This is a genomic window from Brevundimonas sp., assembly GCF_041911375.1.
In the GTDB taxonomy this organism is placed as follows: Bacteria; Pseudomonadota; Alphaproteobacteria; order Caulobacterales; family Caulobacteraceae; genus Brevundimonas.
In genome coordinates this window covers 53252-107625 of sequence record NZ_JAYRPA010000025.1, presented here as the reverse complement: position 1 = coordinate 107625, position 54374 = coordinate 53252, and the positions used below count along the sequence as shown (strand labels likewise).

The window sequence follows — 54374 nt, the reverse complement described above, 5'->3', positions numbered from 1 at the left end:
GCTCCAGCTGGTCGAACAGGTCTTCCGGCGCCCACAGGTCGACGACGGCGTGCTTGGCGATGTTCTTCCACTTGGCCAGGTCGGCGGTCTCCAGCCGATCGCAGACCACCACGTCGTAGGCGGTTTCCGCCGTCAGCCTCGCCACGATGTTGGAGCCGATGAAGCCGGCTCCGCCGGTCACTACGATCATCCTCGGCGTCACTGGGCGCTCCCCGTCATCTTCTCGATCGTGCGGGTGGTGGAGAACCCGTCCTTGAAGTCGGCCAGGCGGACCACGCCGCCCCAGCTTTCGACCAGATCGCCGCCGACCACGCCTTCGCGCGTGTAATCCGAGCCCTTGATGAGGACGTCGGGCCGCAATCGCTCGATCAGGGCGATGGGGGTCGGATCGTCGAAACTGGTCACGCGATCGACGCTGGCCAGGCCGCCGATGACGACGGCGCGGCTGTCTAGGTCGTTGACGGGCCGGCCCTCGCCTTTGAGACGCCGAACGGAAGCGTCGGTGTTTAGCGCCACCACCAGCCGGTCGCACCAGCTGCGGGCCTGGGCCAGATAGGCGACATGACCGCGGTGCAGGATGTCGAAACAGCCGTTGGTGAAGCCGACCTTCAGCCCCTGCCGGCGCCAGGCCTCGACCTCGGCGGCCAGTTCGTCCAGCGGCGTCACCTTGGCCTGGGCGGCGACGGCGTGCTGGCTCAGTTCCGCCTCGATCAGTTCGGCGGGCGTGACCACGGCGGTGCCGGCCTTGCCCACCACCACGCCCGAGGCCAGGATGGCGAACTGCACCGCCGTTTCTAGCGACGCTCCCGCGCCCAGCGCCAGGCCCAGCGAGGCCAGGACGGTGTCGCCGGCGCCCGAAACGTCGAACACTTCCCGCGCCCGGCCGGGAAAATGCCGCACGGGCCCGCCCCGCCGCATCAGGCTCATGCCCTTGCCCGCACGCGTCACGACGATCGCCTTGGCCGTCGTGGCGGCCAGAAGCGCGGCCAGCGCCGTCTCGACCTCGGCGTTGGTTTCGACCGGGAGGCCCGTGGCCCCCGCCAGCTCAGAGGCGTTGGGCTTTATGACGTCCACCGCGCCATAACGGGCGAAGTCGCGCCCCTTGGGATCGACGATCACCGCCACGCCCGTCTCGTGCGCGGTTTTCAAAGCGGCGGCGATCAGGCCGTCGCTGACCACGCCCTTGGCGTAATCGGACAGAAGAATGACCGAAGCCTCTGCAAAGGCGTCGGAATCCCGAATCTCGACCCCCGCCTCTTCTTCGTCCAGCCTCAGCAGCTGTTGGCCGGCGGCGACGAAGCGGGTCTTGACGATCGTGGTCGCGCCGGCCAGCCGCGACACGAAGTCGGCCACGCGATCCTCGGCTGCGATCAGTTCGCGCAACTCCTGCCCGGCGGCGTCGTCGCCGGCGACAGCGCCCAGGCGCGCCAGGCCGCCCAGCGCCGCGACGTTGCGCGCCACATTGCCGACTCCGCCCGGCATGGCGGTGGTGCGGCGGGTCCTGAGAACCGGAATCGGCGCCTCGGGCGAGATGCGGCTGACCTCGCCATAGACGTAGCGATCCAGCATCAGATCGCCGACGCAGGCCGCCTTCAGGTCACGCACGCGCTCCAGCAGCTTCTGCAGGGCGCCGAGATCAAGCGTATCGGACATGCAGCCCGGCCTAGAGGATTCAGGCCGCCAGCGCCACCGGCCCCTTGGCGCCGGTCTTGATGGCCAGATCATCGAAGGCGATCAGCTGCGCCGCCAGCGCCTCGAACTGGTCCAGCGGCACCATGTTGGGGCCGTCCGACGGGGCGTTGTCGGGGTCGGGGTGAGTCTCCATGAAGACCGCGTCCACGCCGACCGAGACGGCGGCGCGGGCCAGCACCGGCACGAACTCGCGCTGGCCGCCCGAGGACGTGCCCTGCCCGCCCGGCTGCTGCACGCTGTGGGTCGCGTCGAACACGACCGGGCAGCCGATGTCGCGCAGCACCGGCAGGGCGCGCATGTCGCTGACCAGGGTGTTGTAGCCGAAGCTGGCGCCCCGCTCGCACGCCATGACGTTGGGATTACCCGCGCCGACCACCTTGGCGATCACGTTCTTCATGTCCCAAGGGGCGAGGAACTGACCCTTCTTGATGTTGATCGCCTTGCCGGTCGCGGCGGCGGCCAAAAGCAGGTCGGTCTGGCGGCTGAGGAAGGCGGGAATCTGCAACACGTCGACGACCTCGCCCACCGGAGCGCACTGCGCTTCGGAGTGGACGTCGGTCAGGGTCGGCAGGCCGACGGTCTCCCGGATCTCGGCGAAGATCGGCATGGCGTCCTTCAGGCCGATGCCGCGCGCGGCGCTGGCCGAGGTGCGGTTCGCCTTGTCGAAGCTGGTCTTGTAGATGATGCCGACGTTCAGCCGCGCGCCGATCTCCTTCAGCGCATGGGCCGTCTCCAGCGCATGCTGGCGGCTTTCCATCTGGCAGGGACCGGCGATGAAGGCGATCCGGGCGCCGCCGCCGATGACGACAGGCGTCCGAAGACCTTCGGACAACGTAATGACGGCGTTGGGTCGGCTCACGGCGGCTCTCTTGCAATCTGGTTTCGCGGGCGCGGTCCATGCCGCATCCATGAGGCCAACAGGTGGCGCTCATTCAGGTTGAGCGCAAGTTATCACGGAGTTCGCCCGCGTGGCCACCAAGCCCGTCATCCTCTGGTTCCGTCGCGACCTTCGGCTGCATGACAATCCCGCCCTGAACCACGCGGCCGAGACCGGGCGGCCCATCGTGCCGGTATTCATCCTGGACGACGGCCACGGTCGTCCGATCGGCGCCGCCTCGCGCTGGTGGTTGGACAAGTCGCTGCGGGCGCTGGACGGCGCCTTGCGCGACCGCGGCGGCCGGCTGGTGCTCCGGCGCGGCGATTCGCTGGGCGAGTTGCAGCGGCTGATCCGCGAAACCGGCGCCGACGCCGTCTTCATGAACCGGCTCTTCGAGCCCGTCGCCTTCGAGAAAGACGCAGACGTCGCCCACGCGCTGAAGGCGGACGGCGTGGATTGCCGCGGCTTCAACGGCGCCCTGCTGTGCCGTCCTGGCGGGGTGCTGAACGGCTCGGGGCAGCCGTACAAGGTCTTCACGCCGTTTCTGAAGGCGCTGCTGGCTCAGGCCGAGCCGCCGGAACACACCCTGGGGCCGCGCCGCATCGACACGCCGCAGGTGGGCAGCGACCCCCTGGAAGATTGGAAGCTGCATCCGTCGAATCCGGACTGGTCGGCGCGCTTCGACTGGACGCCCGGCGAGGCCAGCGCTTCGGACGCCTTGTCCGATTTCCTGTCTAAGGGGCTGAAATCCTACGCCGAAGGCCGCGACTATCCTGACCGACCGGCGACCAGCCGCCTGTCTCCCCATCTGCACTTTGGCGAGATCAGCCCCTGGCGCGCCGTCATCCAGGCCCGGGCGGCCGCGCAGGCGGGCCGCGTTCCCGCCGCCGAGGCCGAGAAGTTCATCGCCGAGCTAGGCTGGCGCGAATTCTCCGCCCATCTGCTGCACCACTTCCCCTACATGACCGAACGGGCCTTCCGGCCAGAGTACGACGCCATGCCCTGGAGCCATGCGCCGGCTGCTCTTGAGGCCTGGAAACGCGGCCGGACCGGCTATCCGCTGGTCGACGCCGGCATGCGCCAGCTCTGGGCGACCGGCTGGATGCACAATCGGGTGCGGATGGTGGTCGCCTCATTCCTGGTCAAACACCTGATGATCGACTGGCGCGAGGGCGAGGCGTGGTTCTGGGACACTCTGGTCGACGCCGACCTGGGAAACAATGTGCAGAACTGGCAGTGGATCGCGGGATCGGGCGCCGACGCCTCGCCCTGGTTCCGCATCTTCAATCCGGTCGCTCAGAGCCAGAAGTTCGACGCCCGCGGCGGCTATGTCCGCCGCTGGGTCCCGGAGCTGGCGCGCCTGCCCGACAAGTGGCTGCACGCGCCCTGGACCGCGCCCGAAGACGTCCTGCGCCGCGCCGGCGTTCGCCTGGGCCACGACTACCCCAAGCCTATCGTCGATCACGACGCGGCGCGCGCCCGGGCGCTGGATGCGCTCAAGGCCGTGAGCGGCCGGGGCGACGACGCCAGCGACCGCGATTGACCCTGTCCCTGCCGAGTGAAAGATATCCAACGATGAGCGTCGCCACCGCAGAGATCGAAGCCGTCGCCCGCCGCACGCCGCGCGTGTTCGCGATGCTGCTTCGCCTGCTTGCCGCCAACTGGACCGTCGGTCGCCTGACTGTGCGGCTGCCCAACGGCGAGACCCACGTCTTGCAGGGCGACAAGCTCGGGCCCCAGGGCGTCCTGGACGTGAAGGACTACGCCTTCGCGCGCCGCGTCCTGGCCGCCGGCGACATCGGCTTTGCGGAAGGCTACATGGCCGGCGAGTGGGACACGCCGCATCTGGCGGCCCTGCTGGAAACCCTGGTCGACAATTACGACCATATCCGCCGCCTGTTCGACGGCCACTGGCTGATGAAAGCGGTGAACTGGCTGGCGCATCGCCGCAACCGCAACAGCCGGGCGGGCTCGAGGAAGAACATCCACGCCCATTACGACCTGGGCAACGCCTTCTACGCGGCCTGGCTGGACGGATCGATGACCTATTCCTCGGCCCGGTTCTCGCGCGAAGGCGAGACGCTGGAGGCGGCCCAGCGCGAGAAATACGCCTCTCTGGCCCGGCTGATGGATTTGAGGCCGGGGATGTCGGTGCTGGAGATCGGCTGCGGCTGGGGCGGCTTCGCCGAGTTCGCCGCCCGCGAGGTCGGGGTCAGGGTCACCGGGGTGACCATATCGCGTGAACAGCACGACTTCGCCCGCCAGCGCCTGTTCAACGCCGGCCTGTCGGACAAGGCGTCGATCGAACTGATCGACTATCGCGACGTTCAGGGCCGCTTCGACCGCGTCGCCTCCATCGAGATGTTCGAGGCGGTGGGCAAGGAGTACTGGCCCGCCTACTTCGGAAAGATCCATCAGGTGCTGGGCCCGGGCGGTCGCGCCGGCCTGCAGATCATCACCATCCAGGACGCCCTGTTCGACGAGTACAACGCGCGCACCGACTTCATCCAGAAGTACGTCTTTCCGGGCGGCATGCTGCCGTCCGAGGCGAAGTTGAAGCCCGTGATCGCCGAAGCGGGTCTGGTCTGGGACGTGGTCGAGCGGTTCGGCCAGGACTACGCCGAAACCCTGAAACGGTGGGACGAGCGGTTCCAGGCGGCCTGGAGCGACATCCGTCGGATCGCCGGCTTCGACGAGCGTTTCCGCCGCCTGTGGCGCTTCTACCTGGCGTATTGCGAGGCCGGCTTCCGGTCGGAGCGCACCGATGTCGTGCAACTGGCCCTGAGTCGCGCATGAGCCCCCTGATCTCGCCCGCCGAACTGGCGGCACGCCTGGAACGACCCGATCTGCGGATCATCGACGCCAGCTGGCATCTGGATGGCCGGGACGCCAAGAGCGATTTTGAGCGCGCCCATATTCCGGGTGCGGTCTTCCTCGACCTGGAGACCATTTCCGATCAGGACAGCGCCCTGCCCCATATGCTGCCGGCCCCGCCCGAGTTCGCCCGGACGGCCGGCGCCGCGGGCGTCGCTCTCGACGATCATGTCGTCGTCTATGATACGGCCGGGCTGTTCTCGGCCGCGCGTGTCTGGTGGATGTTCACCGTCATGGGCGCTGGGCGGGTCCAGGTGCTGGACGGCGGCCTGCCCGCATGGCGGGCCAGCGGCGGTCCCGTAGTGGCGGGGGCCTCGGCATCGACGCCCGCGACGTTCACGCCCCAATTCGACCCGACGGCCGTCGCCGACATCGACGCTGTTCGCGCGGCCCTGGGCGGGGACGCACAGGTGGTCGACGCCCGCGGCGCGCCCCGGTTCCGCGGTAAGGCCGCCGAACCCCGCGCCGGCGTCCGGTCGGGCCACATGCCGGGCGCGATTAACCTGCCTTACAATCGGCTGCTGAACGACGACGGCACCATGAAGCGCGGACCGGCCCTGGCCCAGGCCTTCGCCGACGCCGGAGTGGACGTCGACCGGCCGGTCACGACCACCTGCGGATCGGGCGTCACCGCGGCCATCCTCAGCCTGGGACTGGCCGAACTGGGGAGGCCGTCGCGGCTCTACGACGGCTCCTGGTCCGAATGGGGCGCCCGCGCCGACACCGAGGTCGAGACGGGCTGACCGTTCAGGCGGCGGGAGCGGCGGGAACGTCCGCGTCCGGCGCGATCGAATCGTCCGTCTCGCCGCGCGACACGATCGTGGCCAGGGCCAGGTCGCCCGTAACGTTCAGCGTCGTGCGACACATGTCCAGGAAACGATCGACGCCAAGAATCAGTCCGATGCCTTCGGCCGGCACGCCGACCATCACCAAGATCATGGCCACCACCGGCAGCGATCCGGCGGGCACGCCTGCGGTGCCGACGCCGCCCAGGATGCACACCAGCATCACCACGACTTGCTGGGTGATGGTCAGGTCGATGCCGAAAAATTGGGCCAGGAACAGAACCGTCACCCCCTCGAACAGGGCCGTGCCGTTCTGGTTGGCCGTGGCGCCCACCGTCAGGACGAAGCGGGCGATCTTGCGCGGCAGATGCAGCTGCTCCTCGGCCGCCCTAAGCGAGAAGGTCAGTGAGGCGTTGGACGATGCGGTGGAGAAGGCCACGATCATCGGCTCGCGCACGCCGCGGAAGAAGGCGACCGGCGACATCCCGCCCAGCAGCCACACCACCAGCGGATAGACGACGAACATGTGGATCGCCATCGCGCCGACGGCGACGCCGACATAGGCCGCCAGCCGCAGCAGCAGCTCCACCCCGAACAGGGCCGCCAGGTTGAACATCAGGCAGGCGATGGCCAACGGCGCCAGCTTGATGAACAGGTTGATCAGCTTCATCGTCACTTCGAACAGGCCCTGGATCACCTCCTGCAGGCGGTCCGTCGCCGGGCTCTTGGCCATGACCAGGCCGATGCCGAAGAACAGGGCGAACACCATCACCGGCAGGATCGCGTTCTCGGCGGCCGCGGTGAAGACGTTGGACGGCACCAGGTCCAGGAAGAAGTCGCCCAGCGATATGCTGGTCGGGGCGTTTTCCACGATGTTGGCGGCGCCGTCTCGCCCCTGCTCCAGCAGCGATTGCGCCAGGGCCGGATCGACCCCGCGGCCGGGCTGCAGCGCATTGACCATCACCAGACCGATCACCACGGCGATGCCCGAGATCAGGATCGTCAGCAGCAGGGTCTTCAATCCCGCTCGCCCCAGCGACGCCAAGTCGCCCATTTCGGCCACCCCAATCACCAGCGCCGAGAACAGCAGCGGGATCACCATCATGAACAGCAGACGCAGGAAGATCTGGCCGATCGGGCCGGTCACGTTCGCGGTCAGCCACTGCACCCAGGCTGCATCGGCGCCCAGCGTCAGGTTGACGAGCAGCCCTCCGCCCAAACCGACGACGAAGCCGATCAGCATCAGCCAGTGAAGCGGAAGCCCGCGTTTCGTCTGCGTCATCTGTCCCCCAGGACCATAGCGAAGAGGCGGCGCTTATCGGATTGGCAGGCCGTAGATCAAGCCGCCGGGCCGCGCGTTCCATTGTGCGTTCAATCCGCGCGCCAGGTCGAGAGGTGATTGCGACCCCAGATTCCGGTCGAAGATCTGGCCATAGTTGCCGGTGGCGCGAATGGCGTCGAACGCCCAGGTCTTCGACAAGCCCGCCATGGCGCCATAGTCGCCTTCCACGCCCAGCAGACGGCGCACGCGCGGATCACGGCTCTCCTTGGCCAGAGCTTCGGCGTTCTCGCGCGTAACCCCCAGCTCCTCAGCCAGAATCACAGCGTTCAGAGTCCAGCGCACCACGGCGGCCCAGCGGTCGTCGCCGGGTTTGACCGCCGGGCCCAGCGGCTCCTTTGAAACCACGTCCGACAGGATCACGTGCTCTTGCGGATTGGACAGCACGGTCCGGGCGGCCGCCAGGGCGGAGATGTCGGCGCTGAAGGCGTCGCAGTCCTCGCGGCCATAGGCGTCGCGCGCCGCTTCCTCGGTCGCCAAGACAACGGGGCGATACGCGACGCCGCGCGAGCGGAAGAAGTCGTCCGCGTTGGCCTGGGCGTTCGACCCGGCCTGGACGCACACCCGCGCCCCGTTCAGCTCGGCGGCGCTGGCCAGGTTCAGCGATCGACGAACCAGGAAGCCTTGGCCGTCGTAGTAGTTGACGCCCGCAAAGACGAAGCCCTCTCCGGCGTCGCGGCTCATCGTCCAGGACGAGTTGCGCCACAGCACGTCGATCCGGCCGTCGTTCAGGGCGGCGAATCGATCCGCCGCCGTCAGGGGCACGAATCGCACGGCTTCGGCGTCACCGAAGATCGCCGCCGCCATGGCCCTGCAGAAGTCCGCATCGAAGCCCCGCCATTGACCGCGATTGTCCGTATAGGCGAAGCCCACAAGGCCCTGGTGCACGCCGCAGTTCAGCCGTCCCCGCCGCTTTATCGCCGCCAGGGTCGGGCTCTCGGGCAGTTCGGACGCCTCGACCGTTTCGGACGGCGCGATCTTCGGCGCCGGCGTCGTCTCAGGCGCGTTCTGGCCGCAGGCCGCCAGGCCCGTCAGCAACGCCGCCATCGCTCCGATCATGCTGAACCGCATCGCGTCCAATCCTCCGCGGCTTGCGCCCCGCGGACTTTAGAGGCCTTTAGGCCCCGATCCGCAACCCGCCGGAGGAACCATGTCGCCGCAATCGGACCGCACCCGCCTCATCGCCTCCGCCACGCGACGGGGTCTGGGACGCCGACCCGTCAGCCCGCCGGTGGAACGCGCCTCGACCATGCTCAGCGACCGCGCCGACGCGATGCGCGACGACTCCGAGGGTCCGGTCTATGGGCTGGACGGCGGATCAGCTGCGCGCGAGCTGTGCGCCGCCCTGGCTGGTCTCGAGGGAGCGGAGCGCGCCTTCATCGTGCCCTCCGGCCTCGCCGCCGTCACCGTGCCGTTGCTGGCCCTCACACGCCCGGGCGACGAGGTGCTGACGACCGACGCCGTCTATGGCCCCAGTCGACGTTTCCTCAGCCGTTATCAGGCCGCGCGGGGCGTCACCGCACGCTTCCTCCCCGCCGGGTCGGACGCCCAGGCCGTGCTCGATGCGGTGAGCGAGCGCACGCGGGTGGTTCTGCTGGAATCGCCCGCCTCCCTTACGTTCGAGATGATCGACGTCGCGGCCGTCGCCGCTGGCTGCCGCGCGCGCGGCGTCGTGACCGTGCTGGACAACACCTGGGGCGCCGGTCTGGCGTTCAAGCCCCTGGCGCACGGCGTCGATGTCAGCGTTCAGGCCCTGACCAAATACGCCTCCGGCCATTCCGACCTGCTGATGGGCGGCGTCGCGGTGGCCGACGCCCGACACGCCCGCGCCGTCGGCGACACGATCGAGGATCTGGGGTGGCACGTCTCGCCCGACGACGCCTGGCTGGCGCTGCGCGGCCTGCGCACCTTGCCGCTGCGCTATGGCGAACAGGCGCGCTCGGCCCTGCGCGTCGCCGAATGGCTGCAATCACGACCGGAGGTGTCGCGCGTTCTCTACCCGCCCCTGCCTGGCTCGGTCGCCCACGATCTGTGGCGGCGCGACTTCACCGGGGCGGCGTCCCTGATGGGCGTCGTCATGAGGGGCGGAGACGCCGCCGCGGGCCGTCGCCTGCTGGACGCCCTGACCCTGTTCGGCCTCGGCTACTCATGGGGCGGGTTCGAAAGTCTGGTCACCCACGAAACCCACCAGATGAGCTATCGCGACCATCCGCCGGCGCTGGAGGGCGAGCTGATCCGCCTGCATGTCGGACTGGAGCATCCCGACGACCTCATCGCCGACCTCCACGCGGGCCTGGCCGCCTTCACCGGCTGATCAGGCCGGCGTCGCCCGGCGCAGTATGGCGTCCGTATCGATCCTGGCGTCGTAGGCGCCGTAGGCCGCGCCCCGCGCCCTCAACCTCAATCGGCAGAAAGCCTCCGCGACAGGACTGTCCCACGCCAGCAGGACCGCGGCCTGACTGGCCAGCGCCAGCCGCTCGACCACCAGCCGCGCTTCCGCCTCATGCGCCGCTTCGAACGCCAGGTCGTCCAGCCAAGCGTCATAGTCGGCGTCACGCCCACGCCGGTCCTCCAGAAAACCGCGCAGCGCCTCGACGGCCTCGGGCTCGCGTCCCATGGCCCGCAGCACGTCCAGCGCGATCACATTGCCCGAACCTTCCCAGATGGCGTTCAGCGGCGACTGCCGGAACAGGCGCGGCATCGGCCCCGTCTCGACATAGCCGGCCCCGCCCAGGCTCTCCATCGCCTCGTAGACGAAGCCCGGCGCCCGCTTGCACACCTGGTACTTGGCGATCGGGGTCAGCAGGCGCGCCAGCGGGTCATCCTGGTCGAACGCCTGCGCCAGCCGAAGACCCAGCGCCGTCGACGCCTCGCTCTCGACCGCCAGGTCGGCCAGCACGGCCGCCATCATCGGCTGGTCGATCAGCCGCTTCTGGAAGGCGGAACGGTGCGACGCGTGCCACACCGCCTGCGCCAGGGCGCCGCGCATCTGCTGAGCCGAGCCCAGCACGCAGTCCAGCCGCGTGTGCTGGACCATGCGTATGATGGTGGCGACGCCCCGCCCCTCCGGCCCGATCCGTTGCGCCAGGGCGCCATGGTACTCGATCTCCGACGAGGCGTTGGAGCGGTCGCCCAGCTTGTCCTTCAGCCGCATCACCCTGAAGCCGGCGTTGCGCGCGCCGTCGGGCGTCCAGCGGGGCGCCAGGAAACAGGTCAGCCCGCCCTCCGCATAGGCCAGGGTCATGAAGGCGTCCGACATCGGCGCGGAGCAGAACCACTTGTGGCCCGTCAGCGCATACCAGCCGTCCTCGCCCGTCGGCGCGGCGCGGGTCGTGTTGGCCCGGACATCCGAGCCGCCCTGTTTTTCGGTCATCGCCATGCCGAGCGTGACGCCGGCCTTGTCCGCCGCCGGTCGCACCGCCGGATCGTAGCGGCCCGTCAGGATGCGCGGCGTCCACTCGGCGGCGACGGCAGGCTCGGCCGCCAGCGCCGGGACCGACGCATAGGTCATGGTCATCGGGCAGGTCGTGCCCGAATCGGCCTGGGCCGTCAGGAACAGGACGGCGGCGTGCGCCACATGGCCCGCTGGCGTCCCGTCCCACGCGACCGAGGCGAAGCCGCTCTCCAGCCCCAGCGCCATCAGCTGATGGTAGGCCGGGTGAAACCGCACCTCGTCGATCCGGCGCCCATAGTGGTCGAAGCTGTCCAGCACCGGCGGCTGCCGATTGGCCTCAATGCCCCAGCCGATCACCTGCGCCGACCCGCACCGTGCGCCCAAGGCCGCCAGCCGCGCGCTGTGGGCGCCGCCGCCGGCCCTGTTCACGGCGTCGCTCAGCGCCCGGTCGCCCGTGAACAGGTTCACGTTCTCCAGCGGCGGCGGCTGGTTCAGGACTTCGTGCGTGTCCAGGTGATCGACGGGACGAAGGGCGGACATGGCGGCTCCACGCGGATACCCAAGCGTAGGCCCTAAACCCCTCCGTCCGAAACCCGGCATGGCGCGCCCTGCAGGACTCGAACCTGCAACCGTCCGCTTAGAAGGCGGGTGCTCTATCCGGTTGAGCTAAGGGCGCCCGTCGCTGTGCCGGCCGTCAGTGCGTCCAGGGCTGCTTGCGGCCCGGAGCGAAGTTGTCGGCGTAGGCCTTGATGATGACCGGGGGGTCCTGCGGCTCATGCAGGCGGAACGGGATGCCGTGCCGCTCGGCGTAGGCGATCGCCTCGTCCTTGCTCTCGAAGGACAGCCGCACCTGACCGTTCATGTCGCTGGAGCTGGTCCAGCCCATCAGCGGATCGATGGTCCGCGCCGAAGCCGGCTCGAACTCCAGGCGCCAGTCGCGGCTCTTGGCCTTGCCCGACTGCATGGCGGTCTTGGCGGGGCGATAGATGCGGGCGAGCATGGCGGTGTCCTCATGGTCGTGACGGCGGCGCGTCTTTCGCCGCCATACCGCGCGCCGGATCGTTAATCCAGCGGCGTCCATTTGGTCGGGGCGAGAGGATTCGAACCTCCGACCCTCTGGTCCCAAACCAGATGCGCTACCAGGCTGCGCTACACCCCGGACCGAACGGAGCGCCCTCTTGCCACTTCGGACGAAGGTTCGCAATCAAGGTTTGAAATAGGGGTGGCGAACGAAATCGCCCGGTTTGGCGCCGATCTCCTCGGCGCGGCCCGCGCGCAGCTCCAGGACGCCGTTCGACGGGCCGTTCGACGGGATCGGCGCTTCGGACTGGGGCGTGGTGTGCGAGGCGATCGAGACGATCCGGCCGGTCGGGTCGATGTAGACGATGTCCAGCGAACTGGGCGTGTTGCGCATCCAGAAGCTTTGCTCGCGCGCGGGCTCGCCCGGCCATGTGAACAGCATGCCGCGGTCCGCTTCCAGCGGCGGACGGAACATCAGGCCGCGCTGGCGCTCGGGCTCCTCGTCGGCGATCTCGACCCAGAAATCGTGCGCTCCGGTCGCGGTGACCAGCGTCAGCCGCTCCATCGGCTCGCCGGTCGCGCCCGTCGGCGCCGCCTGCTGCGCGCACGCGGCGACACCCAGCGACAAGACCAGGCCCAGCCCCAGGGCCAGCACAGCCGCCCTCGCGGCGCGTTTCATCAAGGCCGACATTCGCCCTCCTTGGGCGAATCGTTCACTCGCCCGGTCTGATTTCCGCCACGACCAGTCCCTTGGGGCCGCTGGCGAACCGGACATGGACCGCCGACCCGGGGACCAGGTCATCGAAGCCGCAACGTCGCAGCGTCTCGATATGGACGAAGATATCCGCCGTGTCGCCCTCGCGCACCACGAATCCGTAGCCCTTGGTCCGGTTGAACCATTTGACCACCGCGGGTTCCAACCCCTCGCTGCTCTCGAACGGCGCGGGCCGCGGCGCGGGGGTTGGTTTGCGGGGCGAGGCGGCCGCGACGCCCCGGCCCAGATCGTGGATCTCGATCGCCTGCCACCCCTTGGACCGCTTGACGCAGTCACAGGTGATCGGCGCCCCTTCCTCGGCCATGTCGCGCCCGCTGTCGCGCAGGCTGCTTATATGCAGGAGAACGTCGCGCAACTCCGTCAGCGCCGGATCGTCCGGGACGATGAAGCCATAGCCCTTCGCCGGATCGAACCATTTCACGCGCCCGACGACTCGAACGGTCTCCGCCGTTTCCATCCCATCGTATTCAGACAACTTCAAACCCCCGTCCGCGTTTCCCTCATGGCGAACGAACAAGCTTAACACCGTTCTGCGAATATCAGGGAGGAGAATTGCAGGCGGACGAGGCCAGGGGCGCAATCTTCGGGCGAAATACTTGCGCGCTGTCGCCTGCAAGCAACCATTGACTGCCCTGTCGAGGGCCGCCGCGTCTGATATCGGGGTGTGCGGACAATCTGTGCAGCCGGTCGTCCGGGCCGCAAATCCGCCGCGCGTGGCAGTCCCTAGGGGAATCGAACCCCTCTTTTCAGGTTGAAAACCTGACGTCCTAACCGATAGACGAAGGGACCGCTGCGCGGGAGAGCCGGCGATATAGCCGCGCCCTCCCGAGGGTGCAAGACTCGATTTCCGGATTTTTCGGTCGTCCGCCTTATCAAGGCTTTAGGCCTGAACCATCCGGGGATCGGCCACGTCCTCGATCTCCAGCTGGACACCGCGACGGCCGTTCCAGTCGTCCGCCTTCAGGCGTCCGACGACGTGCAATCCCCCCTGCCCCGACAGCAGCGCCTGTCCGCCGGGCAGGTCCGCGCAGCGCCAAGCGACGGCCCGGATGGAGCCGCCGTCGGCGCCGACCAGGCGACAGCGCACATGCCCGCCGTTCATCTGCACCGGCTCGCGCGACTGCACCCCGGTCAGGGCGAAGACCGGTTCCGGATTGGCGGGGCCGAAAGGCGACAGGCGCTCGAAGCTGTCGAACAGCGCCCGCGTCGCGCCCGCCGGATCGACCAGGGCGTCGATCTCGAGCCAGTCCTCCGCGATCGCGACCAGCCGCTCCTGCGCAAGGCGGTCGTTCAGGAAGGCCGTGAGTTCGTCGATCCGTCCGCCCTCGACGGTCAGGCCCGCGGCCATGGCGTGCCCGCCCCCGGCCAGCAGGACCCCGGCCTCCCAGGCGGCCTGCACTGCCCGGCCCAGGTTCATGCCCGGCTGCGAACGGCCCGAACCCTTGCCGACCCCGCTGATCGGATCGACGCCGACGACGACAACCGGCTTGCGCCAGCGTTCACGCAGTCGTCCCGCCACGATGCCGACGACGCCCGGATGCCAGTCCTCGCCGGATACGACCACGACGGCCGAATCATCCGCATGGGCGCCGGTCGCTTCCACCCGGCGCACCGCCGCCTCGATCACGGCGCGCTCGACTTCGCGGCGCGAGACGTTCAGGGCGTCCAGCTCGGCCGCCAGCGCCGCCGCCTCGGCCGGGTCGCCGGTCGACAGCAGCCGCGCGCCCAGGTCGGCGCGGCCGATCCGCCCGCCGGCGTTGATCCGCGGGCCCAGGATGAAACCGCAATGATTGGTCTTGGCCGGCCCCGGTTCTGCCCCCGCCGCCGCGAGCAGCGCCTTCAGCCCCGGGTTTCGCCAGTCGCTCATGACCTTGAGGCCCAGACCCGTGAGCGCCCGATTGAACCCGGTCAGGCCCGTGACGTCGCAGATGGCGCCCAGGGCGGCCAGGTCCAGCCACTGGCGGATGTCGGGCTCGGCGCGATCCTTGAACAGTCCTCGTCCCCGCGCCTCGCGGTTCAACGCGGCCAGCAGCACCAGGACCACGCCCGCCGCCGCCAGGTTGCCCTGGCCGGAGTTGCAGCCTGGCCGGTTCGGATTGACGACCGCCAGCGCCCGGGGCGGTTCACCTCGCATCAGGTGGTGGTCGATCACCACGACCTTCAGGTCGATCGCCGCTGCATGGGCCAGCGCCTCGTTCGCCGCCGCGCCGCAGTCGACCGTCACCACCAGATCCGCCCCGGCCGCCTTCAGGCTGTCGAACGCTCGCGCGCTGGGGCCGTACCCTTCGGTCAGCCGATCGGGCACATAGATCGGCAGGTCGGCGCCCATGGCCCGGAACCAGCGCACCAGCAGCGCCGCGCTGGAGGCGCCGTCCACATCGTAATCGGCGAATACATGGACGCGAGCCCCGGCCTGCAGGGCGTCGACGATCGCCCGGGCGGCGGCGTCCATGTCCATGAAGCTGGAGGGATCGGGAAACAGGGCCCGCAAGGTCGGCTGCAGGAAGTCGGCGCCCTGATCCGGCCCGACCCCGCGCGAGGCCAGCGCCCGCGCCAGCGGCTCGTCCAGCCCATGCGCCTGCATGTGGGCGCGTGTCGTCGCCGCCTCCGCCGGGCGCAGCCGCCAGGCCCGTCCCGACAGGGAGCGCGATACGCCCAGGAAGGTGTTCAGACCCTTGATGCCGCCATCGTCCGCCATCAGCACATCATCCCGGGATTCTCCGGTCCCGGCGACCGCTCATCGCGGCGGGCGGCGATCGATCGGCGGCGGGGCCTTGGCGCGCTCCCGCAGGTCGCGGGCCAGGGCTTCGATCTCGGCGGCGGTGCGCGCCGAATCCGGCGAGACCGGCACGGCTCCGACCCGGGCCCGCGTCTCGGCGGCCAGCGCCTCGGCGTCGCCCAGCGTCCAGTCGATCCGCGCCACCTCGCCGCCCAGCGCCCCGCCCTGGGCTTCAAGGCCTTGCACATTGGCGGCGATCTGCGCGGGATCCGGCAGGCCCGTCGGCGCGGCGGGAAAGTCCTCCCAGCGCGGATAGCGACGATTGGCGTCCACCAGCGCCTGGACGCGCGGCGCCAACGGCGATGCGGCGTCGCTCTCCGGCGCGAACCGCCCGGCGCACGCTCCCAGGCACGCCGGGACCGTCGCCAGCAGGGCGGCGGCGAAAAGTCTCGTCTTTTTGGCGGATGGCGCGTTCATGTCTGGCCCGGTCTTATGCCATCATCGCCGTGTGCGGAAGGGCGGGAAACCGTCTGACGTCCGTCCGTCGTCGCCAAGGACACTCATGGCCAAGTCGCCCAAGCCGCCCGTCGACCCCGCCAGGGTTTCGCCCCGCAAGCCCGGCCGCCCCACCTCGCCCAAGCCGCCGCGCCCCGTCCGCGCGCGAAAGACGCCGCCCGCCGAGACGCCGGCCCAGGCCCAGGTCGAAGCGCGAGTTCCGGAAGCCGAGGCGGGCCCCTCGCCCGCGGCTGGCTCGGACCAGGCGCAACTGTTGGAAACCCTGTCGATGAACCTGGCCCGGGCGGCGATGACGGCCCATGGCGCGCTGGCGGAGGCCGCTCTGTCCCAGGCCGCCAGAAACCAGGAGACCGGGGCCAGCGCCTTGTCGCCCGATCCCTTCAACGTCGGCCCGGCCATGACGTCGATCATGACAAGTCTGGCGAGCCGTCCGGAAAAGCTGTTCCAGGCCCAGGCCGACCTGTTCGGCCGGTACATGGACCTGTGGGCCTCCAGCGCGCGCCAGGCGGCCGGCGAACCGCCCGCCCCCGCCCCGGCCGACAAGCGGTTCAAGGATCCGGCTTGGGCCGAAAACCCGATGTTCGACATGATGCGGCGCTCTTATCTGGCGACGTCGGACTGGATGAACGGCCTGATCGCAGGGGTCGAAGACGTCGATCCCGCCGTCAAGCGCCGCGCCCAGTTCTTCACGCGCCTTCTGACCGACGCCTTCTCGCCCGCCAACTTTCTGGCCTCCAACCCCGTCGCCCTCAAGGCGCTGGCCGAGACCAGCGGCGAATCCCTGGTCAAGGGGATGCAGAACTTCGCCGCCGACCTGGAGCGGGGCGGCGGCGCGCTGCGCATCAGCCAGGCCGACTACGGCAAGTTCGTCGTCGGCGAGAACGTGGCCACGGCGCCGGGCCAGGTCGTGTGGCGCGACGAGCTGTTTGAACTGCTCCAATACGCGCCGGACAGCGAGACTCAGCATGAGATCCCGCTGCTGATCTTCCCGCCCTGGATCAACAAGTTCTACATCATGGACCTTCAACCGGCGAACTCGCTCATCCGGTGGCTGTCCAGCCAGGGCTTCACCGTCTTCGTCTGCTCGTGGGTCAATCCGGATCTCGACAAGGCCGGCTACGGCTTCGACGAATATCTGGAGAAGGGCATCTACCGCGCCGTCGAAAAGACGCTGGAGCAGTCCGGGACCGACCGCCTGAACGCCGTCGGCTACTGCATCGGCGGCACCCTCCTCGGCGCCGCACTGGCGCACATGGCGGCGCGAGGCGACACCCGCGTCGCGGCGGCCACCTTCTTCGCCGCCCAGCACGACTTCGCCGAGGCCGGCGACCTGCTGCTGTTCACCGACGAGCATTGGCTGGGCGAGGTCGAGCGCCAGATGGACGCCGCCGGCGGCGTCCTGCCGGGCGCGGCCATGGCGGACACCTTCAACGCCCTGCGCGCCAACGATCTGATCTGGTCCTTCTTCGTCAGCAACTATCTGATGGGCAAGGATCCGCCCGCCTTCGACCTGCTGTTCTGGAACGCCGACCAGACGCGGATGCCCAAGGCCCTGCACCTGGCCTATCTGCGCCAGATGTACGGCGCCAACGCCCTGGCCCAAGGCGCCTTCGAGATCGGCGGCGAACGGGTCGACCTGTCTCGGGTCGAGATCCCGCTCTATTTCCAGGCCAGCCGCGAAGATCACATTGCGCCGATGAACTCGGTCTATCGCTCAGCCCGGCTGTTCGGCGGCGACGACGTCACCTTCACCCTGGCGGGCTCGGGCCACATCGCGGGGGTGATCAACGCGCCGGCCGCGCGCAAATATCAGCACTGGACCAACGACGCGCTGCCGCCCACCCTGTCCGAATGGCAGGCCGGCGCCATAGAGCATCCGGGCAGCTGGTGGGAGCACTGGGCGGCCTGGCTGCATCAGCGATCCGGTCCCCAGATCCCTTCGCGGGATCCCCTCAAGGGGCGCCTCAAGCCGATAGAACCTGCGCCCGGCGCCTATGTGAAAGTGAAGTCTTGAACCGCCTCGAACCCAACATCCTGCTGGCCGTCTCCACCGGCGTGGCGCTGATCCTTCTGGTCCTGACCGCCAGCGCCTTCGGCGAGCCGGGCAACGCCGTGAAATACATCGTCTCGGCCATCGTGTGCTCGGCCATCGTGGCGGTGCTGAACTCGTGGATGGCGCGGCGCATGGGCCAGACCGATCTGCAGCCGTTGATCCGGACCGAAGCGCCGACCAGCACCGTGCTGGCGGGCCTGTTTCCGCTGGCCGTCATTTTCGCCGCCGCCGCGCCCGTCTTCTTCCCCGGCCGTGACTACGGGCTGATGGTCATCATCGCCGCGGTCTGGTTCGGCGTCTCGGTCGATTCCGCCCTGCGCGCCCGCCGCGCGCGCTGAAAGCGAACGCTTCCTTAAGCCGACGGTGGAACCTTCCGGCCGTGGCCGCTGATCGTTTCCAGCCCGTCGGGATCATCCAGGAGGAACCGCCGCTGTGGGAACGGCTGGCGGCGGGCTTCGTCGTCTTCATGCTGACCGGCGCCCTGATCGCGCCGGTGCTGGCCCCGGACCAGGGCGAGACGCCGATCCTGCGCCTGATCTGGATCCCGGTCTATGCAGTTACGGCGGGCCTGGTAGCCTTTCGGTTCGACAAGGTGGTGCGCGCCTGGCCCGCCTGGCTGATGCTGTTCGGCCTTATCGCCCTGGCCTATGTCTCCAAATACTGGTCGATCGACCCCGGCGTGACCCAGCGCCGCGTCATCGCCATGGCGATCAACAGCGTCTTCGCCGTCTATGTCGGCTGCGTCTTCCGGGGCGTGGCCCTGCCGCGGATGCTGATGTGGACCTGCCTGCTGATGGCGGTCGGCAGCCTGATCATGGTCTTCGCCTTTCCGCGCATCGGCGTGCACCAGTATGACAACGCCGGGCTCTGGCGCGGCCTCTGGTACGAGAAGAACCAGATGGGCCTGGTCATGGTCGTCGGCGCCATCTCGGCCGCCGCAACCCTGGCGGCGGACCAGATCGCCGGCGTCGCACGCCGGCCCTGGGCGCCGGTGCTGACCTTCGCGCTCTGCACCCTGCTGGTCCTGGCGACGCAGTCCAAGACGTCCCTGCTGTGCTGGATGCTGGGCGTCGGCCTGGTCGGGGGCTGGTGGGTTCTGCGCCAGGGCGGCGCCGCGATCACTATCGCGGCCGTCTGGCTGGGCGTGGTCGTCTCGGCCTTGGGCGCCTGGGTCTGGAACTCCGATTCGGCCGTGATCCTGGAGGCGCTGGGCAAGGACCCGTCCCTGACAGGACGGACGCTGATCTGGGAGGCCCTGATGCGCAAGGTCGCAGAGCGCCCGTGGACCGGCTACGGCTTCAGCGCCTTCTGGGGCGAGGAGTCCATTCCCGCCCTGGAAATCCGCCTCGAAACCCAGTGGCCCGTGCCCTCGGCGCACAACGGCTGGATCGACCTGCTGGTGCAGCTGGGCTGGCCCGGCGCCATCGCCGTCGGGGGCGTCATGACCGTCTCGGCCCTGCTGATCCTCGGACGGATCAACGGCCTGGGCGCGCGAGAGGGCTACTGGAGCCTCGCCTATCTGGCCGTCTTCACCGCCCTGAGCCTGTCCGAAAGCGTGCTGCTGACCCACGCCAACCTGCCGTGGGTGCTGATGCTGGCCATCCTGTCGCGTGCGGTGACGTTCGAGCCGGCGCCCGTTCGCGCGCCGCTTGCCCCCAGGCCCGCGCGGGCCTACCAGAACCGGCCCCGAATCGCCTCAGACTATGTGAATGGCCCAGCCCGCCGACGACCTGTTCGCCTTTGATCCGCAGCCCGAGCCCGCAAAGCCCGAGCCGCCCCATCCTGCTGCGACCAAGCCTGTTGCGGTGACGCCGCCTGAAGCCCCGCCGGCCCCTGCTCCGGCCGCGCCCGCCCCGACCGCCGGGAGCACGAGCGCCTATTCCGCCTCCTCCATCGAGGTGCTGGAAGGGCTGGAGCCCGTCCGCAAACGCCCAGGCATGTATATCGGCGGCACCGACGAACGCGCCCTGCACCACCTGTTCGCCGAAGTCCTGGACAACGCCATGGACGAGGCTGTCGCGCGCCACGCCAAGCTCATCACCGTTGATCTCGACGCCGAGGGCTATCTGTCGGTTCGCGACGACGGGCGCGGGATCCCGGTCGATCCGCACCCGAAACACCCCGGCAAGTCGGCGCTGGAGGTGGTCATGACGGTCCTCCACTCGGGCGGCAAGTTCTCCGGGAAAGCCTATGAAACCTCTGGCGGTTTGCACGGCGTCGGCGTCTCGGTCGTCAACGCCCTGTCGGAGCATCTGGACGTCACCGTCTGGCGCGACGGCTTCGAGTGGAAGCAGTCCTTCTCGCGCGGCCATGTCCTGGGTCCGATCCAGCAGATCCAGCCGTCGAAGAAGCGCGGCACCCTGATCCGCTTCAAGCCGGACGACGAGATTTTCGGCGTCGGCGCCGCCTTCAAGCCCGCGCGCCTGTTCCGCATGGCGCGCTCCAAGGCCTATCTGTTCCGCGGCGTCGAGATCAGATGGACCTGCGCGCCCGAGCGCATCACCGACACCACCCCCGCCCAGGCGACCCTGCACTTCCCCGGCGGTCTGGCCGACGCCCTGATGGACCGCATCGGCGAGCTCGAGACCGTCACCCCGACCTTCGCCGGCCGCGCCGAGCGCCAGGGCGAGGCGGGCGCCTTCGAATGGGCCGTTACCTGGTCGCCGATCGGCTTCGGCGAATCCGACGGCTTCATTCAGTCCTATTGCAACACCGTCTCCACCCCCGACGGCGGCACGCACGAAGCCGGCTTCCGCGCCGCCTTGGTCAAGGGGCTCAAGGCTTACGGCGAACTGACCAACGAGAAGCGCGCGGGCGTCATCACGGCCGAGGACGTCATCGCCAACGCCGGCGCCCTGATCAGCGTCTTCATCCGCAATCCCGAGTTCCAGGGCCAGACCAAGGACCGCCTGTCCTCGCCCGAGGGCGCCCGCCTGGTCGAGCAGCTGCTGCGCGATCCGCTGGACCACTGGCTGACCGAAAGTCCCAAACAGGCCAACGCCCTGCTCGGCTTCGTCATCGACCGGGCCGAGGACCGCCTGCGTCGCCGTAAGGACAAGGAGGTCCAGCGCGCCGCCGCCACCCGCAAGCTGCGCCTGCCCGGCAAGCTCTCGGACTGCTCCCGCCAGGCCGCGGAGGGCACCGAACTCTTCATCGTCGAAGGCGATTCGGCCGGCGGCTCGGCCAAACAGGCGCGCGACCGCACGACCCAGGCCATCCTGCCCCTGCGCGGCAAGATCCTGAACGTCGCGTCGGCCACGGCGGACAAGCTGCGCGCCAATGTCGAGCTTTCGGATCTGGCCCTGGCCCTGGGCGTCCAGCCCGGCAATCGCTTCAACATCGACGACCTGCGCTATGAGCGGATCGTCATCATGACCGACGCCGACGTTGACGGCGCCCACATCGCGGCGTTGCTGATCACCTTCTTCTACCGCGTCATGCCCGAAACCATCCGCCAGGGCCGGGTCTTCATGGCCCTGCCGCCGCTGTACCGGATCAGCGCCGGGCCGCTCAGCGAATACGCCCGCGACGACGCCCACCGCGACGAACTGCTGGCCACCGTCTTCAAGGGCAAGAAGACCGAGATCGGCCGGTTCAAGGGCCTGGGCGAGATGATGGCCTCCCAGTTGAAGGAGACCACCATGGACCCGAAGAAGCGAACCCTGGCGCGCATCACGGTCCCCGACGCCGAGAGCAGCGTCGAGGATCTGGTCGAGCGGCTGATGGGCAAGCGGGCCGAGGCGCGCTTCCAGTTCATCCAGGAAAACGCGCAGTTCGTGAAAGAAGAACTGGACGTCTGAGGGCCTTCCCACCCATGGCCACGCCTGACACAAGGGGGCATGCAGACGTCCGCTCCCTCCTCCGCCGTTCTTGACGAACTGAAGACTGCGCTCGGCCCTGGCGGCTGGACGCAGGATCCCGAGGTCATCGCGCCGTCGCTGACCGAATGGCGTAACCGCTGGACCGGGAACACGCCGATCCTGCTGACCCCGCGCTCGGTCGAGGAGACGGCGAAGGCCGTGACGATCTGCGCGAGCGAAGGCGTGGCGATCACACCGCACGGCGGCGGCACCGGTCTCGTCGGCGGCCAGGTGCCTTTCGGCGAGGTTCTGCTGTCGACGCGCAAGATGCGCGCCGTGCGCGACGTCACGCCGCTGGACGACGCCATGACGGTCGAGGCCGGCCTGACCCTGCTGGAGGCGCAGCAGGCGGCGACGGCGGCCGGCCGCTACTTCCCGCTCAGCCTGGCCGCCGAGGGCTCGGCCACGATCGGCGGGGTCATCTCCACCAACGCCGGCGGCACTCAGGTGCTGCGCTACGGCATGATGCGCGACCTGGTGCTGGGCCTCGAGGCCGTGATGCCGAATGGCGAGATCTTTCGCGGCCTGAAGCGGCTGCGCAAGGACAACACCGGCTACGACCTGAAGCATCTGCTGATCGGCGCCGAGGGCACGCTCGGCGTCGTGACCGCCGCCACCCTGAAGCTCTTTCCCATCATGCGCTCGCGCGCCGTCGCCGTCGTCGGCCTGGAGACGGCCGCCGCCTCGGTCGAACTCCTGGCCCGCGCAAAGGCCGAGACCGGCGGCGGCGTCGAGGCGTTCGAGCTGATGAAGCGCCTCGGCATGGAGCTGGTGCTCAAGAACATTCCCGACACCCGCGAGCCGCTGGACTCGACGCCCCACTGGTATGTCCTGATCGAGATCGCTTCGGGCGCGCCGGGCGCCGCCGAGGCCCAGATGGAGGCCCTGCTGGAAGTCGCCTTCGAACAGGGCCTGATCACCGACGCCGCCATCGCCCAGAACGACGCCCAGCGCGCCGCCTTCTGGCGCCTGCGCGAAGAACATTCGGCGGCGCTAAAGCCCGAGGGCGGCGGCTGGAAGCATGACGTCTCCGTCCCCATCAGCCGCATCGCCGACTTCATCGACGAGGCCTCCGCCGCCGTCGAACGCTTCCATCCCGGCGCCCGCATCTCGGTCTTCGGCCACGTCGGCGACGGCAATCTGCACTACGACATCCTGCCCGGGGTCGGTCAGGACATCCCCGCCTTCATCGGTCGCTGGAAGGAAGGCTCACAGGTGGTTCACGACGTCGTCGGAGCCTACGACGGCTCCATCTCGGCCGAACACGGTCTGGGCCGGCTGAAGACCGAAGAGGTCAAGCGCTACAAGTCTCCCCTCGAAATCGAGACCATGGCCGCCATCCGCCGCGCGCTCGACCCCAAACGGATCATGAACCCGGCCGTCTTGTTCTAGACTCGCCGGCTCATCCGCCGCGCTCGGAACGACGCGGCGTCGCGTCACGCCCGCTCGCGCTCTCCGATGAAGGCGCCGGCGATCCAGCTGACCACGCCCGTCACTATGGCCGCGCCAATACCGGCCCACAGGCCGTCGACCGCGAAGCCGTCCAGGAACATGGCCGTCAGTCCGATCATCGCCGCATTCACCACCAGCAGGAACAACCCCAACGTCAGCACCGCGATCGGGAAGGTCAGCACCACCATGATCGGACGCACGATCGCATTGACCAGCCCCAGGATGATCGCCGCAGCCACCAGCGAGCCGTTGCTGGTGAAGTCCACGCCCGGCACGACCTGCGCCGACAGCCACAGCCCCGCCATGGTGACCACGGCCTGGATGATGAAACGGATCATGTCGCCCTCCGACGCTTTCAAGCGTCGCCATAATGCGTCAGCGCGCCGAAGGCTCCCCCTCGCCGGCCCCGGCTGCTATCCGTTACGACCCAAGCGAACGGAGCCCGCCCATGAGCCTGCACGGCGACTACGATCCCGACAACGTCTTCGCCCGCATCCTGCGGGGCGACCTGCCCTCGGTGAAGGTGTGGGAGGATGAGCGCGTCCTGGCCTTCATGGACGTCTTCCCCCAGTCCGAGGGCCATGTCCTGATCATCGCCAAGGGCTCCCAGGCCCGCAATCTGCTGGATGTCGAGCCCGAGCTTCTGGCTCACATGACCGCCGCCCTTCAGCGCACCGCCCGGGCGGTGGAGAAGGCCCTGAAGCCCGAGGGGATCAGCGTCATGCAGTTCAACGGCGCCGCTGGCGGTCAGACCGTCTTCCACCTGCACTTCCACATCGTGCCGCGTTGGGAGGATCGGCCGATGAAGGGCCACGGCCATGCCCCCATGGCTGACGCCAAGGCGCTCGAGGCGCTGGCGACCCGTATTGCCGCCGAACTCGACTGAGCCCGCTTGCGCCCGCCGCGATCCATCCGCATAAGGCGCGACAGGCCCCTGGGTCAGGCCGGTTTAGCTCAGTTGGTAGAGCGCCAGTTTTGTAAACTGGATGTCGCGGGTTCGATTCCTGCAACCGGCACCAATCACTTCGACGCGAGGACATGGCCGACAACAAGAACAAGCTGGGGCACAGGATCGGCGCGCGAGGCGAGCGCACGCGCACGGCCATCCTTGAAGCCACCCGGCGGCTCTTGAATGAACGGCACTACGGCGAAATTCGCGTCGCCGACCTGGCCGCCGCCGCCGGGGTGTCGCCCTCGAACTTCTACACCTACTTCAAGACGGTGGAGGAGCCGGTGCTGGCGCTGTGCGAGGCCGCGGCGGACGACTTCCAGGGTCTGGCCAATCACTTCCAGGCCGACTGGCCCGGCGACCGGGCGTTCGCGATCGCGCGAGCCTTCATTCTCGACGTCATGGCCATCTGGCGGGCGCACGGCCAGGTGCTTCGGGTGGAGCATATGCTGGCGGACAACGGCGACGCCGCCTTCGTCGAAAGCCGAGTGCGCCGCCTGCGCCGCCTGCACCTGGCGATCGAGCGTCGCGTCGCCCAGGCCCATGCGGCGGGTCTGCACCCCAAGGACTACAACCCGCGCCTGGCCTCCTACCAGATCGCCTCGATCGCCGAATCGACGGCCGCCAGCTTCGACCTGCTGCGCCGCGCCGACACGCCGGAAGCCATCCTGGACACCGCGGCCATCATCATCGTCAAGCTGACGACCGGACGCTAGAGCCCCAGCGGCCCGTACAGCCAGGTCAGCCAGACGCCGATCGCCAGGAAGACCCCGAACGGAAGGCGGTCAGTGGCGCTGACGCGACGCCGCACGACCAACTGGGCGAAGACGATGCTCAATCCGGCCGCCGAAGCCCAAAGCAGGACGCTGGGCAAGCCCGTCCATCCCACCCACGCGCCGCCGGCCGCGAACAGAAACGGGTCGCCGCCGCCCAGGCCGTCGCGCCTGCGCACCAGCTTGTAGAGCCTGGCCAGACCCCACAAGGCGGCGAAGCCGACCGCCAGCCCGACAAGGCTCCATCCCGCCCCGCTCCAGCCGTGAAGAAGGCCGGCCGCCAGCACCCCCGTCCCCGCCAGCGGCCAGGTCAGGACATCCGGCAGCCAGAAGTGCTCCCCGTCGATCAGCGCGATCAGCAGCATCTGCCATCCCAGGACAGCGGACGCGATCGCAAACGCCGCATCCGGCGTCGCCAGCCCGGCCCAGACGCCGATCGCCGCCGCGCCGATCTCCACCAGAGGATAGCGCCGCGAAATGGGCGTCCGGCAACGCCCGCAGCGTCCACGCAGCGCCAGCCAGCTCAGGACCGGAACCAGCTCCCAGGGCCGCAGAGGCTGCTCGCAGGCCATGCAGCGCGAGCGCTGCGCCACGATGTCCTGCTCTCGCGGCAGGCGGACGCTGACCGCGGCGATGAAGCTGCCGAAGATCAGACCCAACCCGCCCAGGATGACGGCGATGACGGCGGGATTCATGGAACGGCTCGCGCGGCGGATGGCCCGCCCGCCTTAGCCGCCCCCGAGCGCCACCGCCACATGATAGGTCGCGAAGGACGCCAGATAGGCCAGACCGAACATGTAGCCGATCATGATCCAGGTCCATTTCAGCGAGTTGGTCTCGCGCCGCACGACGCCCAGGGTCGCCACGCACTGGGGCGCGAAGATGTACCAGGCCAGGAAGGACAGGGCGGTCGCCAGCGACCATTGCGCCGACAGGGTGGAGGCCAGCAAACCCGTGGCGTTCTCGGCGTCGGCGATGGCGTAGGTCGTGCCTAGCGCCGCCACCGCCACCTCCCGCGCCGCCATGCCGGGGATCAGGGCGATGACCATCTGCCAGTTGAAGCCGATGGGCGCGAAAACGGGCTCCAGCGCCCGGCCGATCATGCCGGCGAACGAATAGTCTATGGCCGGCAGGGTCGCGTTCTCGGGCGGATAGGGGAACGTCGCCAGCACCCACAGCAGGATCACCAGCGGCAGGATGATCCGGCCGGCGCGGTTGAGGAAAATCTTGGCCCGGAGCCAAAGATTGAACAGGACGCTGCGGGCGTCCGGCGTCTTGTAGGCCGGCAGCTCCATCATGAAGGGCTCGACCGCCCCGCGCCAGAACACCTTGCGGATCAGCAGCGACACCACCAGCGCGCTGGCGATGCCGGCCGCGTAGAGGCCGAACATCACCAGACCCTGCAGGTTGGCGAAGCCCCAGACCGTCTCGTTGGGAATGAAGGCGGCGATGATCAGCGTATAGACCGGGATCCGCGCCGAGCAGGTCATCAGCGGCGCCACCAGGATGGTCGTCATCCGATCCCGCCTGGAATCGATCACCCGCGCCGCCATCACGCCAGGAATGGCGCAGGCGAAGCTGGACAGCAGGGGAATGAAGGCGCGGCCATGCAGGCCCGCGCCGCCCATGATCTTGTCCATCAGGAAGGCGGCCCGGGCCATGTAGCCGAAGTCTTCCAGCGCGATGATGAACAGGAACAGGATCAGGATCTGCGGCAGGAAGACCAGCACGCTGCCGACGCCGGAAATGATCCCGTCCACGATCAGGCTCTGCACCAGGCCGTCGGGCAGGATCGTGGCGACCAGGCCGCCCAGCCAGCCGATGCCGCCCTCGATGCCGTCCATCAGGGGCGCCGCCCAGCTGAACACCGCCTGGAACATGACGAACAGCAGGGCCAGCAGGATGGCGAGCCCGGCGACGGGATGCAGCAGCACCGCGTCGATCCGGCCGGTCAGGGTGTCGGGCCGCTCGGGCGGCTGGACGCAGGCCTTCATGATACGCTCGGCTTCGCGGGCCGCCGCGCGCAACTCGGCGGCGTCGGGGCTGCGCCACCGGCTCTCGGCCGAGGCTGCGGCGTCGATCTGCGCCTCCACCGCGGCGACCAGGTCGTCGATCCCCCGCCTGCGGGTGGCGACCGTGGTGATGATCGGCGCTCCCAGCTCGGCGCGCAGACGTTCCAGATCGATCCGCAGGCCCTGACGCTGGGCGATGTCGTACATGTTCAGCGCCAGCACCATCGGCCGGCCGACGGCCTTCAACTCCAGGATCAGGCGCAGCACCAGGCGAAGGTTGGTCGCGTCCGCCACGCAGACGACCACGTCCGGCGGCGTCTCGCCGGCCAGACGGCCAAGCACCGCGTCGCGCGTCACCTCTTCGTCCGGGCTGCGGGCGCGCAGGGAATAGGTGCCCGGCAGATCGAGGACCGACATGGATCGGCCGGAGGCGGCGCGGATCAGCCCCTCCTTCCGCTCGACGGTCACGCCGGCGTAGTTGGCGACCTTCTGGTGGGCGCCGGTCAGGGCGTTGAACAAGGCGGTCTTGCCGCTGTTGGGATTGCCGACCAGGGCGACGCGGGCGGTCTTCAGGGCCATGTCCATCAGGCGGCGCCCCGTTCGCCGTCGTCCAGCCTGATGGTCAGGCTGGCGGCCTCATGCCGGCGCAAGGCCACGCGCATGTCATCCACCCTCAGCGCGATGGGATCGCGGCCGAACAGGCCCTCGTGCAGCAGTTCGATGCGCGCGCCCTCGACGAACCCCAACTCCAGCAGCCGGCGCTCCAGCTCGACCTCTTGGGTCTGGTGGTGACAGTGGCCGCCGACCTCGACGATCACGCCGCGATCACCGCGACGGGCCTGGCTCAACTTGATGGTGTCGGTCAAAATCTACGCTCATAAGGGCGAGCCGCCCCCGCTGGACCCGCGTGTATCTGACACTGATTATCAGGTGCGCCCCCCCTGCGTCCAGACGGTCAGCTTGACCAATTGCCGCGCCCGCACGTTGCGCTATCACGGTCGAAACCGGAGCCGACAATGAACCGCCTCGCCCTCGCCGCCCCCATCCTGCTGGCCCTCGTCGGATGCACGCAGAACGAAACGGACTCGCCGCCCGCCCAGCCGTCCCACGTCCTTTCAGACGCCGACAAGGCTGCTTTGCTGGCGTCCCTGCCCGCGCCCTACAATGCCGGCGATCTGGAGAACGGACGCCGCGCCTTCGCCCGGTGCCGGGCCTGCCACACCATCGGCGAGGGCGGCGCCGACATGACGGGGCCGAACCTGCACGGCGTCTTTGGACGCAAGGTCGGCGAACGGCCGCGCTACAACTATTCCAACGCCCTGCGCGAGGCGGACTTCACCTGGGACGCCGAAAAGCTGGACCACTGGCTCCAGAACCCGCGCACCTATCTGCCCGGCAACAAGATGAGCTTTCCGGGCCTGCCCGACGCCGCCGACCGACGCGACGTGATCGCCTTCCTGAAAGTGGAAACCGGCTATCAGCCGGCGCCGTCGCCGACGCCGGCGTCCTGATCAGCCCTCTGCGATCGGCTTGGGACCGCCCTCGCGCATCTCCTGGGCTTCCCACTCCTCGATCTTGCGGGCGGTCCATTCGGGCGACTTGGTGAAGCGCGCCAGCACCCCATAGATGACCGGCACCACGAACAGGGTCAGTACCGTGGCGAAGATCGCGCCGGTGAAGATCACCACGCCGATCGTCTGACGGCTGCCCGCGCCCGCGCCCTGCCACAGCACCAGCGGCAGGGCGCCGAAGGCGGTGGCGATCGACGTCATGATGATCGGACGAAGGCGCAGCGAGGACGACTCGATGATCGCCTCGCGGATGGACCGTCCCTGGTCGCGTAGCTGGTTGGCGAACTCCACGATCAGGATGCCGTTCTTGGCCGCCACGCCGATAAGGATGATCAGGCCGATCTGGCTGTAGATGTTCAGGCTGGATCCCGCCATCAGCAGGCCGAACAGGCCCCCGGCGGCCGCCAGAGGCACCGTCAGCATGATGACCGCCGGCGTGATCCAGCTTTCGAACTGGGCCGCCAGCACCAGGAACACCAGCAGAAGCGCCAATCCGAACGCCGCCATGACGGCGCCGCCCGCCTCCTGCTGGTCCCGCGCCGCGCCGCCCCACTGGACGATCACGCCGCCCTGCGGCTGCTTGGCGGCCTCGGCCCGCAGGAACTGCACCGCATCGTCGATGGTCGTGCCGGGATTCAGATCGGCCTGAAGCGAGATCGCGCGCTGGCGATCCAGCCGCCGGCGGTCTGGCGTGTCGCCCGAAGTCTGGGTCGTCACCACGGCGGACAGAGGGACCAGTTGGCCCGCGCCGGTGGAGACATAAAGCGCTTCCAGGTCCGACACCTCACGACGATTGTCGCGGTCGGTCTGCAGGATGACGTCGTACTCCTGCCCGCCCTTGATGTAGGTCGTGGCGGTGCGGGAGCCGAACATGGTCTCCAGCGTCCGGCCGATCGACTGAGACGAGACGCCCAGTGCCGCCGCCTTTTGCGGATCGACATCCACCAGCAGGCGCGGCGAGTTCGGCTCATAGTTCAGACGCGGCCGAGAGAAGCCGGGGTTGGACTGGGCCGCCGCCAGCAACGGCTGCAGCCAGTTGTAGATCTGCTGGTAGTCCGTGCCGGTCGCGATCAGCTCCACCGAGTTGGAGTTGCCGCCGCCGCGCTGGAAGGCGCCCGGCGTCGATGCATTGACCTGGGCGTCGGTCTGGCCTCGCAGCTTGCCGTTCAATTCCTGGGCGATTTCCGCCGCCGAGCGATCACGCTCGGACCAGTCGGACAGGACCAACACGCCGTTGCCTGAGTTGAAGCTGCCGCCGCCGAATCCCGGCGCGGAAATGAGGAAGCTGTCGGCCTCTCCGCTGGCCTTGTATTCAGCCAGCAGCGGCTCGAGCCCCATCATGATCTTGCGGGTGTAATCGAAACCCGCGCCTTCCGGTCCGGCGACACGGACGGAGACGCGGCCGCGATCCTCGTCCGGGACCAGCTCGTTCGGCAGCAACAGGAAGATCCCCCCGGCGCCGGCGGCGACAAGGGCGATCAGGGCGCCAACGCCGATGACCGCCGCACGACGGCCCAGCAGCATGCCCAGCGAACGGGCATAGGAGGCCTTCAGCCGGTCCATGCCCCAGTCCACCCGACGCGCGACCCAGCCGCCGCCATGGGCGGGGCGCAGGATCTTGGACGCCAGCATCGGCGACAGGCTCAGCGCCAGGAAGGCCGAGAAGGCCACGGCCGCCGCGATCGCCGCCGCCAGTTCGACGAACAGACGGCCCACGTAGCCCGGCAGGAACAGCAGCGGCGCGAACACCGACAGCAGCACGATCGTGGTCGCCACGACCGCGAAGAAGACCTGGCGCGCGCCGCGTTCGGCCGCCACCAGCGGTGGCTCGCCGTGATCCAGACGACGTTGGATGTTCTCGACCACGACGATGGCGTCGTCCACCACAAGGCCGATCGCCAGCACCAGCGCCAGCAGCGTCAGCAGGTTCAGGGAGAAGCCCAGCGGCGCCAGGACGATGAAGGTCGCCAGCAGGCAGATGGGGGCCACGATGGACGGGATCAGCGCCGCTCGCAGGCTGCCCAGGAAGATGAAGTTGACCAAGGCGACCAGGGCCATGGAGATGCCGATGGTGATCCACACCTCGTCGATGGCGTGCGCGGTGAAGACGGAGTTGTCCGACCCGACCTCCAGCGTCACGCCAGGCGGCAGGCTGGGCCGGATCTCCTCGATCATCTGCTGCACGCCTTCGGAGATGGCCAGGTCGTTCGACTGGGCCTGCCGCGTCACGGCCAGTCCGATCTGGTCCATGCCGTTGCCGCGGAACAGACGACGGTCGTCCTCGGGCGCCTCCTCGACGCGTGCGATGTCGCCCAGGCGCGTCACATAGGTCGGCTGGCCCTGGATGATGGCGGCTGAGCCGCTGCCCGATCCGGTCGCCACCGCTGCGGACGCCGAGGCCGAGCCACGCGTGCCGATCGGCAGCTGACGGAAGTCCTCAGGCCGCGCATAGGTGCGCGCCACGCGGACCGTGTAGTCCTTGTCGGTCGACTCCAGTGAGCCCGCCGGCAGTTCGACATTCTGGTTCGTCAGCGCGGTCTCCACGTCGGTGACCGTCAGGCCGCGCGCGGCGAGGGCTGCGGAATCCAGCCAGATTCGCATCGAATAGCGCTGCTCGCCGTAGATGTTGACCTGGGCGACGCCCGGGACCGTCGCCATCCGGTCCACCAGATACCGGTCGGCGTAGTCCGTCAGCTGCAACCGGTTCATGCTGGTCGAGCGCAGGAAGACGATGATGATCGGCTGGCTGTCGGAATCGGCCTTGGCCACCTCCGGCGGGTCCGCCTGATCCGGCAAACGCCCCACCACGCGGCTGACGCGGTCGCGCACGTCGTTGGCCGCATCGTCGATGTTGCGATCCAGCGAGAATTCGATGTTGACGTTCGAGCGCCCGTCGCGGCTGGTCGAGTTGATCCGCTCGACGCCCTGGATGCCGGCGATCTGCTGCTCGATCGGCTCGGTGATCCGGCTTTCGATCACCTCGGCCGAGGCGCCCGCATAGCTGGTGTTCACCGAGACGATGGGCGGATCGACGTCTGGAAGCTCGCGCACCGGCAGAAAGAAGAAGGCCGCGGTGCCGATCACGCACAGCACGATCGCCGCGACGGCCGCGAACACCGGCCGCCGGACGGAAACGTCGGAAAGCATCATCGTGCGGCGCCTCGGGCGCCGGCGGCGGCTGTCGCGCCCTCGCCTCGTCCTTGCCCCGCAACGGTTACGGGCGATCCGGGCTGGATGCGGTTCAGGCCCGAGCCGACGATGCGGTCGCCCGCCTCGACGCCCGAGAGGATTTCGACGAAGCCGTTCTCGACCACGCCCGTCTCGATCTCGACACGTTGCGCCGTCGATCCGTCATTCCCACGAGCGATCCGATAAACGAAGGCGCCCGCGCCCTCGTACTGCACGGCCGCCTCGGGAGCGGACGCCGCCTGGCGCTGGCCCTGCTGGACGGACACGCGCAGCAGCATGCCCGGACGGATGCGTCCGCCCGGATTGGGGAAGACGGCGCGGGCCGTGGCGGCGCGGGTGGTTTCGTTGACGCGGGTGTCGATCAGGTCGATCCGGCCGGTGAAGGGCTCGTCCCCATAGGCGTCGGCGGTGGCCGTCAGCGGAGCGCCGGGCCGAAGGACGTTCAGGTAGCGTTCGGGCAGCGGGAAGTCGACGCGGATGGTCGAGGTGTCGTCCAGGGTGGCGATCACCGCTCCGGGGTTGATCAGCGTGCCGGCCGTGACCGTCGTCAGTCCCAGGGTGCCGGCGAACGGCGCCCGGATCACGCGATCGCCACGACGCGCCTGGGCGGCCTGCAGCGCGGCCTGGGCGGTCTCCACAGCGGTTTCGGCGTTCTCGGCCGTGACACGGGGGGCGATCCCCCGATCAGCCAGCGCCTTGTAGCGGTCGTACTCCCGCTGGGCCTGGGCCAACTGCGCGCGCGCCTCGATGATGGCGGCGTCTTCCTCGCGCGCCTGAAGCTCGACCAGCGGCGCGCCGGCGGCGACGCGCTGGCCGTCGACGAACATCACGCGGGTGATCAGTTCCGTCGTCGACGAGGTGATGTTGACCGAGCGCAGGCCGCGGGCGACGCCCAGCACCTGGATCTGATCGGAGAACGGGCGCTGCGCCACAACCGTTTCCGACACCTGCTGACCACGCCCGCCGGCGCCGCCCGGGCCCCTGGCGCCCTCGGCCCCGTCGGAGGCGAAGGCGATCCTCAGGATCGCGGCCACGACCATCAGGACAAGCAGCACCGCGGCGGCGATGAGGAAAAAGTGGCGTTTGATCACGCGAGAACTCGCAAGACGGGGGAGAGGCGCACGCTTAGCGGCTGACGCCGCCAACGCAAGATTAAGTGTCTGTAACGCGCACGCCGACGGTTTCCGTCGCGAAATCGCCTGCGTCAGAATCGCCGCCAGACCGCAAGAACCGGGCCGGCCGCGATCGGTGTCTCGCGGCCCGCGACGGTCTGGCGCCATCCGGCCTGCACGCTCCAGTCGCCGACGTCCCTGACCAGGGACGCCTCCACCGACAGCCAGCGCGCGCCGGCGTCCGCAGCGCCGCCATAGGCTTGGCCCAGAATCATCCACCGATCACCGAACAGGGCGCCCATCGTGGCGTCCAGTCGCGTTTCATCCGGCAACTGATCCCTGAGGCGACGCGCCGTCTGCACTTCGACGAACAGGCCGTCCGGCCCAAGCGCGCCCCCGAATCCGGGCAGGCTTCGCCCGGCCGAAACGCGCACCTCCCAGTCCCGCTCGCCCACGCCCGGCAGCGCATAGCCGGCGTTTCGGCCCACGCCCGCCTGGGTGTAGCCGACGTAGGCGCTGACGGCGTTGGCGCCGTCGCGATGGACTTGCCAGGTCAGGCCCGCCTCGATCGGTCCCCGCCCCTCGTAATCGAGGAAGGCGTCCTCGCCGGACTGCCACTCCGCCTTCACCTGCAGGGTCAGCCGATCCGTGAGGCCGTACTCGGAAAAGATGGCCACCGCGCTGTCGCGCCGCTCGGCGGGCAGCGGCGCCTCCATCCCCGAGGGATCAATGCCGCTGTCGGCCTCCAGGCGCTCGAACTTGGCGATGGCCTGTCCCTGCCCCTTGGACATCACCCAGGCGCCGGCCCATGTCGGCGACGCCGCAAGCGCGGCGATCAGCCCGACGCCGACGGTCAGGCATCGTAGCCCGGCGATTTCCGGTCGAGCTGACGCAGCGCGCCCGGCCAGGCAAGGGCGGAAATGAAGCCGATGCCCCGTCCCTGCTCCCTGGTTTCCGACTGCGCCTCGTCCGGCGCCATCAGCACATGCTCGCGCCCGCCCGACAGCGCCGCCACCTGCTGCGCGCACGCGCGTTCCAGGAAGAAGATTCCGATCCATGCCTGCGCCGCCGTCTCCCCGACCGCCAGCGTGCCGTGGTTGCGCAGCAGCATCAGCGGCTTGTCCCCCAGATCGGCGACCAGACGTTCGCGCTCGTCATGGTTCAGAGCCAACCCCTCGTAACCATGATACGCAACCTGATACTGCAGTAAACACGCGTTCTGGCTGATCGGCAGCAGGCCATGCTGCTGGGCCGCGACGCCGACGCCGTTCACGGTGTGCAGGTGAATGACGAACTTGGCGTCATCCCGCGCCGCGTGGACCGCGGAATGGATCGTGAAGCCGGCCGGATTGATGAAGTACGGGGTCTCCCCCACGATCGAGCCTTCCAGGTCGACCTTGACCAGCGAGGAGGCGGTGATCTCGTCGAAGTAGAAGCCGTAGGGATTGATCAGGAAGTGGTGCTCGGGCCCCGGAACGCGCGCCGAGATATGGGTGAAGATCATGTCGTCCCAGCCGTGCAGGGCGACCAGGCGGTAGAGCGCCGCCAGCTCCACGCGGACCTGCCACTCCGCTTCGCTCACGCGGGACTTCATCGAGGGATGCGCGCCGTCAGCCATGATGTTCCTCCTTTTGGCTGCAACCGTCCTCCTCCGAAACGCCTCCGTCAACAGGGCAGGACGCGCGATAGCGGGTCGTTAATGATCTCGCTTCAGATCTCGTTAACCGCAACTTCACGACCCTTGCGCATAGTCTCGTTGATTCCACCGCTCGCTCCCGGGAGCCGCCGTGTCCGCTGTTCTGCAGTTCAGGCCGTCCTCCGCATCGACGGGCGATATCACCGGGCTTCTGGCCCTGGCGCACAGTCGCGCGCCGGACGATCGCCAGCGGCTGCTGCTGGGCGTCGCCGCGCTGTGCGACGCGGCCCCGCCCGGTTCGGAGATGGAGCCGGTCCTCAGCGAGATCTTCCTGACCCTCGCCGCTCAGGCCGAACGCGACGTGCGCCAGGTGCTGGCCGAGCGCCTGGCCGGCGTGGCGTGGGCGCCGCCGGCCCTGATCAACATGCTCGCTCTGGACGAGATCGAGATCGCCCGCCCGGTCATTCTGGCCAGTCCGCTGCTGCAGGATATCGACCTGATCCGCGTGCTGGTCGAATCCACCTTGGAGCATCAGATCGCGGTGGCCCGCCGCCCGAACCTCGGCGGCCGTGTGGTGGACGCCATCATCGATCGGGGCGAGGCCGTCACCATGACCGCGCTGGCGTCCAACCGCACGGCCGACATCGGCGATGCGGCGATGCGGCGCCTTGTGGAGCATTCCCGTCGGATCGCGGGCCTTCGCGCCCCGCTGACACGGCATCCCCGCCTGAGCCAGGACATGGCGCGACACCTCTATCAGTGGGTGGGCCAGGCGCTGCGACAGTCGATCGGCGAGCGGTTCAGGATCGACGATCGTCTGCTCAACGCCGCCATCCAGGACGCCGCGGATGCGGCCTCCTGCGGGGCCTGGCGCGCCGTCCCGCAACCGGCCGCCCGCGCCCAGGACCGCGAGCGGCAGGAGATGGAGCGCCGCCTGGTTGAAAAGCTCAAGGCTGCGGGGCAGCTCCGGCCCGGCCTGCTGGTGCGCGCGCTGCGCGAACAACGGTTCGGTCTTTTCGAACAGGCGCTGGCGGTGCTGGGCGACTTCGGCCTAGCCCAGGTTCGCGCGGCCGTTCGCGCCCCGACGGCCGAGCCCCTGTATCTCGCCTGCGTCGCCGTCGGCGTCGACCGGGCGGTCTTCCCGTCGCTGCTGGCCGACGTCCGCCGCCATAGCGGCGGCTTTCCCGGCGACAACTCCTGGACGGCGACGACGATCAGCGCCGCGACCGCGGCCCGCGCCTTTCGCCAGATGATGGAAAAGCCGCCGACGATTTGACTTCCCGGCCAAGCTCGGTTCACGTCCGCCCGTGACCATGACCCTCGCCTTCGTCGCCAGCGACCGCCCCGAAGCGCAGCAGGCCCGCGCCGCCCTGATCGCTCGATACGGCGCCGTGCCGGAGGCCGAGGCCGACGTGATCGTGGCCCTGGGCGGAGACGGCCAGATGTTGGAGACGCTCCACGCCAACCTTCGCGGCAGGACTCCGGTGTTCGGCATGAACCGGGGCTCCGTCGGCTTCCTAATGAACGACTTCGACGAGGACGGTCTTCCCGAGCGGATCGCCTCGGCCGAGCGAACCGTCATCCACCCCCTGCAGATGGACGCCTGGACCGAAAGCGGCGAGGTCCACACGGGTCTGGCGATCAACGAGGTGTCCCTGCTGCGCCAGACGCGCCAGACCGCCAAGCTGCGCATCACGGTAGACGGCCGGGTGCGGCTGGAGGAACTGTCGTGCGACGGCTGCATGGTCGCCACCCCGGCCGGCTCGACCGCCTACAACCTGTCTGCCCACGGTCCGATCATTCCCCTGGATGCGCGAATTCTGGCCCTGACGCCGATCAGCGCCTTCCGCCCCCGACGTTGGCGCGGCGCCCTGCTGTCCCACCAGGCCAAGGTCGCCTTCGACGTGCTTGAGCCCGACAAGCGCCCGGTCTCGGCGACCGCCGACAATTTCGAGGTGCGGCGCGTCGCACGGGTCGAGGTGCGCGAACGCCGGGACGTGGCGCTGACCATGCTGTTCGACGCCGGCCGCTCTTACGAAGAGCGCGTCATGGCCGAACAGTTCTCCAACTGAAGGTCACGGCTTCTTAAGGGCGACGCCCTAACCTGCCTGCAGATCGTATGGAGCCCGCCATGAGCAATTCGGCGCAAGTCATTCGTCCCCCGAACAATCTTCGCCAGAAGGTTGGCGGCGGCTTCGGCATCAACGCCGACGCCATCGCCAAGGCGGAGGAGGCCCTCAGGGCCATGTCCGCTCAGTTCAGCCAGTGGCTGTCCGACGAGGTCGCCAAGCTCGACAAGGCTCAGGCCGACATCCGCGAGAAGGGCTATACGCCCGAGACGGCCGAGGCGCTGTATTTTCGCGCTCACGACCTGAAGGGTCTGGGAACGACCTACGAATATCCGCTGGTCACGCGCATCGCGGGCTCGCTGTGCCGCATGCTGGACGATCCGGCGTCGCGGATGACCGCGCCGATCGTCATTCTCGACGCCCACATCGACGCCATCCGGGCCGTGGTCCGCGACGAGATCAAGACCGACGACCATCCGACCGGCCGGGTTCTGGCCGAAAGTCTGGAAGCCAGCGTCGCCGACCACCGCAAGGGCTGAGCGCAGGCCGCAAAATCGAAAAGGCCCGCCAGACCGGCGGGCCTTTGTCGTTTCACGCGGCGTTTGCGGCCAGCGGGGCCGCGCGGGCCGCGGGCTGGTCCAGCCGCTCCATCAGATAGGCCAGGTCGTCGCGCATGACATTGGGCCGCTGCGTCAGGAAGCGCTCCAGCATCTGCTGGCGGAAGGCCTCGCCCGACGTATCGGCGCCTTCGGTGGACAGCGCCTTCCAGGTGTCCACGCCCGACCGGAACGCCTGGAACAGCCGCGGCGGCAGGCCCGCACGGTCGTAGATCGCCTTCAGCCCCAGCGGTCCCGCATCGTGGATCATCAGCCAGGCGCGGCTGTGCGGCGTGTGGGCCAGCTCCGCCAGCCCGTGCTCGAACATCGCCATCTGGCCTCGCGCCAGCGCGCGCAGAAGCAACGACGCGTTCAGCGCCTTGCGGGCGTTCAGCTGCGCCATGAAGGTCGTCAGGTCCGGCGTCGTCGCGGCCTGATCCACCAGGTCGATGGTCGCCCGCTCACGCGCGAAGGCGGCCAGGCGAATGGCGGTCTCGGGCGCGATGGCATGGGCGTTGATCAGGTGTTCGCGAACGGCGTCGCTGGCGCGTTCGATCAGGCGCTCGGTGACATGGAGCGGCAGAGCCTGGCGATAGGCCATGGCGGTCACGACCTCGGCCGACTCGGCGAAACGATCGACCACGACCGACAGGGCGCTCTCGGAAAGGTCGGCGTTGTCGTTGGCGACCAGGGTGCGGACCGCCTGTTCCGCGGCCTCGGCGGCCACCACGCCGGCGACGTCGCGCGAAACACGGGCGCGACCGGCGACAGCCGTCTGGCGCAGGGCCGATCCCGCGCGGACGATCTCGATCAGATCCTCGTCGGTGAAGACCGGCGACGATGCGATGATGGGCAAGGCGATGCTGTCGATGTCCGCAGCCAGCCGACGCGCCACGTCGTGCGGGATAAGGTCCGACGCCTTCAGCGTCACCGCCATCGCCCGGCGCACCAGCTCGGCCGCGTCCTGGGCCAGCAGGCGAATGATCTTCTGCGCCGCGGCGCGCTCTACCTCATCGAGATCGACCCGTTCCATGCTGCGGCACAGTTTGTGCGCCGCCTCTGCGCGCTCATCCTCGTCCGCAGCCTGAACCAGGCGGCGGATGTCTGCTTCGGTGAGGCGGGCGCGATAGGCGGTCATGGGGACTCAGGCGGGAATCGGCGTTGGGCCGAATGGTGAACCTGACATGCTTAACGTCCGGTTTACCATCGGCGTCTGACCGATCAGCTCGTTTCCTTGCCGAAGGGAGAGAAGGCGCCGCCGAACCCGCCGCCCGCGGAGCCGTCCTGCCCCAGCAGCAGCGCCAGCAGCCCCTGATCCTGCTTGAGGCGGTCCAGCCTTGCCGCCAGCAACTGGTCCCGCTGGCTGAGACCCGGAGAGGCCGCCGCGCCCTTGCCCGCCTCGGCGGCCGGCGCGCCCTGCCCGGCCGAGCGCTGCAGATTGGCGTGGACTTCGGCGACGGAGGCGGCGCGTCCGCCCTTGTAGAAGATGCTGCGGTTCGCGCGGGCCGCCTCAGGAAACAGGGCCGCCGCGCTGCCGCCGGGATTGCGATCCATCGCCTGCATCAGCTGCGCTGCGCCGGCCGGTCCCAGGAAGTGGGCCGCGTACAGGTCCCCGGCGCCGGGCTCCCGTCCCGTCCGACCGCGCAGATAGGCGGCGTTCGACGCCGTCAGCTCCGCCGCCATGGTCGAGGCGGCCTGAGGGTCGAAGCGCAGATCCAGCACCACGTTGCGGGCCGAACCTTCGACGCGCCAGCGCCCGTCCCCGCCCCGATGGATCAGGTCGGCATACTGGCCATAACCATGCTGCGCCCCGTGTTTCTTGACCGTCGCCAGCCAGGTCTGCTCGATAAATTGAAACAGCCCCGCAGCCGACGAGGTCCGCGCGCGCGCGGAGGGGTTCATCGCGCTCTCGCGTTGAGCGGTCTTCATCATGAAGTCGAAGTCGACGCCAACGGCGTTGGAGGCGCGCCGAATGGCCGCCTCTACACCGCCTGCCGAGGGAATCGCACCGATGCTCATGACCGTACGACGTTGGCCGAGCATGGTTAACCAATCCCTAATTCTTAACGCGGCCATTAACAATCGACCTTGGTCGAAGCCATGAGATACGCCGCAAAGGCGCCACAACCTGCGCGCTCAACTTCCCCTCAGGGCGCTGCGGGGGCGGCGAAAGAGGGAGTGAAGCCATGATGATGCGTGCGGCCGGCGGCCCCGGCCTGATTAGCCCGATCGACTTCGGAGAACGCAAGAAGCCGCTGCCGGCCTGGATGTGGGGCGCCATCGGCGTTTCGGTCACCCTCCATGTCGGCGTAGGCGTGGCGCTGTACAACCAGCGCTTCATGATCGACCAGCCGCCGCCGACCCCGGCCGGCCCTGCGACCATCATCACCCTGGACCAGCCCCGGCCCAAGCCGCTGCCCAAGGTCGAGGCGCCGACGCCGCCAGCCGCGCAGACGCCGGTCCACAAGCCGCCGGTGGTCGTGCCGACGGAACAGACTTCCCCGTTCGTCGCGCCTGATGTCCCAGTCGCCTTCGGCACGCCCGACATCGTCGTCAGCACCGCCGCCAGCGGCGTCGAGGGCGGTTCCGGGGTCACTGACGCCGCCCCGCCACGCGCCCTGGCGGTGATCAACAATCCCACCTGGGCCGCGCGGCCTTCCGGCGCGCAGATGGCGCGCGCCTATCCGCCGCGCGCGATCGAACGCGGAGTCTCCGGCGCGGCGAACCTCAGCTGCGTCGTGCGCATAGACGGCGGCCTGACGGGTTGCCGGGTCGCGGGTGAAACCCCCGTCGGCATGGGTTTCGGCCGCGCGGCCATGAGCCTCACCCGTGACTTCCGCATGAACCCCCGCACTGTCGACGGCCGGGCGGTCGACGGCGCCACGGTGAACTTCACCGTCCGCTTCGCTGCGGGCGACTAGAAGCGGCCCGGATCGAGGGCGCGGGCGTAGGTCGAAGTCCGCCCCTCGATCGCATCGGCGACGACCGCCCCCACCAGCGGGCCCAGCAGCCAGCCGTTGCGACGCGGCGCCAGGGCGAGGAACAGGCGCTCCCCGTCCGGCGCAGGACCGGCCAGAGGCAAGCCGTCAGGGGACGCGCCCCGCACGCCCCCGCGCCACTGGATCTCCAACGGCTCGGGCGCCCCGCCCAGGACGCGCCACGCCGCCTCCATCAGCCGTTCGCCCGCGGCCGGGTCGGGCGCGGTGTCCCGGCGCCCGGGCTCCATCGTGGCGCCTATGACCGCGCCCTCGCCCATCGGCGCGACATAGGCGCCAGGCCCGCGAACCACGTGGGCCGCCAGCGCCCGGCCCACCACGCCGATCTGCCCCCGTATCGGCTGGATCGCCTGGACCAGCGCCGAGGCCGCCGGCGGCGAACCTTCGATCGCCGCCGCCGCGCCGGTCGCCAGGACGACTGCCGACGCCTGAAGGCTCTCGTCTTCCAGTCGGACCATCCAGCCGTCGCCTTCTTGGGCCATTCCGATGACCCGCCCCGGAATCACGGCGTCGCCCAGGTGCGCGCTGAGGGCGCCCATCGCCTGCATCGGCTCGACCTGAAGGTCTTCATCCGTGACCAGCCGGCCCGCTTCAAGCCGCGCCTCGAAACCCAGCGCGGCCAGGCGCGACGCGATCGCGTCCATGTCGCCGCCGCGCCACTCGGACGGCCTGGCCGACAGCTTGACGCCCGCCGCCTCGGCGAAGGCCGGCCACAGGCCCCGGCCCGCCCGGAACAGCCGCGCATGCGCGACAGACACCGCGTCGATCGCCGATTCCATCGCCGGCGCGATCATCCCGGCGGCTACCAGCGAGGCGTTCGGACCGCCCGGATCGACCACCCGGACGGCATGGCCGCGGCGCTGCAACTCGAACGCCGTGCAGAGGCCCAGCACGCCGGCGCCGACGATCACGATTGGAGGGGAAGACGTCACCTCCCCCAGATCGACCGGAGACGCCGCGAATGCAAGTCGGCCGAGCCCGGGGGTCGGACTATTCCGCCGCGACGGCGACGCCGCGCCCGGCCTGAAGCCGCTCGACCAGCGCCGCATGCTGCGCCCACAAGGCCGAGGGCAGGCGGTCGCCGAACTGCCGGTAGAAGTCGGGGATCAGCGCCGCCTCCTCCGCCCAGACCTCGGCGTCCACATCCAGCAGCGTGGAACGCTGGGCTTCCGTCAGGTCCAGACCGGAAAGGTCCAGCGCACCCGGCCCCGGCGTACGACCCACCGGCGTGTCGAGCGCCTCCGTCTCGCCATCGATCCGCTCCGCGATCCACTTCAAGACCCGCACGTTGTCGCCAAAGCCCGGCCAGACGAAACGGCCCTCCTCGTCCTTGCGGAACCAGTTGACGAAGAAGATGCGCGGCAGCTTCGCCGGGTCGCGCCCCTGCCCCATCTTCAACCAGTGCGCGAAGTAGTCGCCCATGTTGTAGCCGCAGAAGGGCAGCATGGCGAACGGGTCGCGACGCAGTTCCCCGACCCTGTTTTCGGCCGCGGCCGTGCCTTCCGACGCCACGGTCGAACCCATGAAGACGCCGTGCTCCCAGTCGAACGCCTCGGTCACCAGGGGCACGGCGCTGGCCCGGCGCCCGCCGAACAGGATGGCGTCGATCGGCACGCCGCGCGGATCCTCCCACTCGGGCGCGATGGCCGGGCATTGGCCGGCCGGGACGGCGAAACGGGCGTTCGGATGCGCCGCCGGCTCTCCCGAGAGGGGATCGTACGGTCGCCCCTTCCAGTCGGTCAGCCCCTCGGGCGCCGTCTTGGTCAGGCCCTCCCACCAGACGTCGCCGTCGGCGGTCAGGGCGGTGTTGGTGAAGATGGTGTTCTTCGCCAGCGTCTCCAGCGCATTGTGATTGGTGTTGCGGCTGGTGCCGGGCGCCACGCCGAAGAAGCCGGCCTCCGGATTGACCGCATACAGCCGCCCGTCGTCGCCGAAGCGCATCCAGGCGATGTCGTCGCCGATCGTCTCGGCCTTCCAGCCCGGCAGGCTGGGCTGCAGCATGGCCAGGTTGGTCTTGCCGCAGGCCGAGGGGAAGGCGGCGGCGACATACTTCGACCGGCCCTTCGGATCCGTCAGCTTGAGGATCAGCATGTGCTCGGCCAGCCAGCCCTCGTCGCGGGCCATCACCGAGGCGATCCGCAGGGCATAGCATTTCTTGCCCAGAAGCGCGTTGCCACCGTAGCCCGAACCGTAGGACCAGATCTCGCGCGTCTCGGGGAAGTGGACGATCCACTTCTCCTCGTTGCAGGGCCAGGCCACGTCCGCCTGTCCCTCGGCCAGCGGCGCGCCAAGGCTATGCACCGCGGGCACGAAGACGCCGTCGGGTCCCAACTGCTCCAGCGCCGGCGCGCCCATGCGGGTCATCACCCCCATCGACAGAACGACGTAACCGCTGTCGGTAATCTCGACGCCCAGGGCGCTGATTTCCGACCCCAGCGGCCCCATGCAGAAGGGGACGACGTACATCGTCCGCCCGGCCATGCAGCCGTCGAACAGCCCCTTCAGCCGATCGCGCATGTCGTCGGGATCGGCCCAGTTGTTCGTCGGGCCCGCGTCAGCTTCGTTCTCGGAACAGATGAAGGTCCGGCTCTCGACCCGGGCGACGTCGCGCGGATCGGACGCGGCGTGATAGCAGCCCGGCCGCTTCGTCTGGTCCAGCGCGGTCAATGTGCCCTTCGCCAGCAGATCGGCGATGATCGCCTGCTTCTCGGCCTCGGAGCCGTCGCACCAGTGCACGCGGTCGGGCTTGGCCAGGGCGGCGATCTGTTCGACCCAGCCCACCAGGCCGGCGTGCGCGGTCGGTGCGGGATGGAGTCCGGGCGTGGTTGAGTTCGACATTGGGGGGCGTCTCCTGAGCAAGAGGGCCCAGCGATCTGACGCCGCCATGGCCCCAGCGCGCGCCGATCACGCACTGTTACATGCCAGATGCGCCCCTCTATCCACCCCGTCAACCGCCGCACGAAAGCGACCGTCTTCCCCGCTATTTCGGTAAAAGATTGCAGGTGCCTGCCGCTGTCGCTCGGGATAGAAGACAGTTGTGGACACTCTTGACGACCTGACCGCCCTGCCCGACGGCGCCGTGACGTCGCCTGCGGCGCGTCGGAACGCAGACGCGATCCTCGGGGCGCTGTGCATCCATCTGCCCGCCCGAGGATCTTTGCTGGAGGTGGCGTCGGGATCAGGCGAACATGCGACCGCCTTCGCCGCGGCCCTGCCCGGACTTGAGTGGACGCCCAGCGACCCCAGCGAGAATGCCCGCGCCAGCATCGCGGCGTGGAGCAGGCACGCCGCGCTCGCCAACCTACGGCCTGCCCTGGCGCTGGACGCCGCCGATCCCGCCACGTGGCCCGCGCGTGGCTATGATGCGCTCTTCTGCGCCAACATGATCCACATCAGCCCGTGGTCGGCGGCGCAGGGCTTGATGAAGATGGCCGAGGGCGTGCTGCGCAATCCGGGCGGCCTGCTGGTTCTCTACGGCCCCTACAAGGAGGCCGAGACGCCCTTGGCGCCGTCGAACGCGACATTCGACGCCGGGCTGAAGGCGCGCAACGCCGCCTGGGGCCTGCGCGACCGGGCGGATGTCGAGGCGCTCGCCCGGTCGCATGGCCTTGCCGCCACGCGCCGGGTCGAAATGCCGGCCAACAACCTGATGCTGCTGTTCCGGCGCGTCTGATCAGGAAATGGCGCCGACCGCCGAGGCAAGCGCGGCCGAATCCCGGATCTCCACGATCGCTCCGTCGCGGAACAGCGCGACGGGCGCATCGGCGGTCAGTGCGAACCGCTCGGCGGCCAATGCCACGCCGTCGGCGAAGGCGATGATCGGCACGGCGTTGGCCCGCGCCAGATCGATCAACGCGCGCACGGCGGCCAGGCCCGCTTCGTCCGCGGCGCCGCCGGGCACGACCAGACCCTTGACGCGACCCTCGGCGATATCGGCGGCGGTCGCCGTCGCCAGCACCGTCACGCCCCCGGCGATCAGGCTGGCGTCGCCGGTCGATATGGGGGCCAGACCGACGCCTTCCGCCCGAAGCGCGCCCTCCACGTCGCCCAGTTCGCCGAAGTCCATGCCGCGCCGCATCACCAGGCCCATGCGAAGGCGGGTGGGAACGGGTCGGTTGTAACCATTGCGACGGGGGCCGGCGGAAGATTTGCGTTGAGCGTACAAGACGTCTCCTTCGAGAGTTTCAGTAAAAGCCAGATTCAGCGAACGATCCCGCCGAACCACGAACACCAAGGGCCAGAAGAAAGAAAATCGACGGGATCGACGACCGCCGCCCCGCACTCTGGCTCATTTGTGGAATGCGGACAGATATAGTGGAAATCCGTTCAGGATCAACCTTCGGCTTTCGATTGCCAGCCCACGCTCATCCACCAGGCACGCCCGGCCTTGCTGGCGCGCGGGCGGCGCATTAGACAGCGCCATCGACTGGACGGAGCCCATGGCCTTCACCCGCACATACGACGGCGAAGAGCCGGTCCGCGTGAACAAATGGCTGGGCCAGACGGGCGTCTGCTCGCGCCGCGAAGCCGAGGGCCTCATCGCCGAGGGCCTGGTGTCGATCGACGGCGAAATCGTCACCGATGCAGGCCGAAAGATCTCCGCCGGACAAACCCTCACGCTCAGCGCGCGGGCGGAAGCGACCCTGGCGGCGGGCGTCACGATCGTCCTCCACAAGCCCGTCGGCTACGTCTCCGGACAGCCCGAGCCCGGCAAGATCCCCGCCGCGCGCCTGTTGACCGCCGCCAATCGCATCGGCGCCGGCGACGCGCCGTCCCGCGACGCCTCGCTGCCGCCGATCGGGCGCCTGGACGAGGACTCGCGCGGGCTTCTGCTGCTGTCGTCGGACGGCGTGGTGGCCAAGGCGGTGATCGGCCCGCAGTCCGAACTCGACAAGGAGTATCTCGTGGTCGTCGAAGGCCATGTGACCGAGGCCAGGCTGAGCCGCCTACGCCACGGCCTCGAACTGGACGGCCGGCAGCTGAAACCGGCCCGTGTGACCCAGGTGGAGCCGCAGCGTCTTCGTTTCGTGCTGAAGGAGGGCCGCAACCGCCAGATCCGCCGCATGTGCGACCTGGTCGGCCTCCAGGTCGTCGACCTGCTGCGCATTCGCATCGGCCCTCTCGCCCTGGGTGATCTGCCCGAGGGACGCTGGCGGGCCCTGACGCCCGCCGAACGAAGCAGCCTGGTCGGCGTTAGCTGAGGAAGCGATCGACGGCCCGTTCCAGAGGGTCTCAAGCCGGAACATGGCCGCCGCGATGCTCGGCCAGTTGCACGTGGAAGGGTCGGTTCCACGCCCGCCCCGCACCCGCCGCCAGAAGCATGCGGCGGCTCGGGCTGATCATTCGTCCAGCGCGCGGAACCAGCGGTCCAGCAGGACGGCTTCGCCACGCATCTGATCCGTTCTTTCGGCCGCCTCGGCGTCCACGCCCCACTGCGATTGCTGAAACGCATCTTCCAGGCGGGACAGTTCGAACGCTTCCTGGCCAGAGACAGCGCCCCTCAGAAGGGCCAACCCCAGGATCGCCGAGCCGAACAGCGCCGTCGCGGCCGCCAGTCCGGTCAGTTCGAAGTCCCCCAGCTCAAGCGCCAGGGCCCGGACCCGGGCGATCGACGCCTCCGGCTGCGATCGGTGCGCGACGCCGATCGCGGGCAGAAGGCGCACGCCCAGCTCCCGATCCGCCCAATCCCTCCAGGGCTCCCAGGCCTCGACCTGCCGACGCTGCAAGGCGCCTTCCCCCAGGTAGCAGAGGGTGTCGGATCCCGCGTAGGCGGCGATCTCGTCGGCCACCGCTTCTCTCGCCGCGCCGATACGGTCGATGGCGGTCGAGGCCAGCCGTGTGGCCGGCATGGTCGATGGATCCAGGAAACGGCCCTGGGCCGCCCATTCGTCGGCGATCATTCGGGCGACGTTGGCGGTCGGGGCTTCGATCGGCTTCTTCGCGGGCGTCTTCGGCGCACGTCCATCCAGCTGAACCGCCCAGGCCGTGTCGGATCGCACCACGTCCACCGCGGTCCAGAACCGGGCGACCTGGTCCTTGGACAGTTCGACATAGCCGCGGCGGGCGGCCCGTTCAGGAGAAATCTCGTTCATCGCCCTAGTATCTCCCCGATCCGTGACCGAGGAAAGCGTCAGCGGTTCCACCCCTGCAAAGCCCGTCCTTGGGCCAGCAGCGCTTTCGCCGTCTCGACGGCGTCCGTCACCGCATCCTCTTCACGCCGGCGAACGGGTCGTCCTCGGCCTCGTCCTCGGAGAAGCCGAAATGGGCGAAGCCGGCCTTCATCTCGGGGCTCAGCGGCGCGGTGACGCTCAGGGTCCCGCCGGCCGGGTGATCCAGTTCGATGCTGCGCGCGTGCAATTGCAGCTTCAGCGGGCCGGACAGTTCGCGGGACGCCTCGTCACCGTACTTGGGGTCGCCCAGAATCGGATGGCCGATGCCGGCCATGTGGGCGCGCAGCTGGTGGGTTCGGCCGGTGAAGGGCCGCAGCGCCATCCACGATGCGCGGTGGGCCGCCCGGCTTATGGTGGCGAAGGCCGTCTCGGCCGGCTCGGCCTTCGGGTCCTTGCGGTCGGCGGGCCGCATCATCTCGAAGTCGTTGATGCCGGTCTTCTTCAGCGGCATGTCGATCTGACCCGAATACGGCTTCGGATTGCCGATGACGATGGCCCAGTAGGTCTTCTTGGCCTGCCGTCGCGCGAAGGCGCCGGCCAGCCGCTTGGCGGCCTCCGGCCCCTTGCCCAGCAACAGAACGCCCGAGGTGTCGCGGTCCAGGCGATGCACCAGGCGCGGGCGATCCATCCCCTCGCCCCAGGCCGAAAGCAGTCGGTCGACGTGACGGCTGGTCTTGGTGCCGCCCTGCACCGCCAGTCCATGCGGCTTGTTCAGGGCGATGACCAGGTCGTCCTCGTACAGCACCAGCGACTTGGCGAAGGCGATGTCGCGCTCCGACAGGGTGTGGGCGTCGCCGGCCTGACGCGAGGTGTCGTCCGGGATCGGCGGAACGCGCACGGCGGCGCCGGCGGTCAGGCGCGCCTCCGGCTTGATCCGGCCGCCGTCCACGCGAATCTGGCCGCTGCGGGCCATCTTCTGCACCTGGATGTTGGACAGATGGGGCCAACGCCGCCGAAACCAGCGATCCAGCCGGATGCCGTCCTCGTCCTCGGCCACATACAGGGTCAGCACTTCCCGCTTGGGCGCCTCGGCCGGGGGCTGGTCGGTCATAGCGGGGCTCCGAACGCACGACGCGCGAGCGTCAGGCCCACGAACAGGGCGACCAGCGCCACGACGACCGAGCCGACGACATAGGCGCCGGCCAGCGCATACTGACGACGCTCGATCATCAGCATCGTCTCCAGCGAGTAGGAGGAGAAGGTGGTGAAGCCGCCCAGCACGCCGACGGCGGCGAACAGGCGGATCGTCTCCTGCTGGGCGCCGCCGCGAAAGGCCAGCCAGCCCACCAGCGCGCCCATGGCCAGCCCGCCCAGCACATTGGCCGCGAACGTGCCCCAGGGCCAGGCGGCGTTGGGCGCGAAGCGGCCGGCCGCCAGGCCCAGGCTGTAGCGGGCCATGGCCCCAAGGCCGCCGCCGGCCGCGACGATGAGAAGGCGGGTGATCATCAGCGGCTTATACGACGTTCACGCCGCGCCGCCAGCCGTCCGCCTCAGCGCGGGATCGACCCCTGCACCGAACGGGCGTCATAGACGCTGGGCCGGTCCGGCTTGGCGCCGCGCCCCAGCACCACCTCCAGCGTCGTCGACGTCGGTTGCGGGACGCTCAGGTTCAGACCCAGCCCCACGCCGACGCCCGAGGCCGAATAGCCGCCGTACCGGCTGGTCCCGCCCCCGATCGACACGCTGGGCCGCACGCCGCCCGCGCCTCCCGGCCGCCCGTCGGTCCAGCTCTGGACCACCTCGAACCAGTCATAGCCTTCCTGCGTGGTCAGGTCGGCGGCGCGAAGCAGGGCGAAATCCGCCACCGGACCGGGCGCGCCGACCCCGCGATAGGTCACGCGGTAGCGGTTGGACTCGATGCGCTGCTCGGAAAAGCCCTGTCCGCTTGGCCCCTGCTGCGCTCCATAGGGCGCCAGGCTGGCGCACGCCGACAACGCCAGGGCGGCGACGGCGAGACTGGAAATAGCGAAACGCTTCATGGCGTTGTCTCCTCTTGTGGAGATAGCGTTGTTGTCGCGCTGTCGTTCCACCTCACAGCCCCAGGGCCGCCCGCAGCATCGCGAAATCCTCGGGCGGCGGCGCCTCCACCGTCGTGGTCCCGCCGTCCGGGTGGGGAAAGCTCAGCTTCGCGGCGTGCAGCATCAGCCGCGGCGCGGGCCCCGCCGGCGTGGTCAGCGCCCCGCCATAGCGGACATCGCCGACCAGCGGCCGCCCGATATGGGCCATGTGCACACGCAGCTGGTGCATCCGTCCCGTCAGCGGCTCCAGCTCCACCACCGCGCCCTGGTCGTTGGCGGCGGTCGTCCGGTATCGGCTTTGCGCGCCCTGGGCGCCGGGGGCGTCGAAGGCGACCACGCGCATATAGCTCTCGCGCCCGATCTCCTCGCGGCGCAGCGGGGCGTCGATCGTGCCCGACGCCGGATCGGGCACGGCCGAAAGAAGCGCCAGATACGACTTTCTGAACCGCCGCATCTGCAGCGCCTTGCCCAGAAATCCGGCCGCCGGCTTGGTCTTGGCCGCCAGGATGACGCCCGACGTGTCGCGATCCAGCCGATGCACCAGCTCCGGACGCTTGCCGTTCGAGCGGGCGAAGGCCCACAGCAGGTCGTCCAGCGTGTGGGCCTTGATCCGCCCGCCCTGGCTGGACAGGCCCGACGGCTTGGAGAAGGCGATGACATGGGCGTCCTCGTGGATCACCCAGGATCGGACGGCGGCGATCTCATCCTCGGACAGGGCGACGGGGGTGCGGATGGTCATCCGCCGCCTTTAGCGAAGCACGCCCTTCTTCGCCATCGCCCACAGGAACGGGGTGGTCGCCACGATGACGAACGGCAGATGCGCGTTCAGTCGCCCTCGCCGCCCTGGCCGTTGCGCTCCGCCTGCATCCGCGCCCGCATCTCGACCCAGCGCTCCAGCCGCGCCTTAACCTTCTCCTCGTGCCCCTCGCCCTTTGGCTTGTAGAAGGTTCGGCGCTCCATCTCGTCCGGAAAGAAGTCGGCGCCGGAGAAGCCTTCGGGCGTATCGGGGTCGTACTGATACCCCTTGCCGTAACCCAGCGACTTCATCAGCTTGGTGGGCGCATTGCGGATATGGGCGGGCGGCATCAGCGACCCGGTCTCATAGGCCGCCTTCTTGGCCGCCTTGAACGCTTCATAGACCCCGACCGACTTGGGCGCGGTGGCCAGGTGGACCACGGCCTGGGCCAGGGCCAGTTCGCCCTCGGGACTGCCCAGGAAGTCGTAGGTGTCCTTGGCCGCATTGGCGACCAGGATCGACAGAGGGTCCGCCTCCCCGATGTCCTCGACCGCCATCCGCACGATCCGTCGCGCCAGATACAGCGGGTCCTCCCCGCCGTTCAGCATCCGCGCCAGCCAGTACAGCGCCGCGTCCGGGTCCGATCCCCGCACCGACTTATGCAGGGCCGAGATCAGGTTGTAATGCTCCTCACGAGACTTGTCATAGGCGGGCGCCCGGCGCTGCAGCACCGCCGCCAGGCCCTGGACATCCAGCGTCTCCCCCTCCCGCAGGTCGAACAGCACCTCCGACATGGTCAGCAGATACCGGCCGTCCCCGTCGGCCAGCGCCAGCAGCGCCTGACGCGCCTCGTCCGTCAGCGGCAGGGGGCGCTCCATATGCGCCTCGGCCCGCGCCAGAAGCTGGCCCAGCGCCGTGTCGTCCAGCCGCTTCAGCACATAGACCTGCGACCGCGACAGCAACGCCCCGTTCAGCTCGAAGCTGGGATTCTCGGTCGTCGCCCCCACCAGGGTGACCACGCCCTGTTCGACGAAGGGCAGGAATCCGTCCTGCTGGGCTCTGTTGAAGCGATGGATCTCGTCGACGAACAGCAGGGTCGACTGGCCGGCGGCGCGCCGCACCCTCGCCTGCTCGAACGCCTTCTTCAGGTCGGCGACGCCCGAGAAGACCGCGCTGATCGACTGGTATTCATAGCCGGCGGCGCGCGCCAGAAGGCGGGCGATGGTGGTCTTGCCCGTGCCGGGCGGGCCCCACAGGATCATGGAGCCCAGCCGCCCCGCCTCGACCATGCGCCGGATGGGCCCGCCCGGTCCCAGAAGGTGATCCTGCCCCACCACCTCGTCCAGCGACGCCGGTCGCAGGCGATCCGCCAGGGGGGCGTCGGGCGGGTGGATTCCGGAGGCTTCGAAGAGGTCGCTCATGGGTGCGACCTATGTAGTCGTTCGCCTGTGGCTTTTCACGCGCTAGAATGGTCGGAACCGGAGACACAATGACCAAAGCCGATCCCCACCAGGGCCCGACCGCTGGGCTGACGCCGCACCTGACCATACCGTCGCGCGGCGCCGCGGCCGCGATCGACTTCTACATCATCGCCTTCGGCGCCGAGGTCGTGGACCGCAAGACGGCGCAGGACGGCGAGCGGCTGATCCACGCCCATCTCAGGATCAACGGCGCCAGCCTGATGCTGAACGACGAATTCCCTGAGTACACCGGCCAGTCCGACATTCGTCCGGCCGGCGTCACGCTGCACCTCCAGGTCACGGATCCCGACGCATGGTGGACCCGCGCCATGCTGGGCGGGGCCGAGCCGGTCATGGACATGGCCGACCAGTTCTGGGGCGGCCGCTACGGCCAGCTGCGCGATCCCTTCGGCCACACCTGGTCGATCGGCGGGCCCCAGGCCGGCGACGCCAAGGCGACGGACTAGCCCGGCATACGTCCGGTCAGCTCGCGACCGCCGCGCAGGATCACGACTTCGGAGCCCGAACGCGCGCGCTGCAGGTCGGCGATCGACGTGACCTCGCGCCCGTCGATGCGGCGGATGACATCGCGCGGACGCACGCCGATGCGCGCCGGCAGGCTGCCTCGCGCGACTCCGGTCACCAGGGCGCCGCGCAGGAACGGATCGCCGCCCAGGCTGTCGGCGAAGGCGGGGTTCAGCACCACGGCCCGCAGCCCGGCCAGGCTGCCCGTGGCGACGCCGGCGCCGTCGCCGGGCGTGGTGTCGCCAGGCAGGGCCTGCACGCGGGCGCTCAGCGTCTGCGACTGGCCATCGCGCAGGACCGTCACCTGCACGGTGTCGTTGGGCGCGCGCGTGCCGACGCGGTAGTTCAGTCCGCCCTGGTCGTTGATCTCGGCGCCGTCCACGGCGGTGATGACGTCGCCCTGGCGAATGCCGGCTCGGGCGGCGGGACTGTCAGGATAGATTTCGGTCACCACCAGTCCCTGGGGTCGGCTCAGCCCCAGGCTGCCGGCGATCTCGCTGCTGACGGTGTCGCCCTTCACGCCCAGCCAGGGCCGGATGACGCTGGTTGCGCCGCCGACGGCGGAATCCACCACGCGCCGCACCATCACCGCGGGCACGGCGAAGCCGACGCCGGAAGAACTGCCGCTACGCGAGAAGATGGCCGTGTTGATGCCGATCAGGTCCCCGTCCATGTCGATCAGGGCGCCGCCGGAATTTCCCGGATTGATCGCCGCGTCGGTCTGGATGAACGAGCCGCTGTCCGAAATGCCGGTTTCGGTCCGGTTCAGGGCCGAGATGATGCCGTTGGTCACCGTCTGGCCGACCCCGAACGGATTGCCGATGGCCAGCACCAGATCGCCGACCTGCTGCTCCTCCTGGTCGTCGATGCGCAGGAACGGCAAGGCGCCGTCCACGCCCTGCAGCTTCAGCACGGCGATGTCGCTGCGCTGGTCGGCCAGGACGACTTCCGCCGGAAACTCGCGCCGGTCGTTCAGCACGACGTTGATCTGCTGCATGCCTTCGATGACGTGATAGTTCGTCACCACGGTCCCGTCGGCGCGCACGATCACGCCGGATCCCACCGACTGGGCCACGCGCGCCTGCGGGCCGAACAGCTGGAAGAAGGGATCGGCGCTCTGCACCCGCTGGACGCCCCGCGCGGCGATGTTGACCACCGCCGGAGCCGCCTCGCGCACGACCGGCGCGAAGCTGGCCTTCATCGCCGAGGCGTCGCCGGGCACGACGCGCGGCTGTTCGGCGAAGACGCCCTCCTGCGCCTTGGAGTTTTCGGGACTGCCACAGGCCGACAGGCCCAGCGCGGCGGCGAGCAGGATCGTACGGGTCTTCATCATCATCCGGGAACTGCGAGTTCAAGCGCCGCCATTCCGCACCCTGTTTCGGGCCGGATCATGACGACCAACAGGCTTCAAACGGTCAAGCTCTCGGCCCGTTCCGCGCGCCGCCCTTCCTCAGCAGGCGGTCCCGCGCCGCATTGACGCGGGCGGCCAGCCCCTCGGTGCCGCCCTGGTCGGGGTGGGCGCGGGTCATGGCGCGTTTCCAGGCCCTGCGTATCTCATCTTCAGTCGCGCCTGGCCCAACGCCCAGGACCGCGCGCGCGTCCGCCTCTCCGATCGGCTCGGAGCGGACGATCGGCCGCTGCCGGGATCCATAGGCCAGATAGAGCCCCGCCCCGGCCAGCCCCGTAGCCGCCCACCAGGCGCCCCTGAACGCCGCCAGCACAGCGCCGGCCAGCAGCACCGAGCTCAAAAGGGTGGCGGTCACGCGCCAGTGCCCCCGCCCGCGTCGCTCGGTCTGGCGGCCCAACCGCACCAGCGCCCAGACGGCGACCGCCGCCAGGGCCAGCCAGATCAGACCCATGCGATCAGTCGGCCTTTCAGGCCGCCACGTCCAGCGGCGCGTCGCTCAGCGCCTGCTCCAGACCCATGGCCTTCATCAGGTTGCGCATCTCCTGGCGCGCCGCGACGTGCGCCAGCGACACGGCCACGGGCCGCACGTCATTGGACAGGTCCGCCACCGTCAGGCCGAAGGGGAACAGTTCGCGATAGATCACCCGGTCCCGCAGACCCGGCCCGACCCGGAAGCCGACCCGCTTGGCCAGCTTGTTCATCCGCTCTTCCAGCCGCTTGCGGTTGCGCGCCTCGGCCACGGCCAGGCGGTTGGTCACCACCAGCCAGTCGATGGTCGCATGGCGCCCCTTGGCGATGGCGCGTTGCTTGCGGGCCTCCCAGACACTTTCCGAATAGATCGACGGCTTGACCAGCTCCAGCGACACCGGATCGACCTCGCCCAGCAGGTCGAAGTCGACGAAGCTGTCGTTCATGGGCGTGACGATCTGATCGGCGCGGGCGTGGGCGGCGTTCGACACCGCCGTATCGCCGCCTGGCGTGTCGATCAGGATGCAGTCGACGCCCTGCGCCGCCGCCTCGTCGAAGGCGCGCTCGAACGCCGCGATCTGTTCATCGACCGGCGCCTTGGCCAGCGCCTTGCCGTCGCCCATGTCGGGGACCAGCGGCTGAGGCAGGCTCTGACTGTTGGCCGCCAGCCAGCTGGCGCGGTTCGAGAAGAAGCGCTGCATCGAGCGCTGGCGCAGGTCCAGGTCGATGATCGCCACCGTGCGGCCGGCGTGCAGCAGGCCGGTGACGATATGGATGGCCAGCGTGGACTTGCCCGCCCCGCCCTTCTCGTTGCCGAGGACGATCACATGCGGCTGCGTCATCAGGTAAACCTTTACAGGCGGCCGGACGACTCACGTTCGGCCTGAGGAGGCCTACAGAGTCGGGCCCCGCGCCCCAAACGTCAACGACAGGTTAATCAGGACCTGTGGATGTCAGCCGGCCCGGCGGCACCAGGGATCGTCGATCCCGGCCGCGCGGCAGACCTCGACGGACGAGGCTCCGCCCGTCGCGCCCACCTTCAGGCGGGTCAACGTCCGGTCCCCCACGGTGACGGTTTCGAACCGCGGGGTCAGCGCGCCCAGCGCCGGATCGCGGCTCAGTCGGGCCCAGGCCTGCCGCGCCGCCGCCTCGCTGGCGTAGGCGCCCAGTTGGACCAGCGGACCTTCCGGCGCCGAAGGGGATTCTGCGCCGCGCAGGCGCGCCGTCGTCCGCTCCGCCGCCGCCTTCACGGCGATCGGCTTCGCGGATTCGGCGACCGGCTCGACGACGCGTGCGGTCATGACGCGAAGTCCGTTCTGCGCGTCGCGCG

53 protein-coding genes and 4 tRNA genes (2 of these 57 running past the window's edge) are annotated in these 54374 nt (G+C 69.3%); 20 read left to right on the top strand and 37 right to left on the bottom strand.

What is annotated here, in order from left to right:
• The 3 genes in view from rfaD to kdsA are tightly spaced (at most 19 nt apart) and all read right to left on the bottom strand, a layout consistent with a single transcriptional unit that may run on beyond the window.
• Positions 1–190, bottom strand: the 5' portion of a protein-coding gene (gene rfaD / locus ACE3PU_RS05550) for an ADP-glyceromanno-heptose 6-epimerase (protein ID WP_374387511.1). Its footprint begins 800 nt before the window's first position; 190 of the gene's 990 nt are visible here — the first part of the coding sequence; it begins with the start codon at positions 188–190; its stop codon lies beyond the left edge, outside the window.
• A gap of 8 nt (positions 191–198) precedes the next feature.
• The gene (gene rfaE2 / locus ACE3PU_RS05545) at positions 199–1653 is read right to left on the bottom strand and encodes a D-glycero-beta-D-manno-heptose 1-phosphate adenylyltransferase (protein ID WP_374387509.1); all 1455 of its coding nucleotides are present in this window, start codon (positions 1651–1653) and stop codon (positions 199–201) included.
• A gap of 19 nt (positions 1654–1672) precedes the next feature.
• Positions 1673–2602 (bottom strand): 3-deoxy-8-phosphooctulonate synthase, encoded by a 930-nt coding sequence (kdsA, locus tag ACE3PU_RS05540; RefSeq protein WP_374387507.1) that lies wholly within the window; start codon positions 2600–2602, stop codon positions 1673–1675.
• Between the two features lie 58 nt (positions 2603–2660).
• On the opposite strand from kdsA, the gene ACE3PU_RS05535 reads away from it, so the two are divergent.
• From ACE3PU_RS05535 to sseA, 3 genes are read left to right on the top strand one after another with little or no spacing between them, the layout of a single operon-like run.
• Positions 2661–4112 carry a deoxyribodipyrimidine photo-lyase gene (locus ACE3PU_RS05535; protein ID WP_374387505.1) on the top strand — a complete coding sequence of 484 codons (1452 nt, stop codon included), beginning with the start codon at positions 2661–2663 and terminating at the stop codon, positions 4110–4112.
• A 32-nt stretch (positions 4113–4144) separates the two neighbouring features.
• Positions 4145–5365, top strand: coding sequence for a class I SAM-dependent methyltransferase (locus ACE3PU_RS05530; RefSeq protein ID WP_374387502.1), 1221 nt, complete (start codon positions 4145–4147; stop codon positions 5363–5365).
• Positions 5362–6186: a 3-mercaptopyruvate sulfurtransferase gene (gene sseA / locus ACE3PU_RS05525; RefSeq protein ID WP_374387500.1), complete on the top strand. Its 825-nt coding sequence runs from the start codon at positions 5362–5364 to the stop codon at positions 6184–6186. Before ACE3PU_RS05530 ends, sseA begins: the two co-directional genes overlap by 4 nt.
• Positions 6187–6190: 4 nt before the next feature.
• Here the strand turns inward: sseA and ACE3PU_RS05520 are convergent, their stop codons facing one another.
• A complete protein-coding gene (locus tag ACE3PU_RS05520) occupies positions 6191–7510 on the bottom strand; it encodes a dicarboxylate/amino acid:cation symporter (protein WP_374387498.1) in 1320 nt (439 codons plus the stop codon).
• Between the two features lie 33 nt (positions 7511–7543).
• Positions 7544–8638 carry an amino acid ABC transporter substrate-binding protein gene (locus ACE3PU_RS05515; protein WP_374387496.1) on the bottom strand — a complete coding sequence of 365 codons (1095 nt, stop codon included), beginning with the start codon at positions 8636–8638 and terminating at the stop codon, positions 7544–7546.
• Between the two features lie 79 nt (positions 8639–8717).
• On the opposite strand from ACE3PU_RS05515, the gene metC reads away from it, so the two are divergent.
• Entirely contained in the window at positions 8718–9881 is a 1164-nt protein-coding gene (gene metC, locus ACE3PU_RS05510) for a cystathionine beta-lyase (RefSeq protein WP_374387494.1), read from the top strand.
• Here metC and ACE3PU_RS05505 read toward each other — a convergent pair whose 3' ends face one another.
• The 9 genes from ACE3PU_RS05505 to ACE3PU_RS05465 all read right to left on the bottom strand — a co-directional run bounded on the left by ACE3PU_RS05505 (position 9882) and on the right by ACE3PU_RS05465 (position 15952).
• Complete coding sequence (locus tag ACE3PU_RS05505; protein ID WP_374387492.1) at positions 9882–11501, bottom strand: acyl-CoA dehydrogenase family protein; 1620 nt, start codon at positions 11499–11501, stop codon at positions 9882–9884.
• Positions 11502–11560: 59 nt separating this feature from the next.
• Positions 11561–11637: transfer RNA gene (locus ACE3PU_RS05500), tRNA-Arg, on the bottom strand.
• 18 nt (positions 11638–11655) lie between these two features.
• A complete protein-coding gene (locus ACE3PU_RS05495) occupies positions 11656–11961 on the bottom strand; it encodes an ETC complex I subunit (protein ID WP_374387490.1) in 306 nt (101 codons plus the stop codon).
• An 82-nt stretch (positions 11962–12043) separates the two neighbouring features.
• A tRNA-Pro gene (locus ACE3PU_RS05490) sits at positions 12044–12120 on the bottom strand.
• Positions 12121–12165: 45 nt separating this feature from the next.
• The gene (locus ACE3PU_RS05485; protein WP_374387488.1) at positions 12166–12660 is read right to left on the bottom strand and encodes a DUF192 domain-containing protein; all 495 of its coding nucleotides are present in this window, start codon (positions 12658–12660) and stop codon (positions 12166–12168) included.
• Positions 12661–12694: 34 nt separating this feature from the next.
• A complete protein-coding gene (locus ACE3PU_RS05480; protein WP_374387486.1) occupies positions 12695–13213 on the bottom strand; it encodes a cold-shock protein in 519 nt (172 codons plus the stop codon).
• 257 nt (positions 13214–13470) lie between these two features.
• Positions 13471–13545 (bottom strand) — tRNA-Glu (locus tag ACE3PU_RS05475).
• A 91-nt stretch (positions 13546–13636) separates the two neighbouring features.
• On the bottom strand, positions 13637–15454 hold the full coding sequence (gene recJ / locus ACE3PU_RS05470) for a single-stranded-DNA-specific exonuclease RecJ (RefSeq protein WP_374387483.1): 1818 nt from the start codon (positions 15452–15454) through the stop codon (positions 13637–13639).
• A gap of 39 nt (positions 15455–15493) precedes the next feature.
• The gene (locus ACE3PU_RS05465) at positions 15494–15952 is read right to left on the bottom strand and encodes a hypothetical protein (protein WP_374387481.1); all 459 of its coding nucleotides are present in this window, start codon (positions 15950–15952) and stop codon (positions 15494–15496) included.
• A gap of 85 nt (positions 15953–16037) precedes the next feature.
• On the opposite strand from ACE3PU_RS05465, the gene phaC reads away from it, so the two are divergent.
• From phaC to ACE3PU_RS05440, 5 genes are read left to right on the top strand one after another with little or no spacing between them, the layout of a single operon-like run.
• A complete protein-coding gene (phaC, locus tag ACE3PU_RS05460) occupies positions 16038–18005 on the top strand; it encodes a class I poly(R)-hydroxyalkanoic acid synthase (RefSeq protein WP_374387479.1) in 1968 nt (655 codons plus the stop codon).
• Positions 18002–18382 carry a hypothetical protein gene (locus tag ACE3PU_RS05455; RefSeq protein WP_374387477.1) on the top strand — a complete coding sequence of 127 codons (381 nt, stop codon included), beginning with the start codon at positions 18002–18004 and terminating at the stop codon, positions 18380–18382. The genes phaC and ACE3PU_RS05455 overlap by 4 nt, the downstream gene beginning before the upstream one ends.
• Before the next feature lie 41 nt (positions 18383–18423).
• Positions 18424–19788 (top strand): O-antigen ligase family protein, encoded by a 1365-nt coding sequence (locus tag ACE3PU_RS05450; RefSeq protein WP_374387475.1) that lies wholly within the window; start codon positions 18424–18426, stop codon positions 19786–19788.
• Positions 19754–21844: a DNA topoisomerase IV subunit B gene (locus tag ACE3PU_RS05445; protein WP_374387473.1), complete on the top strand. Its 2091-nt coding sequence runs from the start codon at positions 19754–19756 to the stop codon at positions 21842–21844. Before ACE3PU_RS05450 ends, ACE3PU_RS05445 begins: the two co-directional genes overlap by 35 nt.
• A gap of 39 nt (positions 21845–21883) precedes the next feature.
• Positions 21884–23296, top strand: coding sequence for an FAD-binding oxidoreductase (locus tag ACE3PU_RS05440; protein ID WP_374387470.1), 1413 nt, complete (start codon positions 21884–21886; stop codon positions 23294–23296).
• A gap of 44 nt (positions 23297–23340) precedes the next feature.
• Here ACE3PU_RS05440 and ACE3PU_RS05435 read toward each other — a convergent pair whose 3' ends face one another.
• Positions 23341–23694 carry a phage holin family protein gene (locus ACE3PU_RS05435; protein ID WP_374387468.1) on the bottom strand — a complete coding sequence of 118 codons (354 nt, stop codon included), beginning with the start codon at positions 23692–23694 and terminating at the stop codon, positions 23341–23343.
• 110 nt (positions 23695–23804) lie between these two features.
• On the opposite strand from ACE3PU_RS05435, the gene ACE3PU_RS05430 reads away from it, so the two are divergent.
• From ACE3PU_RS05430 to ACE3PU_RS05420, 3 genes are all read left to right on the top strand, one after another.
• Complete coding sequence (locus ACE3PU_RS05430) at positions 23805–24242, top strand: HIT family protein (protein WP_374387466.1); 438 nt, start codon at positions 23805–23807, stop codon at positions 24240–24242.
• Positions 24243–24299: 57 nt separating this feature from the next.
• A tRNA-Thr gene (locus ACE3PU_RS05425) sits at positions 24300–24375 on the top strand.
• A gap of 19 nt (positions 24376–24394) precedes the next feature.
• Positions 24395–25021 carry a TetR/AcrR family transcriptional regulator gene (locus ACE3PU_RS05420; RefSeq protein ID WP_374387464.1) on the top strand — a complete coding sequence of 209 codons (627 nt, stop codon included), beginning with the start codon at positions 24395–24397 and terminating at the stop codon, positions 25019–25021.
• Here ACE3PU_RS05420 and ACE3PU_RS05415 read toward each other — a convergent pair.
• From ACE3PU_RS05415 to ACE3PU_RS05405, 3 genes are read right to left on the bottom strand one after another with little or no spacing between them, the layout of a single operon-like run.
• Complete coding sequence (locus tag ACE3PU_RS05415; protein WP_374387462.1) at positions 25018–25773, bottom strand: A24 family peptidase; 756 nt, start codon at positions 25771–25773, stop codon at positions 25018–25020. The two genes, ACE3PU_RS05420 and ACE3PU_RS05415, sit on opposite strands and share 4 nt — an antisense overlap.
• Before the next feature lie 33 nt (positions 25774–25806).
• Positions 25807–27675, bottom strand: coding sequence for a ferrous iron transporter B (locus tag ACE3PU_RS05410; RefSeq protein ID WP_374387460.1), 1869 nt, complete (start codon positions 27673–27675; stop codon positions 25807–25809).
• Positions 27675–27956 carry a ferrous iron transport protein A gene (locus tag ACE3PU_RS05405; protein WP_374387458.1) on the bottom strand — a complete coding sequence of 94 codons (282 nt, stop codon included), beginning with the start codon at positions 27954–27956 and terminating at the stop codon, positions 27675–27677. Before ACE3PU_RS05405 ends, ACE3PU_RS05410 begins: the two co-directional genes overlap by 1 nt.
• Positions 27957–28106: 150 nt before the next feature.
• Here ACE3PU_RS05405 and ACE3PU_RS05400 point away from each other — a divergent pair, with 150 nt between their 5' ends.
• Positions 28107–28601, top strand: a complete 495-nt coding sequence (locus tag ACE3PU_RS05400) for a cytochrome c family protein (RefSeq protein ID WP_374387456.1) — start codon at positions 28107–28109, stop codon at positions 28599–28601.
• Here ACE3PU_RS05400 and ACE3PU_RS05395 read toward each other — a convergent pair whose 3' ends face one another.
• The 4 genes from ACE3PU_RS05395 to ACE3PU_RS05380 form a co-directional block, all read right to left on the bottom strand.
• Complete coding sequence (locus ACE3PU_RS05395; RefSeq protein ID WP_374387874.1) at positions 28602–31808, bottom strand: efflux RND transporter permease subunit; 3207 nt, start codon at positions 31806–31808, stop codon at positions 28602–28604.
• Positions 31808–32941, bottom strand: a complete 1134-nt coding sequence (locus ACE3PU_RS05390; RefSeq protein ID WP_374387454.1) for an efflux RND transporter periplasmic adaptor subunit — start codon at positions 32939–32941, stop codon at positions 31808–31810. Before ACE3PU_RS05390 ends, ACE3PU_RS05395 begins: the two co-directional genes overlap by 1 nt.
• Positions 32942–33054: 113 nt before the next feature.
• Complete coding sequence (locus ACE3PU_RS05385; RefSeq protein WP_374387452.1) at positions 33055–33753, bottom strand: hypothetical protein; 699 nt, start codon at positions 33751–33753, stop codon at positions 33055–33057.
• A gap of 62 nt (positions 33754–33815) precedes the next feature.
• Complete coding sequence (locus ACE3PU_RS05380; protein ID WP_374387450.1) at positions 33816–34580, bottom strand: class II aldolase/adducin family protein; 765 nt, start codon at positions 34578–34580, stop codon at positions 33816–33818.
• Positions 34581–34749: 169 nt separating this feature from the next.
• Here ACE3PU_RS05380 and ACE3PU_RS05375 point away from each other — a divergent pair, with 169 nt between their 5' ends.
• The 3 genes from ACE3PU_RS05375 to ACE3PU_RS05365 are packed head-to-tail and all read left to right on the top strand — an operon-like array spanning position 34750 to position 37206.
• A complete protein-coding gene (locus ACE3PU_RS05375; RefSeq protein ID WP_374387447.1) occupies positions 34750–35874 on the top strand; it encodes a DUF2336 domain-containing protein in 1125 nt (374 codons plus the stop codon).
• A 37-nt stretch (positions 35875–35911) separates the two neighbouring features.
• Entirely contained in the window at positions 35912–36670 is a 759-nt protein-coding gene (locus tag ACE3PU_RS05370) for an NAD kinase (RefSeq protein ID WP_374387872.1), read from the top strand.
• 59 nt (positions 36671–36729) lie between these two features.
• The gene (locus tag ACE3PU_RS05365) at positions 36730–37206 is read left to right on the top strand and encodes an Hpt domain-containing protein (protein WP_374387445.1); all 477 of its coding nucleotides are present in this window, start codon (positions 36730–36732) and stop codon (positions 37204–37206) included.
• Between the two features lie 52 nt (positions 37207–37258).
• On the opposite strand, the gene ACE3PU_RS05360 is transcribed toward ACE3PU_RS05365, so the two are convergent.
• Positions 37259–38401 carry a DUF2336 domain-containing protein gene (locus ACE3PU_RS05360; protein ID WP_374387443.1) on the bottom strand — a complete coding sequence of 381 codons (1143 nt, stop codon included), beginning with the start codon at positions 38399–38401 and terminating at the stop codon, positions 37259–37261.
• Positions 38402–38484: 83 nt separating this feature from the next.
• Positions 38485–39282: a transglycosylase SLT domain-containing protein gene (locus ACE3PU_RS05355; protein ID WP_374387441.1), complete on the bottom strand. Its 798-nt coding sequence runs from the start codon at positions 39280–39282 to the stop codon at positions 38485–38487.
• A 167-nt stretch (positions 39283–39449) separates the two neighbouring features.
• Between ACE3PU_RS05355 and ACE3PU_RS05350 the strand changes: the two genes are divergently transcribed.
• On the top strand, positions 39450–40184 hold the full coding sequence (locus ACE3PU_RS05350; protein WP_374387439.1) for a TonB family protein: 735 nt from the start codon (positions 39450–39452) through the stop codon (positions 40182–40184).
• Here ACE3PU_RS05350 and ACE3PU_RS05345 read toward each other — a convergent pair.
• Together ACE3PU_RS05345 and ACE3PU_RS05340 are read right to left on the bottom strand one after the other, a co-directional pair.
• A complete protein-coding gene (locus ACE3PU_RS05345) occupies positions 40181–41191 on the bottom strand; it encodes an NAD(P)/FAD-dependent oxidoreductase (protein WP_374387437.1) in 1011 nt (336 codons plus the stop codon). The genes ACE3PU_RS05350 and ACE3PU_RS05345 overlap by 4 nt on opposite strands.
• A 58-nt stretch (positions 41192–41249) precedes the next feature.
• Positions 41250–43097, bottom strand: coding sequence for a phosphoenolpyruvate carboxykinase (GTP) (locus ACE3PU_RS05340; protein ID WP_374387435.1), 1848 nt, complete (start codon positions 43095–43097; stop codon positions 41250–41252).
• 199 nt (positions 43098–43296) lie between these two features.
• Here ACE3PU_RS05340 and ACE3PU_RS05335 point away from each other — a divergent pair, with 199 nt between their 5' ends.
• Positions 43297–43932 carry a DUF938 domain-containing protein gene (locus tag ACE3PU_RS05335; RefSeq protein WP_374387433.1) on the top strand — a complete coding sequence of 212 codons (636 nt, stop codon included), beginning with the start codon at positions 43297–43299 and terminating at the stop codon, positions 43930–43932.
• Here ACE3PU_RS05335 and ACE3PU_RS05330 read toward each other — a convergent pair whose 3' ends face one another.
• Positions 43933–44349, bottom strand: a complete 417-nt coding sequence (locus tag ACE3PU_RS05330) for a hypothetical protein (protein WP_374387431.1) — start codon at positions 44347–44349, stop codon at positions 43933–43935.
• 349 nt (positions 44350–44698) lie between these two features.
• On the opposite strand from ACE3PU_RS05330, the gene ACE3PU_RS05325 reads away from it, so the two are divergent.
• On the top strand, positions 44699–45460 hold the full coding sequence (locus ACE3PU_RS05325) for a pseudouridine synthase (RefSeq protein ID WP_374387429.1): 762 nt from the start codon (positions 44699–44701) through the stop codon (positions 45458–45460).
• A 138-nt stretch (positions 45461–45598) separates the two neighbouring features.
• Here the strand turns inward: ACE3PU_RS05325 and ACE3PU_RS05320 are convergent, their stop codons facing one another.
• The 6 genes from ACE3PU_RS05320 to ACE3PU_RS05295 form a co-directional block, all read right to left on the bottom strand.
• Positions 45599–46351, bottom strand: a complete 753-nt coding sequence (locus tag ACE3PU_RS05320; RefSeq protein WP_374387427.1) for an ATP12 family chaperone protein — start codon at positions 46349–46351, stop codon at positions 45599–45601.
• Between the two features lie 106 nt (positions 46352–46457).
• Positions 46458–47480 (bottom strand): RluA family pseudouridine synthase, encoded by a 1023-nt coding sequence (locus ACE3PU_RS05315; RefSeq protein WP_374387425.1) that lies wholly within the window; start codon positions 47478–47480, stop codon positions 46458–46460.
• The gene (crcB, locus tag ACE3PU_RS05310) at positions 47477–47872 is read right to left on the bottom strand and encodes a fluoride efflux transporter CrcB (protein WP_374387870.1); all 396 of its coding nucleotides are present in this window, start codon (positions 47870–47872) and stop codon (positions 47477–47479) included. The genes ACE3PU_RS05315 and crcB overlap by 4 nt, the downstream gene beginning before the upstream one ends.
• 47 nt (positions 47873–47919) lie before the next feature.
• Positions 47920–48408: a hypothetical protein gene (locus tag ACE3PU_RS05305; protein ID WP_374387423.1), complete on the bottom strand. Its 489-nt coding sequence runs from the start codon at positions 48406–48408 to the stop codon at positions 47920–47922.
• Positions 48409–48460: 52 nt separating this feature from the next.
• A complete protein-coding gene (locus ACE3PU_RS05300; RefSeq protein ID WP_374387421.1) occupies positions 48461–49186 on the bottom strand; it encodes an RluA family pseudouridine synthase in 726 nt (241 codons plus the stop codon).
• A gap of 86 nt (positions 49187–49272) precedes the next feature.
• Positions 49273–50604: a replication-associated recombination protein A gene (locus ACE3PU_RS05295; RefSeq protein ID WP_374387419.1), complete on the bottom strand. Its 1332-nt coding sequence runs from the start codon at positions 50602–50604 to the stop codon at positions 49273–49275.
• 68 nt (positions 50605–50672) lie between these two features.
• On the opposite strand from ACE3PU_RS05295, the gene ACE3PU_RS05290 reads away from it, so the two are divergent.
• On the top strand, positions 50673–51110 hold the full coding sequence (locus tag ACE3PU_RS05290) for a VOC family protein (protein WP_374387417.1): 438 nt from the start codon (positions 50673–50675) through the stop codon (positions 51108–51110).
• On the opposite strand, the gene ACE3PU_RS05285 is transcribed toward ACE3PU_RS05290, so the two are convergent.
• The 4 genes from ACE3PU_RS05285 to ACE3PU_RS05270 form a co-directional block, all read right to left on the bottom strand.
• On the bottom strand, positions 51107–52498 hold the full coding sequence (locus tag ACE3PU_RS05285) for a Do family serine endopeptidase (protein WP_374387414.1): 1392 nt from the start codon (positions 52496–52498) through the stop codon (positions 51107–51109). The two genes, ACE3PU_RS05290 and ACE3PU_RS05285, sit on opposite strands and share 4 nt — an antisense overlap.
• Positions 52499–52583: 85 nt before the next feature.
• The gene (locus tag ACE3PU_RS05280; protein ID WP_374387412.1) at positions 52584–53027 is read right to left on the bottom strand and encodes a J domain-containing protein; all 444 of its coding nucleotides are present in this window, start codon (positions 53025–53027) and stop codon (positions 52584–52586) included.
• Between the two features lie 16 nt (positions 53028–53043).
• A complete protein-coding gene (locus ACE3PU_RS05275; RefSeq protein WP_374387410.1) occupies positions 53044–53886 on the bottom strand; it encodes a division plane positioning ATPase MipZ in 843 nt (280 codons plus the stop codon).
• A gap of 111 nt (positions 53887–53997) precedes the next feature.
• A protein-coding gene (locus tag ACE3PU_RS05270) for an SPOR domain-containing protein (RefSeq protein WP_374387408.1) crosses the window boundary here: on the bottom strand, positions 53998–54374 show its 3' portion. The gene runs 259 nt beyond the window's last position; 377 of the gene's 636 nt are visible here — the last part of the coding sequence; the start codon falls outside the window, past its right edge; its stop codon occupies positions 53998–54000.

What these genes read in the sequence shown, in the direction of transcription:
- rfaE2 (WP_374387509.1), bottom strand. Translation starts at nt 1,653, where the DNA reads ATGTCCGATACGCTTGATCTCGGCGCCCTGCAGAAGCTGCTGGAGCGC.
- kdsA (WP_374387507.1), bottom strand. Translation starts at nt 2,602, where the DNA reads ATGGATGCGGCATGGACCGCGCCCGCGAAACCAGATTGCAAGAGAGCC.
- ACE3PU_RS05530 (WP_374387502.1), top strand. Translation starts at nt 4,145, where the DNA reads ATGAGCGTCGCCACCGCAGAGATCGAAGCCGTCGCCCGCCGCACGCCG.
- sseA (WP_374387500.1), top strand. Translation starts at nt 5,362, where the DNA reads ATGAGCCCCCTGATCTCGCCCGCCGAACTGGCGGCACGCCTGGAACGA.
- ACE3PU_RS05520 (WP_374387498.1), bottom strand. Translation starts at nt 7,510, where the DNA reads ATGACGCAGACGAAACGCGGGCTTCCGCTTCACTGGCTGATGCTGATC.
- ACE3PU_RS05515 (WP_374387496.1), bottom strand. Translation starts at nt 8,638, where the DNA reads ATGCGGTTCAGCATGATCGGAGCGATGGCGGCGTTGCTGACGGGCCTG.
- metC (WP_374387494.1), top strand. Translation starts at nt 8,718, where the DNA reads ATGTCGCCGCAATCGGACCGCACCCGCCTCATCGCCTCCGCCACGCGA.
- ACE3PU_RS05505 (WP_374387492.1), bottom strand. Translation starts at nt 11,501, where the DNA reads ATGTCCGCCCTTCGTCCCGTCGATCACCTGGACACGCACGAAGTCCTG.
- ACE3PU_RS05495 (WP_374387490.1), bottom strand. Translation starts at nt 11,961, where the DNA reads ATGCTCGCCCGCATCTATCGCCCCGCCAAGACCGCCATGCAGTCGGGC.
- ACE3PU_RS05485 (WP_374387488.1), bottom strand. Translation starts at nt 12,660, where the DNA reads ATGAAACGCGCCGCGAGGGCGGCTGTGCTGGCCCTGGGGCTGGGCCTG.
- ACE3PU_RS05480 (WP_374387486.1), bottom strand. Translation starts at nt 13,213, where the DNA reads ATGGAAACGGCGGAGACCGTTCGAGTCGTCGGGCGCGTGAAATGGTTC.
- recJ (WP_374387483.1), bottom strand. Translation starts at nt 15,454, where the DNA reads ATGGCGGACGATGGCGGCATCAAGGGTCTGAACACCTTCCTGGGCGTA.
- ACE3PU_RS05465 (WP_374387481.1), bottom strand. Translation starts at nt 15,952, where the DNA reads ATGAACGCGCCATCCGCCAAAAAGACGAGACTTTTCGCCGCCGCCCTG.
- phaC (WP_374387479.1), top strand. Translation starts at nt 16,038, where the DNA reads ATGGCCAAGTCGCCCAAGCCGCCCGTCGACCCCGCCAGGGTTTCGCCC.
- ACE3PU_RS05445 (WP_374387473.1), top strand. Translation starts at nt 19,754, where the DNA reads ATGGCCCAGCCCGCCGACGACCTGTTCGCCTTTGATCCGCAGCCCGAG.
- ACE3PU_RS05440 (WP_374387470.1), top strand. Translation starts at nt 21,884, where the DNA reads ATGCAGACGTCCGCTCCCTCCTCCGCCGTTCTTGACGAACTGAAGACT.
- ACE3PU_RS05435 (WP_374387468.1), bottom strand. Translation starts at nt 23,694, where the DNA reads ATGATCCGTTTCATCATCCAGGCCGTGGTCACCATGGCGGGGCTGTGG.
- ACE3PU_RS05430 (WP_374387466.1), top strand. Translation starts at nt 23,805, where the DNA reads ATGAGCCTGCACGGCGACTACGATCCCGACAACGTCTTCGCCCGCATC.
- ACE3PU_RS05420 (WP_374387464.1), top strand. Translation starts at nt 24,395, where the DNA reads ATGGCCGACAACAAGAACAAGCTGGGGCACAGGATCGGCGCGCGAGGC.
- ACE3PU_RS05415 (WP_374387462.1), bottom strand. Translation starts at nt 25,773, where the DNA reads ATGAATCCCGCCGTCATCGCCGTCATCCTGGGCGGGTTGGGTCTGATC.
- ACE3PU_RS05410 (WP_374387460.1), bottom strand. Translation starts at nt 27,675, where the DNA reads ATGGACATGGCCCTGAAGACCGCCCGCGTCGCCCTGGTCGGCAATCCC.
- ACE3PU_RS05400 (WP_374387456.1), top strand. Translation starts at nt 28,107, where the DNA reads ATGAACCGCCTCGCCCTCGCCGCCCCCATCCTGCTGGCCCTCGTCGGA.
- ACE3PU_RS05395 (WP_374387874.1), bottom strand. Translation starts at nt 31,808, where the DNA reads ATGCTTTCCGACGTTTCCGTCCGGCGGCCGGTGTTCGCGGCCGTCGCG.
- ACE3PU_RS05385 (WP_374387452.1), bottom strand. Translation starts at nt 33,753, where the DNA reads ATGTCCAAGGGGCAGGGACAGGCCATCGCCAAGTTCGAGCGCCTGGAG.
- ACE3PU_RS05380 (WP_374387450.1), bottom strand. Translation starts at nt 34,580, where the DNA reads ATGGCTGACGGCGCGCATCCCTCGATGAAGTCCCGCGTGAGCGAAGCG.
- ACE3PU_RS05370 (WP_374387872.1), top strand. Translation starts at nt 35,912, where the DNA reads ATGACCCTCGCCTTCGTCGCCAGCGACCGCCCCGAAGCGCAGCAGGCC.
- ACE3PU_RS05365 (WP_374387445.1), top strand. Translation starts at nt 36,730, where the DNA reads ATGAGCAATTCGGCGCAAGTCATTCGTCCCCCGAACAATCTTCGCCAG.
- ACE3PU_RS05360 (WP_374387443.1), bottom strand. Translation starts at nt 38,401, where the DNA reads ATGACCGCCTATCGCGCCCGCCTCACCGAAGCAGACATCCGCCGCCTG.
- ACE3PU_RS05355 (WP_374387441.1), bottom strand. Translation starts at nt 39,282, where the DNA reads ATGAGCATCGGTGCGATTCCCTCGGCAGGCGGTGTAGAGGCGGCCATT.
- ACE3PU_RS05350 (WP_374387439.1), top strand. Translation starts at nt 39,450, where the DNA reads ATGATGATGCGTGCGGCCGGCGGCCCCGGCCTGATTAGCCCGATCGAC.
- ACE3PU_RS05340 (WP_374387435.1), bottom strand. Translation starts at nt 43,097, where the DNA reads ATGTCGAACTCAACCACGCCCGGACTCCATCCCGCACCGACCGCGCAC.
- ACE3PU_RS05330 (WP_374387431.1), bottom strand. Translation starts at nt 44,349, where the DNA reads ATGGGCCTGGTGATGCGGCGCGGCATGGACTTCGGCGAACTGGGCGAC.
- ACE3PU_RS05325 (WP_374387429.1), top strand. Translation starts at nt 44,699, where the DNA reads ATGGCCTTCACCCGCACATACGACGGCGAAGAGCCGGTCCGCGTGAAC.
- ACE3PU_RS05320 (WP_374387427.1), bottom strand. Translation starts at nt 46,351, where the DNA reads ATGAACGAGATTTCTCCTGAACGGGCCGCCCGCCGCGGCTATGTCGAA.
- ACE3PU_RS05315 (WP_374387425.1), bottom strand. Translation starts at nt 47,480, where the DNA reads ATGACCGACCAGCCCCCGGCCGAGGCGCCCAAGCGGGAAGTGCTGACC.
- ACE3PU_RS05305 (WP_374387423.1), bottom strand. Translation starts at nt 48,408, where the DNA reads ATGAAGCGTTTCGCTATTTCCAGTCTCGCCGTCGCCGCCCTGGCGTTG.
- ACE3PU_RS05300 (WP_374387421.1), bottom strand. Translation starts at nt 49,186, where the DNA reads ATGACCATCCGCACCCCCGTCGCCCTGTCCGAGGATGAGATCGCCGCC.
- ACE3PU_RS05295 (WP_374387419.1), bottom strand. Translation starts at nt 50,604, where the DNA reads ATGAGCGACCTCTTCGAAGCCTCCGGAATCCACCCGCCCGACGCCCCC.
- ACE3PU_RS05290 (WP_374387417.1), top strand. Translation starts at nt 50,673, where the DNA reads ATGACCAAAGCCGATCCCCACCAGGGCCCGACCGCTGGGCTGACGCCG.
- ACE3PU_RS05285 (WP_374387414.1), bottom strand. Translation starts at nt 52,498, where the DNA reads ATGAAGACCCGTACGATCCTGCTCGCCGCCGCGCTGGGCCTGTCGGCC.
- ACE3PU_RS05280 (WP_374387412.1), bottom strand. Translation starts at nt 53,027, where the DNA reads ATGGGTCTGATCTGGCTGGCCCTGGCGGCGGTCGCCGTCTGGGCGCTG.
- ACE3PU_RS05275 (WP_374387410.1), bottom strand. Translation starts at nt 53,886, where the DNA reads ATGACGCAGCCGCATGTGATCGTCCTCGGCAACGAGAAGGGCGGGGCG.